This window comes from Sterolibacterium denitrificans (assembly GCF_900174485.1).
Classification (GTDB): Bacteria; Pseudomonadota; Gammaproteobacteria; order Burkholderiales; family Rhodocyclaceae; genus Sterolibacterium; species Sterolibacterium denitrificans.
On record NZ_LT837803.1, the window covers coordinates 1,361,828 to 1,419,498 of the forward strand.

General features: G+C 61.5%; 38 protein-coding genes, 3 tRNA genes, 3 rRNA genes and 1 pseudogene (2 of these 45 running past the window's edge). 39 read left to right on the forward strand and 6 right to left on the reverse strand.

Going from position 1 to position 57,671, the window contains the following annotated elements:
- The 6 genes from SDENCHOL_RS06255 to SDENCHOL_RS06280 form a co-directional block, all read left to right on the forward strand.
- On the forward strand, positions 1 to 519 hold the 3' portion of the coding sequence (locus SDENCHOL_RS06255; protein ID WP_172955012.1) for an ABC-type transport auxiliary lipoprotein family protein. It extends 141 nt beyond the left edge of the window; 519 of the gene's 660 nt are visible here — the last part of the coding sequence; its start codon lies off the left edge, out of view; its stop codon occupies positions 517 to 519.
- A 69-nt stretch (positions 520 to 588) separates the two neighbouring features.
- Positions 589 to 1,200: a ubiquinol-cytochrome c reductase iron-sulfur subunit gene (petA, locus tag SDENCHOL_RS06260; RefSeq protein WP_154716456.1), complete on the forward strand. Its 612-nt coding sequence runs from the start codon at positions 589 to 591 to the stop codon at positions 1,198 to 1,200.
- 3 nt (positions 1,201 to 1,203) lie between these two features.
- Complete coding sequence (locus tag SDENCHOL_RS06265) at positions 1,204 to 2,490, forward strand: cytochrome b (RefSeq protein WP_154716457.1); 1,287 nt, start codon at positions 1,204 to 1,206, stop codon at positions 2,488 to 2,490.
- Positions 2,487 to 3,197 (forward strand): cytochrome c1, encoded by a 711-nt coding sequence (locus tag SDENCHOL_RS06270; protein WP_154716458.1) that lies wholly within the window; start codon positions 2,487 to 2,489, stop codon positions 3,195 to 3,197. Before SDENCHOL_RS06265 ends, SDENCHOL_RS06270 begins: the two co-directional genes overlap by 4 nt.
- 111 nt (positions 3,198 to 3,308) lie before the next feature.
- Positions 3,309 to 3,905 carry a glutathione S-transferase N-terminal domain-containing protein gene (locus SDENCHOL_RS06275; protein WP_154716459.1) on the forward strand — a complete coding sequence of 199 codons (597 nt, stop codon included), beginning with the start codon at positions 3,309 to 3,311 and terminating at the stop codon, positions 3,903 to 3,905.
- A 31-nt stretch (positions 3,906 to 3,936) separates the two neighbouring features.
- Positions 3,937 to 4,386 (forward strand): ClpXP protease specificity-enhancing factor, encoded by a 450-nt coding sequence (locus tag SDENCHOL_RS06280; RefSeq protein WP_154716460.1) that lies wholly within the window; start codon positions 3,937 to 3,939, stop codon positions 4,384 to 4,386.
- 27 nt (positions 4,387 to 4,413) lie between these two features.
- Here the strand turns inward: SDENCHOL_RS06280 and SDENCHOL_RS06285 are convergent, their stop codons facing one another.
- Together SDENCHOL_RS06285 and SDENCHOL_RS06290 are read right to left on the reverse strand one after the other, a co-directional pair.
- Positions 4,414 to 5,178, reverse strand: a complete 765-nt coding sequence (locus SDENCHOL_RS06285; protein WP_197706861.1) for a spermidine synthase — start codon at positions 5,176 to 5,178, stop codon at positions 4,414 to 4,416.
- Positions 5,179 to 5,259: 81 nt separating this feature from the next.
- Positions 5,260 to 5,334: transfer RNA gene (locus tag SDENCHOL_RS06290), tRNA-Arg, on the reverse strand.
- Between the two features lie 257 nt (positions 5,335 to 5,591).
- Between SDENCHOL_RS06290 and SDENCHOL_RS06295 the strand changes: the two genes are divergently transcribed.
- From SDENCHOL_RS06295 to SDENCHOL_RS06325, 7 genes are all read left to right on the forward strand, one after another.
- On the forward strand, positions 5,592 to 7,502 hold the full coding sequence (locus SDENCHOL_RS06295; protein ID WP_154716461.1) for an ATP-binding cassette domain-containing protein: 1,911 nt from the start codon (positions 5,592 to 5,594) through the stop codon (positions 7,500 to 7,502).
- 316 nt (positions 7,503 to 7,818) lie between these two features.
- Positions 7,819 to 15,123, forward strand: coding sequence for a type I polyketide synthase (locus SDENCHOL_RS06300; RefSeq protein ID WP_154716462.1), 7,305 nt, complete (start codon positions 7,819 to 7,821; stop codon positions 15,121 to 15,123).
- A gap of 9 nt (positions 15,124 to 15,132) precedes the next feature.
- The gene (locus SDENCHOL_RS06305; protein ID WP_154716463.1) at positions 15,133 to 19,551 is read left to right on the forward strand and encodes a beta-ketoacyl synthase N-terminal-like domain-containing protein; all 4,419 of its coding nucleotides are present in this window, start codon (positions 15,133 to 15,135) and stop codon (positions 19,549 to 19,551) included.
- 2 nt (positions 19,552 to 19,553) lie between these two features.
- A complete protein-coding gene (locus tag SDENCHOL_RS06310; protein ID WP_154716464.1) occupies positions 19,554 to 19,838 on the forward strand; it encodes an acyl carrier protein in 285 nt (94 codons plus the stop codon).
- A gap of 4 nt (positions 19,839 to 19,842) precedes the next feature.
- Positions 19,843 to 21,021 carry a glycosyltransferase gene (locus SDENCHOL_RS06315; protein WP_154716465.1) on the forward strand — a complete coding sequence of 393 codons (1,179 nt, stop codon included), beginning with the start codon at positions 19,843 to 19,845 and terminating at the stop codon, positions 21,019 to 21,021.
- A gap of 10 nt (positions 21,022 to 21,031) precedes the next feature.
- Positions 21,032 to 21,802, forward strand: coding sequence for an alpha/beta fold hydrolase (locus SDENCHOL_RS06320; RefSeq protein ID WP_154716466.1), 771 nt, complete (start codon positions 21,032 to 21,034; stop codon positions 21,800 to 21,802).
- Positions 21,799 to 22,656: a class I SAM-dependent methyltransferase gene (locus SDENCHOL_RS06325; protein WP_231912924.1), complete on the forward strand. Its 858-nt coding sequence runs from the start codon at positions 21,799 to 21,801 to the stop codon at positions 22,654 to 22,656. Before SDENCHOL_RS06320 ends, SDENCHOL_RS06325 begins: the two co-directional genes overlap by 4 nt.
- A gap of 37 nt (positions 22,657 to 22,693) precedes the next feature.
- Here SDENCHOL_RS06325 and SDENCHOL_RS06330 read toward each other — a convergent pair whose 3' ends face one another.
- Positions 22,694 to 23,902, reverse strand: a complete 1,209-nt coding sequence (locus SDENCHOL_RS06330) for a hypothetical protein (protein WP_154716468.1) — start codon at positions 23,900 to 23,902, stop codon at positions 22,694 to 22,696.
- A 142-nt stretch (positions 23,903 to 24,044) separates the two neighbouring features.
- Positions 24,045 to 24,905: an HDOD domain-containing protein gene (locus SDENCHOL_RS06335; protein ID WP_172955013.1), complete on the reverse strand. Its 861-nt coding sequence runs from the start codon at positions 24,903 to 24,905 to the stop codon at positions 24,045 to 24,047.
- 450 nt (positions 24,906 to 25,355) lie between these two features.
- On the opposite strand from SDENCHOL_RS06335, the gene SDENCHOL_RS06340 reads away from it, so the two are divergent.
- From SDENCHOL_RS06340 to SDENCHOL_RS06450, 23 genes are all read left to right on the forward strand, one after another.
- Positions 25,356 to 26,901: ribosomal RNA gene (locus SDENCHOL_RS06340) — 16S ribosomal RNA — on the forward strand.
- Between the two features lie 52 nt (positions 26,902 to 26,953).
- A tRNA-Ile gene (locus SDENCHOL_RS06345) sits at positions 26,954 to 27,030 on the forward strand.
- Positions 27,031 to 27,147: 117 nt separating this feature from the next.
- Positions 27,148 to 27,223, forward strand: a tRNA-Ala gene (locus SDENCHOL_RS06350).
- 278 nt (positions 27,224 to 27,501) lie between these two features.
- Positions 27,502 to 30,386, forward strand: a 23S ribosomal RNA gene (locus tag SDENCHOL_RS06355).
- A gap of 97 nt (positions 30,387 to 30,483) precedes the next feature.
- Positions 30,484 to 30,597: ribosomal RNA gene (gene rrf, locus SDENCHOL_RS06360) — 5S ribosomal RNA — on the forward strand.
- Together the 16S, 23S and 5S rRNA genes with 2 tRNA genes alongside form the textbook arrangement of a ribosomal RNA operon.
- Positions 30,598 to 30,795: 198 nt before the next feature.
- Complete coding sequence (locus SDENCHOL_RS06365) at positions 30,796 to 31,764, forward strand: acetyl-CoA carboxylase carboxyltransferase subunit alpha (protein ID WP_154716470.1); 969 nt, start codon at positions 30,796 to 30,798, stop codon at positions 31,762 to 31,764.
- Entirely contained in the window at positions 31,733 to 32,758 is a 1,026-nt protein-coding gene (gene tilS, locus SDENCHOL_RS06370; protein ID WP_154716471.1) for a tRNA lysidine(34) synthetase TilS, read from the forward strand. Before SDENCHOL_RS06365 ends, tilS begins: the two co-directional genes overlap by 32 nt.
- Before the next feature lie 39 nt (positions 32,759 to 32,797).
- The gene (gene ndk / locus SDENCHOL_RS06375; RefSeq protein ID WP_154716472.1) at positions 32,798 to 33,223 is read left to right on the forward strand and encodes a nucleoside-diphosphate kinase; all 426 of its coding nucleotides are present in this window, start codon (positions 32,798 to 32,800) and stop codon (positions 33,221 to 33,223) included.
- A gap of 84 nt (positions 33,224 to 33,307) precedes the next feature.
- Positions 33,308 to 34,489 (forward strand): 23S rRNA (adenine(2503)-C(2))-methyltransferase RlmN, encoded by a 1,182-nt coding sequence (rlmN, locus tag SDENCHOL_RS06380; protein WP_154716473.1) that lies wholly within the window; start codon positions 33,308 to 33,310, stop codon positions 34,487 to 34,489.
- Positions 34,477 to 35,280, forward strand: coding sequence for a type IV pilus biogenesis/stability protein PilW (gene pilW, locus SDENCHOL_RS06385; RefSeq protein ID WP_154716474.1), 804 nt, complete (start codon positions 34,477 to 34,479; stop codon positions 35,278 to 35,280). Before rlmN ends, pilW begins: the two co-directional genes overlap by 13 nt.
- Positions 35,277 to 36,257, forward strand: coding sequence for a helix-turn-helix domain-containing protein (locus SDENCHOL_RS06390; RefSeq protein ID WP_154716475.1), 981 nt, complete (start codon positions 35,277 to 35,279; stop codon positions 36,255 to 36,257). Before pilW ends, SDENCHOL_RS06390 begins: the two co-directional genes overlap by 4 nt.
- Positions 36,254 to 37,510 (forward strand): flavodoxin-dependent (E)-4-hydroxy-3-methylbut-2-enyl-diphosphate synthase, encoded by a 1,257-nt coding sequence (ispG, locus tag SDENCHOL_RS06395; protein ID WP_154716476.1) that lies wholly within the window; start codon positions 36,254 to 36,256, stop codon positions 37,508 to 37,510. The genes SDENCHOL_RS06390 and ispG overlap by 4 nt, the downstream gene beginning before the upstream one ends.
- A gap of 21 nt (positions 37,511 to 37,531) precedes the next feature.
- Positions 37,532 to 38,839: a histidine--tRNA ligase gene (hisS, locus tag SDENCHOL_RS06400; RefSeq protein ID WP_154716477.1), complete on the forward strand. Its 1,308-nt coding sequence runs from the start codon at positions 37,532 to 37,534 to the stop codon at positions 38,837 to 38,839.
- On the forward strand, positions 38,826 to 39,506 hold the full coding sequence (locus tag SDENCHOL_RS06405) for a YfgM family protein (protein WP_154716478.1): 681 nt from the start codon (positions 38,826 to 38,828) through the stop codon (positions 39,504 to 39,506). Before hisS ends, SDENCHOL_RS06405 begins: the two co-directional genes overlap by 14 nt.
- Positions 39,503 to 40,660, forward strand: a complete 1,158-nt coding sequence (bamB, locus tag SDENCHOL_RS06410; RefSeq protein ID WP_231912925.1) for an outer membrane protein assembly factor BamB — start codon at positions 39,503 to 39,505, stop codon at positions 40,658 to 40,660. Before SDENCHOL_RS06405 ends, bamB begins: the two co-directional genes overlap by 4 nt.
- A gap of 88 nt (positions 40,661 to 40,748) precedes the next feature.
- The gene (gene der / locus SDENCHOL_RS06415; RefSeq protein ID WP_154716479.1) at positions 40,749 to 42,209 is read left to right on the forward strand and encodes a ribosome biogenesis GTPase Der; all 1,461 of its coding nucleotides are present in this window, start codon (positions 40,749 to 40,751) and stop codon (positions 42,207 to 42,209) included.
- Positions 42,210 to 42,266: 57 nt separating this feature from the next.
- Positions 42,267 to 42,500, forward strand: coding sequence for an RNA chaperone Hfq (gene hfq / locus SDENCHOL_RS06420; RefSeq protein WP_154716480.1), 234 nt, complete (start codon positions 42,267 to 42,269; stop codon positions 42,498 to 42,500).
- Positions 42,501 to 42,569: 69 nt separating this feature from the next.
- The gene (gene hflX / locus SDENCHOL_RS06425; RefSeq protein WP_154716481.1) at positions 42,570 to 43,745 is read left to right on the forward strand and encodes a GTPase HflX; all 1,176 of its coding nucleotides are present in this window, start codon (positions 42,570 to 42,572) and stop codon (positions 43,743 to 43,745) included.
- Between the two features lie 111 nt (positions 43,746 to 43,856).
- Positions 43,857 to 45,098, forward strand: a complete 1,242-nt coding sequence (gene hflK / locus SDENCHOL_RS06430) for an FtsH protease activity modulator HflK (protein WP_154716482.1) — start codon at positions 43,857 to 43,859, stop codon at positions 45,096 to 45,098.
- Positions 45,099 to 45,157: 59 nt separating this feature from the next.
- Entirely contained in the window at positions 45,158 to 45,973 is an 816-nt protein-coding gene (gene hflC / locus SDENCHOL_RS06435) for a protease modulator HflC (RefSeq protein ID WP_420031045.1), read from the forward strand.
- A gap of 10 nt (positions 45,974 to 45,983) precedes the next feature.
- Positions 45,984 to 46,172 carry a DUF2065 domain-containing protein gene (locus SDENCHOL_RS06440; protein ID WP_154716483.1) on the forward strand — a complete coding sequence of 63 codons (189 nt, stop codon included), beginning with the start codon at positions 45,984 to 45,986 and terminating at the stop codon, positions 46,170 to 46,172.
- Positions 46,173 to 46,180: 8 nt separating this feature from the next.
- Positions 46,181 to 47,344, forward strand: a complete 1,164-nt coding sequence (locus SDENCHOL_RS06445) for an ATP phosphoribosyltransferase regulatory subunit (RefSeq protein WP_154716484.1) — start codon at positions 46,181 to 46,183, stop codon at positions 47,342 to 47,344.
- 43 nt (positions 47,345 to 47,387) lie between these two features.
- On the forward strand, positions 47,388 to 48,698 hold the full coding sequence (locus tag SDENCHOL_RS06450; RefSeq protein ID WP_154716485.1) for an adenylosuccinate synthase: 1,311 nt from the start codon (positions 47,388 to 47,390) through the stop codon (positions 48,696 to 48,698).
- 34 nt (positions 48,699 to 48,732) lie between these two features.
- On the opposite strand, the gene SDENCHOL_RS06455 is transcribed toward SDENCHOL_RS06450, so the two are convergent.
- Entirely contained in the window at positions 48,733 to 50,484 is a 1,752-nt protein-coding gene (locus SDENCHOL_RS06455) for a thiamine pyrophosphate-binding protein (protein WP_154716486.1), read from the reverse strand.
- Entirely contained in the window at positions 50,481 to 52,154 is a 1,674-nt protein-coding gene (locus tag SDENCHOL_RS06460) for an FAD-binding dehydrogenase (RefSeq protein ID WP_197706862.1), read from the reverse strand. Before SDENCHOL_RS06460 ends, SDENCHOL_RS06455 begins: the two co-directional genes overlap by 4 nt.
- A 412-nt stretch (positions 52,155 to 52,566) precedes the next feature.
- Here SDENCHOL_RS06460 and SDENCHOL_RS06465 point away from each other — a divergent pair, with 412 nt between their 5' ends.
- The 3 genes and pseudogenes from SDENCHOL_RS06465 to SDENCHOL_RS14145 all read left to right on the forward strand — a co-directional run.
- The gene (locus SDENCHOL_RS06465; RefSeq protein WP_154716488.1) at positions 52,567 to 53,439 is read left to right on the forward strand and encodes a hypothetical protein; all 873 of its coding nucleotides are present in this window, start codon (positions 52,567 to 52,569) and stop codon (positions 53,437 to 53,439) included.
- Positions 53,440 to 53,484: 45 nt separating this feature from the next.
- Positions 53,485 to 55,689 (forward strand): annotated as a pseudogene (locus tag SDENCHOL_RS14620) (DUF6792 domain-containing protein); the annotation flags it as partial.
- Between the two features lie 107 nt (positions 55,690 to 55,796).
- Positions 55,797 to 57,671, forward strand: the 5' portion of a protein-coding gene (locus tag SDENCHOL_RS14145) for a calcium-binding protein (protein ID WP_172955015.1). 717 nt of this gene lie beyond the right edge of the window; only the first 1,875 of its 2,592 coding nucleotides appear in the window; it begins with the start codon at positions 55,797 to 55,799; its stop codon lies beyond the right edge, outside the window.

Consider the following 57,671-nt stretch of genomic DNA (forward strand, 5'->3'; position numbering starts at 1 on the left):
GCGAATCGAGCCGCTGTCGGGCGTGATGGCCTGCTGCTGTGGCTGGCCGAAATCGAGACGCCGACCTGGCTGGATACGGCGGTAATGCAGTATCGCCTTGAGTATGTAGAGCCAAGGCAGCGCCGGAGCTTCGTGGAAAGCCGCTGGGTGGCGCCGCCGGCGGCCCTGCTCGAGCAGATGGTGCGGCGCAATGAGAGTTTCAGTGGTCGTCAGGGCATGGAAGACTGCCAACTGCATCTGGCACTTGAAGAGTTCATTCAGGAATTTGCTGCGCCCGACAGCAGTCGTGCGCTCATCGAAGTACGGGTTTCCGTGCTGGGCGGCAAGTCACGCGGCATGCCACTGCTCGCGCAGCGCGACTTTCGTCAAACACAGGCGGCGGGCGGCGATGCGCAGAGTGGTGTGGCGGCGTTCGCTGTCTCGGCGCGCGATCTGGTCGCGGAACTGGAGCGCTGGCTGGCCGGTCTGCAGCAGGAATCACCCGCGCTGATGGCCTCCTGCCGTGCCCATGTGCCGTGATTCTGTTCAAGTTTGCCCGGGTTTCGAGTATAATTTTCGATTTGAGCATTTCCCCTTTAGGAACGGATCATGGGTTGTGAAGACAACAATGTTGATTGTGGCAGGCGACGACTGATCGTCACGACTGCTGCGGTCGGCGGCGCTGCGGGAGTGACTGCCGTCGTGCCGTTTGTGGCCAGCATGCTGCCGTCTGAGCGCGCCAAGGCGGCAGGCGCTCCGGTCGAGGTGGATACCAGCAAGCTTGCTCCTGGCCAGATGATGGTTGTCGAATGGCGCGGCCAGCCGGTGTGGATCGTCAATCGCACCAAAGAAATGCTTGATTCGTTGCGTCAGGTGGATGGTGAGGTCAGCGATCCGCATTCCGAAAAGCCGATGCAGCCGGATTACTGCAGGAACGATACGCGTTCGATCAAGCCGGAAATCCTCGTGGCTGTCGGCATCTGCACCCATCTGGGCTGCTCGCCGACCGAGAAATTCAAGACCGGCGACACTGCGGAATCCGGTGTCGCGGACAATTGGCATGGCGGTTTCCTTTGCCCTTGCCATGGTTCCACCTTCGATCTGGCCGGCCGTGTTTTCAAGAGCAAGCCCGCTCCGGACAACCTCGTCATTCCGCCGCACAAGTATCTGAGCGATAACACGATCATCATTGGCATCGGCCAGGATGGCAAGGAGGCCTGAGGAATGAGCGGCAAACTGACACAATTGCTGGGCTGGGTCGATCAGCGCTTCCCGCTGATGTCGATGTATCGCGACCACATGTCCGAGTATTACGCGCCGAAGAATTTCAATTTCTGGTATTTCTTTGGCTCGCTGGCGTTGCTGGTGTTGGTGAATCAGGTGGTTACCGGCATTTTCCTGACCATGCACTACAAGCCGGATGCGGCGCTGAATGCGGCCGGCGTGCCGGTGGCATTCGCCAGCGTTGAATACATCATGCGCGATGTGCCCTGGGGCTGGCTGATCCGCTACATGCATTCGACCGGCGCTTCGGCTTTCTTCATCGTCGTCTATCTGCACATGTTCCGTGGCCTGATCTACGGTTCCCATCGCGCGCCGCGTGAGCTGGTTTGGATCATCGGCATGCTGATCTTCCTCTGTCTGATGGCCGAGGCTTTCTTCGGCTATCTGCTGCCCTGGGGACAGATGTCCTTCTGGGGCGCCCAGGTGATCGTCAACCTGTTCTCGGCGATTCCCGTCATCGGCCCGGATTTCTCGGTCTGGCTGCGTGGTGACTTCGTTGTCGGCGATGCCACGCTGAATCGCTTCTTCGCCTTCCACGTCATCCTCGTGCCGCTGATCCTGCTGGCGTTGGTCGTAGCCCACCTGATTGCCCTGCATGAAGTCGGCTCGAACAACCCGGATGGTGTGGAGATCAAGAAAAAGAAGAACGACAAGGGCATTCCGCTGGATGGCATTCCTTTCCATCCCTACTACACGGTGAAGGACATCGTCGGCGTGGTGGTGTTCCTGATGGTCTTCGCCCTGGTGATCTTCTTCGCACCGGAAGGCGGCGGCTACTTCCTCGAATACAACAATTTCTTCCCGGCCGATCCCTTGAAGACGCCGCCGCACATCGCGCCGGTCTGGTACTTCACGCCCTTCTATTCGCTGCTGCGTGCGGTCACCTATCCGCTCTTCGGCATCGATGCGAAGTTCTGGGGCGTGGTGGCGATGGGCGGTGGCGTGGCGATCTTCATCCTCCTGCCCTGGCTGGATCGCAGTCCGGCGAAGTCGATCCGCTATCGCGGCCCGATTTTCAAGACACTGCTGACGATTTTCATCGTCGCCTTCTTCATCCTCGGCTTCCTGGGCACCAAGCCGCCGCAGTATGAGTTTTTTGGCGTGATTCCGGGGGCGCCGATTGCCCAGATTCTCAGCGCCTATTACTTCCTCTTCTTCCTGACGATGCCGATCTGGTCGCGTATCGACAAGTGCAAACCCGAACCGGAAAGGGTCACGGGAAAATGAAAAAGCTCATTTTCATTCTGTTGTTTGCCCCGTTGCTGGCCTTTGCTTCCGATGCCGGCATCCATCTGGACAAGGCGCCGGATCGCTCAGGAAATCTGCCGGCCTTGCAAAACGGGGCCAAGGTCTTCGTCAATTACTGCATGGGCTGCCATGGCGCTTCGTTCATGCGTTACAACCGCCTGCAGGAATTGGGCTTGAGCGATGAACAGATCAAGAACAACCTGATCTTCTCCGAGGCCAAGGTCGGTGATCTGATGTCCATCGCCATGCGTCCGGCTGAAGGCAAGCTGTGGTTTGGGGCCACGCCGCCCGATTTGACCCTGGTGGCGCGTGCCCGGGCTTCTGAAAATGGCACCGGGGCCGACTGGCTGTATACCTATCTGCGGGGCTTCTATCGCGACGAGACGCGTCCAACCGGCTGGAACAACGTGGCTTTCGACAACGTCGGCATGCCGCATGCCCTGTGGGAGCTGCAGGGACAGCAGGTCATGGGCGAGGATCACAAGCTGGTGCTTGCCGTGCCCGGCACACTCCAGCCGGAGGAGTATGATGCCCTGGTGGCCGACCTGGTGGGTTTCCTCCAGTACATGAGTGAGCCCGTCGCTCGCACACGCCAGAATGTCGGTATCGGCGTGCTGCTTGGTCTGGCCGTGTTGTTCGTCTTTGCCTACTTGCTCAAGCGCGAGTACTGGAAAGACGTACATTAATTTTCCAATTAACCGAACTGCGCAATGTTGCATATGGGGCATCGAGAAAATGATTCACCAGCGGTCCGCCGCGTGGTGCGTGATGCCGACTATTCCTGGGGTACGAGTACCATGATGAACCTGTACTCGGGCACCACGTGCCCGTTCAGCCATCGCTGCCGCATCGTCCTGTACGAGAAGCAGATGGATTTTCAGGTGATTGACGTTGACCTGTTCAACAAGCCGGAAGACATCGCGGTGATCAATCCTTATAACCGTGTTCCAGTTCTGGTCGATCGCGATCTCGTTCTTTACGAATCCAACATCATCAATGAGTACATTGATGAACGTTTTCCGCATCCCCAGTTGATGCCGCCTGATCCCATCATGCGAGCGCGTGCCCGTCAGCTGTTGTTCACGATGGAGCACGAACTGTTCAGTCACATCGATGCGCTGGAGAAGAACCTCAAGTCTGCCGAGAAGTCGCGTCAGCACGTACGCGATCGTCTGACCGAGCTGGCATCGATCTTCACCAAGCAGAAACACATGCTTGGCGAAGAGTTTTCGATGCTGGATGTGGCGATTGCTCCCTTGCTCTGGCGTCTCGATCATTACGGGATCGAGCTCGGCAAGGCCGCCGCGCCGCTGATGAAGTACGCGGAGCGTATTTTCAGCCGCCAGGGCTTCATCGATGCGCTGACGCCATCCGAAAAAGTGATGCGCCGCTGAAATCGCGCATCACGCCTGGCGAGCTGCGGTCATGAGCACTGAAGAACAGATCCCGTCGCTCAAGCCCTATCTTGTGCGCGCCATCCATGAGTGGTGTTGCGAGAACGGCTATACGCCCTACCTTGCGGTTGCCGTCGACACGCATACCCGCGTGCCGCGCGAGTACGTCAAGGATGGGCAAATCGTTCTGAATCTCGGGCCTGAAGCCACTCATCAACTGGTGATGGGCAACGAATTGATCACTTTTTCTGCGCGCTTCAATGGCGTGGCGCAGGGCTTGTCGGTTCCCGTCGATAACGTCGCGGCAATTTATGCTCGCGAAAATGGCCAGGGCATGGCCTTTGAGCCCGTTGTGCGTGAAAGCGAGCCTGAACTCGTGGCTGAGACGGGTATCGGCGATGCCATTGCCAGCGAGGATGCCGGCGCGTCTTCTGCCCAGCCACCTGCCGCTGGCAAATCTCATCTGACGCGTATCAAGTAACCCGCTGCGCTGAGCTCTGCTGCCTGATCAAAGCACCAGGCTGCCGCCGATCAGAAGCTGGTTTTGCTCCAGACGACTGATCGTCGATCGCAGATCCAGACCCGTCGTCGATTTGAGCGTGTGCGCCCGTTCACGCATTTCTTCAGTGGTAACGGTGAGCGGTTCGCCGGTGGCGGCAAAGGCGATCGCATTCCCGCTGTCCAGCGAGGGAAAGACCATGGCACGTCCGGCGTAAGCCTTGCGCAGGCGCTCGATCGCTGCGTGAAAGCCCCGGCTGCGGCCAAGCAGATTGCTGATCGCCAGGCCGCGTTCGCTGAGACGGGAGCGGCAGGCGGCATGAAATTCCAGGCTGTCGAGCTTGCCGGCGCGTCCGGCGGCATTGTAGCCATCGACGAAGATGGCATCGTAGCGCCCGCGCGTCTGCTGGATGAATTCGAGGCCGTCGGCAATCCGCAGTTTCAGGCGTTGCGGATCCACCGGAAGGGAAAAATACTGCTGGGCGATCGGCACGATGCGTTCGTCGATTTCGACGACGGTCGTGCATGTCTCGGGCAGGTTGCGGTAGATGAACTTGGCCAGCGAGCCGGCGCCCAGGCCGATCAGCAGCACGCGCCGTGGCCATGCCGGTTCCGTGCGCAGCAGCAGGGCGGCCATCATTTCCCGCGTATAGGCGAGTTCGAGCGCGAAGGGCCGACGGATGCGCATGGCGCCCTGCACCCAGTCGGAGCCGAAGTGCAGGTAGCGCACGCCGGCTTTCTCGCTGATTTCGATCGGATGATCCAGTGCGGACATGGATGGCGAGACGTTTGCGCAGGACGGAAGGTGGCGAGTTGTGAGCGCACGCAGCAGCGTGCGGTTTCAGCATTCAGGGAATGGCCTCCTCGACAGGAATCGAACCTGTATCTCACGCTTAGGAGGCGCGTGCACTATCCGTTGTGCTACGAGGAGAAAGAGAATGGGGCCGTTTCCGCATTGGCGCGGCCCGCCATTCTACCGGCTGACGTATAATCCCGCCAGATTTGGTGGCGGTTTTTCTGCCCCTGCTCATTTCAGTGGCCGTGATTTCCGCAGCCCAACTCCCAGCCTCCAAACCTCAATCCCCAAATCCTTATCGGCCAGCGTTGCGCATCGTCGTCGTGCATTGTGAATGATGAGCGCGGCCAGGTCCGACGGCTGCGTGCCCCGGTGGCCGACTACATACCGTTATGCCCCTGCTGACCCTGGATGATGCCTGCCTGGCCTATGGTCATGTCGCCCTGCTCGATCACGTCTCGATGCAGATCGATAATGGCGAGCGGATTGCGCTGATCGGCCGCAACGGCAGCGGCAAATCCTCGCTGTTGCGGGCTTTGGCCGGTACGACGGCGCTCGACGATGGCCGGCTCTGGGTGCAGCCCGGCGCGCGGCTTGCCTATGTGCCGCAGGAGCCGGCGTTCGATCCCGAACGGACGATCTACGAAACCATTGCCGCCGGTTTGGGCAGGGTCAGCCAGTTGCTGCTGGCCTATCACGAGGCGATCCATGCGCTGGCGCAGGATGCCAGTCCGGAACGTCTCGAACAGCTCGAGGAACTGCAGGCGCAGCTCGAGCATGCCGATGGCTGGCGCATCCATACCCGGGTCGAGCAGGCGATCACGCGCTTTGCGCTCGATGCCGAGGCGCGTATCGGCACATTGTCCGGCGGCGGCATCAAGCGTGTCGCGCTGACCCAGGCGCTGGCCATGGAGCCGGATCTGCTGTTGCTCGATGAACCGACCAACCATCTCGATCTCGATGGCATCCTCTGGTTGGAAACCCTGATCCGTGATTTTCGCGGGGGCGTGCTGGTGATTACGCATGATCGCAGCTTCCTCGATGCGATCGCGACACGCGTGCTCGAGCTGGATCGCGGCAGGCTGAACAGCTATCCCGGTTCGTTTGCCGCCTATCAGGAGCGCAAAACCGCCGAATTGGCCGCCGAAGCCCAGCAGCAGGCCCGGTTCGACAAGTTCCTCGCCCAGGAAGAGGTCTGGATACGCAAGGGCGTCGAGGCCAGGCGTACGCGCAACGAAGGCCGGGTGCTGCGTCTGGAGGGATTGCGGCGCGAGCGGGCGGCACGGCGTGAGCGACTTGGCAATGTCGAATTGCAACTGGTGCGCGGCGAACAATCGGGCAAGCTGGTGGCCGAACTCGATGGCGTGAGCAAGGGTTTTGGCGGGCGCATGGTGGTGCGCGATTTTTCCTGCCGCATCCTGCGCGGCGACAAGATCGGCCTGATCGGCCCGAATGGTGCGGGTAAAACCACCCTGCTCAAGCTGATTCTCGGCGAACTGGCGCCGGATGCCGGCCGGGTGCGCTTGGGCACGCGGCTGGAAGTGGCCTACTTCGACCAGTTCCGCAGCGCCCTGGATGAGGAAGCCACGCTGGCGGAGGTGATCAGTCCGGGCTCGGAGTACGTCGAGATCGGCGGTCAGCGCAAGCATGTGATCGGTTATCTGGGCGAATTCCTGTTCGCTCCCGAGCGCGCCCGCTCGCCGGTCAAGTCGCTGTCCGGTGGCGAGCGCAACCGTCTGCTGCTGGCGCGCCTGTTTGCCCGGCCGGCGAACGTGCTGGTACTCGATGAGCCGACCAATGACCTGGATATCGAAACCCTGGAGCTGCTCGAATCACTGTTGCAGGACTATGCCGGCACCCTGTTCCTGGTCAGCCACGATCGGCGTTTTCTCGACAACGTGGTGACCCAGAGCATCGTTGCCGAAGGCGATGGCGTTTGGCGCGAGTATGCCGGTGGTTACGAGGACTGGCTGGCGGCACGGGCAAGAGCGGAGCGAATGCGCAACGAATCCGCCGCGCCGGCTGTCGCGACCGTGGCCAAGGGAAGCCCGGCTGCGCCTGTGCGCCGTGAGTCCGGCAACAAGCTCAGTTATCGTGAAACCCAGGAGCTTGCGCAACTGCCCGATCGCATCACTGCGCTGGAGGCGGAGCAGTCGCTGATTGCGCAGCGCCTGGCAAGCGGGAGCATCTATCGGGAGACGCCGGATGAGGCCCGGGCCTTGCAGGCGCGGGCGACACTGCTCGAGGCGGAGCTTGAACAACTGATGTCGCGCTGGGAGGAACTGGAGAGCCGGACCGCCTGACGGATGGTTGTGTCATTCATAAAAGCGTGGTTTTCTTCTTGTCTGCAAATGTCCGGAGATTGGCTGTCATTGCCTGCAAATCACGGTAATTCTTCGCGCCAGACCGTGCGTCGAGCTTGCACCTGGACATGAATGGTTTTATTATTTTTTGTCATGATTATGGTGGTCTGGCAGATTTTTCGGAGAAACCGGATATTGAGGCCGGGTGAATAAGCGGCGTTGCCCAGGGGTGCCGTAAAAAGCGCGGGTCGGCGGGAAAGACCGGTAAAAAAGATGGCGGCCAAATGAAGAACCGATATTTCCAGCAGGAATACTGATGCCCGCAGCGACTCTGACTCCGACTTCCCAAGATACAGTTGCCGATTTCACCGAGTGGCAGCGCCTGCGTCAGGACGTGGTGGCCGAATCCTTGCGTGTGCTGGGCATTACCCCGCTGGAACGGGCGGATTTGTCTCTGGCGCGCGCTTTCTGCAAGCAGAAGGCGGCGGTGGCAATCGATCTGGGACGCAACGCCGACAGCCACGCAGAAGTCCTGGCCTTCATTGCCGGTCTGCCCGCTGCGTTGGCGAACTCGGGCTGTTGCGGCATCCGCATTCCCGACCATGTCGGCATCAAACCGCAGGATCTGCCGGCAACAACCGGCTTCGTCGTACTGACGGCCGAGCGCAAGCTGAAGAGCTGGGTCGCGCGTTTCCCGGTCGTGGTGCAGGTAACGACGCTGGATGAGGCGCGTACGGCCCTGGCCGGCGGCGCTCACGGCCTGATCGCCAAGGGCCAGGAGAGCGGCGGGCCGGTCGGCGAGGAGAGCGCCTTCATCCTGCTCCAGCGCGTCCTGGATCTCGTTGCGGAACAGCAGCTTGCGGTGCCCGTGTGGTGCCAGGGCGGCATCGGCCTGCACACCGCAGCGGCGGCGATTGCCGGCGGCGCTTTTGGCGTGGTGCTCGACAGCCAGCTGGCGTTGCTGAGCGAATGCCGGCTGCCCGAAGCGATCAAGAGCGATATCCGCGCCATGGATGGCAGCGAAACCCGGCTGCTGGGCGGCTACAGCGTTTATTCGCGTCCGGGTCTGCCGGTTGCCGAATATGGCGACCTGCCGGCGGCTGAAGCCCGCCGCTTGATGGCATGGCCAGCGGAGCAGCCCGTTCTGCCGCTTGGCCAGGATGCGGCGCTGGCCAAGGCATTGACTGCGCAATGCTCGAATCTCGAATCCCTGTTGAATACCTTGCGCATGAGCATCGCCGGTCATCTGCGGCAGGCAGTGCAGCTCGATCCGCTGGCCGAGCATGCGCCGCTGGCACGGGCGCATGGCATGCGTTTTCCAATCGCCCAAGGGCCGATGACGCGGGTTAGCGACACGGCGGGATTTGCCGCCGCAGTTGCCGAAAACGGTGCACTACCGTTCCTGGCGTTGTCGTTGATGCGTGAGGATGCCGCGCGCAAACTGCTGGAGGAAACCCGCCAGGCCGTTGGCCAGCGAAGCTGGGGTGTCGGCGTGCTCGGTTTTGCGCCGGCCGAAATACTGAATCCCCAGTTGGCGTTGATCCAGGAATTTCGGCCGTCCGTGGCCTTGCTCGCCGGTGGCCGGCCGTCGCAGGCGCGCATGCTGGCAGAGCAGGGCATTCCGGCGTATCTGCATGTGCCTTCACCGGGGTTGCTGAGTCTGTTCCTGAAAGATGGCGCGCGGCATTTCGTCTTCGAGGGGCGTGAGTGCGGCGGCCATATCGGGCCGCGTTTCAGCTTCATGCTCTGGGAGCAACAGCTGCAGGTCCTGCAGGATTTCGAGCATCCGGAGGAGTTGCACATCCTGTTTGCCGGCGGTATCCACGATGCGCGCTCGGCGGCCATGGTCACTGCGGCGGGCGCCGGCCTGGCTGCCCGTGGGGCAAAGATCGGCGTGCTGATGGGCTCTGCCTACATCATGACGCGCGAGGCCGTCGCCAGCGGAGCCATCAACAGGAATTTCCAGAAGAAAGTGGTTGCCGGCGGTTCGACGACGCTGCTGGAAACCGCGCCGGGCCATGCGACGCGCTGCCTGCATTCGGATTTCGTCGGCCAGTTCAATGCCGAGAAGCAGCGTCTGCAGGATGCCGGGCTGGATCCGCAGGCCGTCTGGAAGGCGCTGGAAGGCTTCAATGTCGGGCGTCTGCGCGTGGCAACCAAGGGCGTGCGCCGCGAGGGCGAGCAGTTGGTCAAGCTGAACAGCGAAATCCAGCAGGCGGAAGGCATGTACATGATCGGCCAGGTGGTGGCCTTGCGGCATGCCGTCATCAGCATGGCCGAGCTGCATGCGGCGATCAGCGCGGGCTCGTCAAGTCTGCTGCGGCAGTGCCAGCCGCCCGCACTGCCGCAGGCGGAAAATGCCGAACCGATTGCGGTGATCGGCATGTCCTGCATCTATCCCGGCTCGCCGGACCTGGAGAGCTATTGGGCGAACATCGTCGAAGGCCGCAATCTGGTGACGGAAGTGCCGGCAGAGCGCTGGAATGTCGGTCTCTATTACCAGGAAGGCCAGGCCGGCAAGGGCAAGACGCCGAGCAAGTGGGGCGGCTTCATCGGCGAGGTCGCCTTCGATCCCCTGCGTTACGGCATTCCGCCGCAATCGCTGGCGGCCATCGAGCCGGCGCAACTGCTGAGTCTGGAAACCGCCAGCCGCGCGCTTGCCGATGCGGGCTACGCCAGCGGCGATCAGGAAGGGCGGTTTTTCGATCGCGAGAAGACTTCGGTCATCTTCGGCGCCGAGTCGGGCACGGATCTGCTGAATGCCTACGTCTTCCGCAACGGCTATGCCCAGTATCTGGGCGAAATGCCGGCCGAGCTCGATGCCGTGCTGCCGGAGCTGACCGAGGATTCCTTTCCCGGCATCCTGGTCAATGTCATCGCCGGGCGCATCGCCAATCGTCTCGGCCTGGGCGGCGTCAACTATTCCGTCGATGCGGCCTGCGCCAGCTCGCTGACCGCCATTGAACTGGCGGTGAAGGAATTGCGCAGCGGCAGCAGCGACATGGTGTTGGCCGGCGGTGCCGACTTCCACAACAGCATCAATGATTTTCTGATGTTCGCCAGCGTCAAGGCCTTGTCGCCGACGGGCCTGTGCCGCTCTTTCGACGATTCGGCGGACGGCATTTGCCTTGGCGAAGGCGTCGGGGTGGTCGTCCTGAAACGTCTGAGTGATGCGGAGCGCGACGCCGATCGCATCTATGCCGTGATCAACGGCGTGGCTGGCTCCAGCGACGGCAAGGGGTTGGGGCTGACCGCGCCGCGCAAGGAAGGGCAGAAGCGCGCGCTTGAACGCGCCTACTGGCAGGCCGGCGTGCTGCCGGGCGAGGTCGGCCTGGTCGAGGCGCATGGCACGGGCACGGTGGTCGGTGATCGCACCGAATTGCAGACCCTGACGGAAATCTACACCGCCGGCGGCGCATTGCCGCATGGCGCCGGGCTGGGGTCGGTGAAGAGCCAGATCGGCCACACCAAATGCGCCGCCGGCATCGCCGGCTTCATCAAGGTGGCCAAGGCCCTGCATCACAGGGTGCTGCCGCCGACACTGCACATCACGCAGCCGAATGCCGGCTACGATGCGGCGCACAGCCCATTCATGCTGAATCGTCAGGCCATGCCCTGGCCGAGCACCGCGGCACGCGGTTCGGTCAGCGCCTTCGGCTTTGGCGGCACCAATTTCCATGCGGTCCTCTCGGCCTATACCGGCTGTGGCAAGTCCGGCAATCCGGTAGCCAGCGGCAACGTCAAGTGGATGGCCGAAGTGTTCCTGTTTCGTGGCGCCTCCTTCGCGGATGCCGCGCAGCACATGCAGCAGCTTGGCCGCTTTCTGCGCGAATCGGACGCGCCGCTGCGGCTGCGCGACATTGCCTATACCGTGGTGAATTCGGCCGACGGCCCGGTGCAGTGCAGCATCGTCGCGCGTGATGTCGATGACCTGATCTTCAAGCTGGAATGCGCGCATCTGCGTGAAAAACAGGACGGCGTGCATTACCGGCAGACCGAGGTGCATGGCAAGCTGGCTTTCGTCTTTCCGGGACAGGGCAGTCAAAGCCCGGGAATGCTGCAGGATCTGTTTGTCGCCTTTCCGGCCTTGCAGGAGATTCTGCTGCAGGGCGCTGCTTGGCGCGAGGCGTTGTTCCCGCCGACCGCCTATACCCGCGAGCAGCAGCAACAGCAGCAAAAGACCATCACCGATACGCGCGTGGCGCAGCCGGCGCTGGGTATGGCGGATTACGCCATGGCCACGCTGCTGCAGGCGCTGAACGTCAAGCCGGACATGCTGGCTGGCCACAGCTACGGGGAACTGGTCGCCCTGGCGGTGGCGGGGTGTTATGAACTGCCCGAACTGCTGCGTCTCAGTGAGCAGCGCGGCATTGCCATCCTGGCGGCGGCGGGCGCCGACCCCGGCCGCATGGCTGCCGTCAGCGCGGGGCGCGCCGAGCTGGAAGCGCTCTTCCCAGCCGGATCCGGCGTCGTTCTGGCCAACCAGAACAGCCCGGCACAGACCGTCATTTCCGGCAGCACGCCGGCAATCGAGGCGGCATTGGCGCTGCTCAAGGAGCAGGGCGTGGCCGCCCGTTCCATCGAGGTTGCTTGCGCCTTCCACTCACCCGTGGTGGCAGCGGCCGCGCAGCGCTTTGCGGCGATCCTCGACGGCGTCGATCTGCAGGCGCCGTCAGCGCTGGTCTATTCCAACGTCAGTGCCCAGCCCTATCCGGCGGATGCCAGGCGTATCAAGCAACAACTGGCGGAGCAGATCGCCAGGCCGGTGCGTTTCGTCGAACAGATCGAGCAGATGTATGCCGATGGCGCGCGCATTTTTGTCGAAGCCGGCCCGGCCCGCGTCCTCAGTGGTTTGATCGAAAAGATACTGGCCGGCAAACCGCATCTGGTGGTGGCGACCGATCAGAAGGGGCAGCCCGGCATTCCGACGCTGCTCGAAGCGGTTGCCCGGCTGGCCGTGGCATTGGATGGACTCACGCCGGAGCCGCTGTGGGCGGGGCGTGAAGTGAGCATGCTCGACCTGAGCAAGCCGCAGAAACTTGCCGCCACCTGCTGGCTGGTCAATGGTGCGCGCGCCCGCCCACGTCATGGCGAGGCGCCGCGTCATGCCGGGAAAGTCGTCACCCGTCCGTTGCAGTTGCAGTTCGGCAGCCAGATGGCGCAGATTCCGCAGGCGCCTGCGGATCAGGCCGTGTTCCATTATCTGAACAACATGCGTGATCTGGTTCAGGCGCAGCGCGACGTGATGCTCGGGCTGCTCGGCGCGCCTGTAACTGCATCCGCACCTGGCGCGATGCCTGCACTGCCGTACCGGGGGAGCGTATCCGGCACGCCGGGCATGGGCAGCGCGCCTGAACGACCCGCAGCCGCAGACGTTACGGCAATGGCGATGGACGCGCGGTCGACAGCGCAAACGGCAGCCAGTGGCCGCAATGTGCGCGATGTCTTGCTGGCGATCGTCAGCGAGCGCACCGGTTATCCCGTCGACATGCTCGATCCGGAGCTCGATCTGGAGGGCGATCTGTCGATCGACTCGATCAAGCGCGTCGAAATCATGGGCGAGCTGTCCGAGCGCATGGGTTTGCGCCGTCTGCTGGGCGCGGGTGCGGATGCCATGCTCGAACAGTTGGCGGCACAGAAAACCCTGCATGCGATCACGGCCTGGCTGCATGATCATCTGCCGGCGGGCAACGACGCTGCAGCGGCGGTGGCGCAGGATGAATCTCCGGCGTCGAACCTGTCCGCAACGCCCGTGCCGGCACGCCTCGATGCGCATCAAGTCTTGCTGGCCGTCGTCAGCGAACGTACCGGCTATCCTGCGGAGGTGCTGGATCTCGATCTGGATCTGGAGGCGGATCTGTCGGTGGATTCCATCAAGCGCCTGGAGATCGTCGGTGAACTGTCCGAGCGTCTGGGCCTGCAAAACACGCTGCGCGACAAGGATGCCGCGCTGGAAACCCTGGCCGCGCTGAAGACCTTGCGGGCGATCGTCGATTGGCTGAAGCTCAATGCCGACAGTGGAGTGAATGAGCAGGATGGGTCGCCAGGAGCGTCGGCCGTCGATCTGGCTGAAGGTGCAGGCGAAGCTGGAAATGAAGGTAAAAATGGAGCCGATGCAGGCCAGCGCATGGCGCTTTCGCGGTATGTCATGCAAAGCGTTCAGGCGCCCGAGGCCGTCAAGGGCCGGCAGGACGGGCAACAGGCTTTTGCCGGCAAGCACTTCCTGATTACCGACGATGAGCTCGGGGTGGCGACGTGCCTGGCAACGCGGCTGGCGGCGTATGGTGCGACGGCGCAGGTGATCAGTTTTTCCGAACACGCCGCCTTGCCGGAAAGCCTGGAACAGGTTGATGGACTGATCCATCTGTTCGGTCTGAATTCGATTGCCCGGGTGCGGGATGCCAAGCGTTTCTTCAATCTGGTCCGCGATACCCTGCTGCACAAGGCTTCCTACTTGCTGGTGGCGAGCGGCCTGGGCGGCAACTTCGGGCGCAGCGGCACGCCCGGCCCGAAGATTCCGGAAGATTTCGGCCATGGCGCCGGCATGGCCGGCATGCTCAAGACGGTGGCCAGGGAGTGGCCCGAGGTCAAGGTGCATTACGTGGATCTCGACATCACCGAGCCTGCCGATGAACTGGCCGCCTACCTGGAGATCGAACTGCTCGCCGAGAATCCGTTGACGGAAGTCAGCTATCGCGAGGGCAGTCGCCATCTGCTCAAGGTGGTCGAGTCTTCCCTGCCGCTGGCAGCCGAAATCAATCATCTGGCGCTCGACAGGAACAGCGTGGTCATGCTCACCGGCGGCGCGCGCGGCATTACGGCGCACCTGGCCGTGGCGCTGGCACGACGCTATGGCTGCCAGCTCGAGTTGGTGGGGCGCTCGCCTCTGCCGGCGGGCGAGGAAAATGCGGAAACGCGCGCCGCAACCGATCTCAAATCCTTGCGTCAGTTGCTGATCCGCCAGCATCCCGAACTCAAGCCGATCGAAATCGAGCAGCATTGCTCGCAGATCCTGGCCGCGCGCGAGATTCGCAATACCTTCGCGCAGATCGAGGCGGCCGGTGGGCGAGTGAATTACTCGGCCATCGATGTGCGCGATATCGATGCCTTCGCGGCTTATATCGAGGCGCTGTATCAGCGCTATGGACGCATCGACGGGGTGATTCATGGCGCCGGCGTGGTCGAGGACAAGCTGCTGCGCCACAAGACGCCAGAAAGCTTTCAGCGCGTCTTCGACACCAAGGTACGCGGCGCGCTGATGCTCTACAAGCTGTTGCGCGACGATGTCGGATTCGTGGTTTTTTTCTCCAGCGTGGCCAGCGCCTTCGGCAACAAGGGGCAGGTCGATTATGCAACCGCCAATGACGTGCTCGACAAGATTGCCCATGCCCTGCAGCTTCGCGTCAAGGGGCGCGTGCTGTCGGTGAATTGGGGGCCATGGGCCGGAACCGGCATGGTTTCCGCCGAGCTGGAGCGCGAATATGCGCGCAAGGGAATCGGCCTGATTCCCGTCAGGGAAGGCGTCGAGGCGCTGTTGCAGGAGTTGGAATTCGGCAGCCGGGAAGACACTCAGGTCGTATTCATGTGTGCCACGCCCGAGAGCATGGGCATGGCCTATTAAGGTGTACCTGTGACCGCCCAGCCGCCCAGCGAGCCGATCGCCATCATCGGCATGGCGTGCATCTTTCCCGGCGCGCCGAATCTGCAGCGCTACTGGGACAACATCGTCAATGGCGTCGATGCCATCAGCGAGGTGCCGGAACAGCGCTGGGCCTCGCTATTCTACGATCCCGATTCCGGCGAAGTCGATCGCTTCTATTGCCGCCGCGGCGGTTTCGTCGATGACTACGTCGATTTCGATCCGCTCAAATATGGCGTCATGCCCAGGGCGGCCGCTTCGGCCGATCCCGATCAACTGCTGAGTCTGCGGGTCGGCATCGAGGCACTGGAAGATGCCGGCTATGCCAGCCGTGAGTTTCCACGCGAGCGTTGCGGCGTCATCATCGGCCGCGGCAACTATCTGAGTGCCGGCACGCTGCGTCTGGAGCAGCATGTGCGGCTGGTGCAGCAGCTCCTGCAAACTCTGCAGGAGCTGTTTCCCGCTCTGGCCGAGGAACAACTGCAGGCGGTGCGCGAGCAGATCAGAAGCAAGCTCGATTATTACGGGCCGGACGTGGCCATCGGCATGATCCCGAATCTGGTCGCCTCGCGTCTGGCCAATCGGCTGGATCTGCAGGGCCCAGCCTATACGGTGGATGCCGCCTGCGCCAGTTCGCTGCTGGCCATCGAGCAGGCCTGCGAGTCGCTGCGCGTCCGGCAGACCGACATGATGCTGGCCGGTGGCCTGCACTTCACGCATGACCTGACTTTCTGGGCGACTTTCTGCCAGCTCGGCGCCCTGTCGCGCAGCCAGGTCGTCCGGCCGTTTTCCGCCGCTGCGGACGGCATCCTGGCAGGCGAGGGCATCGGCATGCTGGTGCTCAAGCGCCAGGCCGATGCCGAGCGTGATGGCGACCGGATTTATGCCCTGATCAATGGTGTTGCCTCGGCCAGCGACGGGCGCAGCAGCAGCCTGATGGCGCCTTCGGTGACTGGACAATTGCTGGCGCTGCAGCGTGCCTGGCAGCAGACGGATCTGCAGCGTGATCGACTGGGCCTGCTGGAGGCGCATGGTACGGGAACGCCTGCCGGCGACCAGGCGGAGCTGCAGACGGTGCAGGCGTTTTTCGGCGCCTGGCAACCGGGGGCGGATGAGGGCGTGCTGCGGCCGGTGCTGGGTTCGGTGAAATCGATGATCGGCCATACCATGCCGGCAGCGGGCGTGGCTGGCGTCATCAAGGCGGCGCTGGCGGTGTACCACGGTGTGCTGCCGCCGACCCTGCATTGCGAGCAGCCGCACGAGCTGCTTGCTGCGACACGTTTCCGCGTGCTGGGCAAAAGGGAGCCGTGGCCGCAACAGGATACGCGGCGTATCGCCGCCGTGAATGCCTTTGGCTTCGGCGGCATCAATGCCCATGTGGTGCTGAGTCGATACCGGCCGCCTTGCGCGGCGGAAGCCTCCGAACCATCTGAACCATCCGTCTTGCCCAGGGTGGTGACCCTTGCGGCCGACAGCCGCGAGGAATTGCTCGCGCGCCTGCAGCAACAACGATGGGATGCGCAGTCCGGCGCGGGTAGCTGGCGACTGGCCATCATTGAACCCAATGAGAAACGCATCGAACTTGCCCTCAAGGTGGTCGACAAGGGCCAGGCTTGGCATGGACGCAATCAGATTTATTTTTCGCCGGACTGTCTGATCGGCAGCGGCGGCAAGCTGGCGTTTGTCTTCCCCGGCGTCGACAGCGCGTTCGAGCCGCGCGCGGCAGATGTGGCGGCTCATTTCCATCTGCCTTTGTCCGAGTTCTGTAGCGCGGCCGATCCTGCCGTCGATCTGCCGCACGTCGTGCTGGGGCTGAACAGTTTCAATCACCTGATGTTCAATGTCCTCAGGCGCCTGCGCATCGAGCCGGACGGGCTGGCCGGGCACAGCATCGGCGAGTTTTCCGCCATGGCGGCAGGCGGCATGCTGACCCAGGAGCGTGTCGATGCCGTGATGGGCGTGCTCGAGCAGGATCCGACGACATTGCAGGTGCCGGACGTGATCTTTCTGGCCGCTGCCTGTGGTATCGAGGCGGCGCAGGCGGCACTTGAGGGCCTGGAGGATATTTGTGTTTCACATGACAATTGTCCGCACCAGGTCATCCTCTGCGGCAGGCAGGCCGCGGTAGAAACCGCCGCCCGGCGGCTGCTGGACAAGAACGTGCTGAGTCAGAAGCTACCGTTCGTCTCGGGCTTTCATTCGCCGATGTTTGCCGCGCACATGCAGCAGTATCGCGACTTCTATGTCGAGACCGAGCTGCGTGAGCCGGATATTCCAGTGTGGTCGGCAACTTCCTGCAGCCTGTTTCCCGCCTCGATGACGGACAAGAAGACGCTTGCGCTCGAGCACCTGGTGCAGCCGGTGCGCTTCCGCCAGTTGATCGAGAACATGTATGCCGACGGTTTCCGCGCCTTCATCCAGGTGGGCACCGGCAGCCTGGTCGGTTTCGTCGAAGACATCCTGAAGCATCGTCGCCATCTGGCCATCAGCGCCAACGTCGCCAAGCGCAGCGGCATGGAACAGTTGATCCACCTGCTTGCGGCACTCTGGGTAGAGGGTGCGGACATCGATACGACGCTGCTGGGATTCGAGGGTGCACGTGCGGCAGCGGCTGCCTCGCCTTCGCCCAGCGCGATCAAGCTGCGGCTTGGCGTGCCGCTGGTCAAACTCGACCGGCCCTTGTCCGGGCAGGGCGTGCCGGCCGTACAGGGCGCGGTTTTGCCGCAGGACGGCAACGATCCGCTGCAGGCTTTGTACAACCAGACCATGCTGAGCATCCAGCAGGCAGCGACCGAGATTCAGTCGCTGTGGCAGATGCGTCGCAAGACACCAGAGCCCGTCACCGGCATGATGCCCCAGCCCCCCGTGACGGCGGCCGCGACGGAAGTGCCTGCCGCGCCTTTCAAGCGGATCGTGCGTCAGCGTCTCGACATCGACACGAATATTCCCTACGTGGCGGACCATGAGCTGTATCCGCAGCGCCCGGGTTGGCCTGTGCTGGCCGACCGTCATCCGGTGGTGCCGCTGACCATGGAAATCATGCTGATTCGCGATGCCATCGAAGCCAGTCTGCCGGGTTTCGTGGTGATCCGCTTCAGGGAAGTCCATGCCTTCAACTGGCTGGTGGTGGATAAGCCGACCGATATCGATATTCATCTGGAGATGAAGCAGTACCCGGAAATCGAGGTCGGCATCGAGGGCTACATGAAGGCCAAGGCGGTGATCGACACGCACTATCCTGCGCCATCCAGCCGTTTTGAAGGGCAGCGCAGCGGCGTGTTCGAGCGGCGCTCGCAGAAACGCACGGTGCAGTTCGAAAACCAGCGGGCAACGGCGATCGATGCGCGCAGTCTGTATGCCGATCGCTGGATGTTTCACGGCCCCGCCTATCAGGGCGTGACGCAGTTGGGGCCGATTGCCGACAATGGTATTTGCGGCCGCCTCAAGGTGACTGCCGGCAAGGGGGCATTGCTCGACAACATGGGACAGCTCGCCGGCTACTGGGTGATGGAGCAGGAGCGTGACTGCCTGGCGATGCCCATCAGCGTCGATCGGGTCAGCTTTTATGGTCCGGATCCCGGGATCGGCAGCGAATTCGATTGTCAGATCTGGGTGCGGCATATCGATGGCGTCAGTTGCGTGACCGATCAGCGCCTGGTGAATGCGCACGGCCAGGTGGTCATCACCATGGAAGGCTGGCAGACGCGGCGCTATCAGATGGACCGCAATTTCTTCCTGCAGACCAAACAGATACAGCAAAGGCTCGTCTGCGAAGTGCTGGATGCGGGCGTGGTGCTGTTCCACGATCGTTACGATACGGCAATCGTGCGCGACTATCTGGCAAAACGCTTCCTCAACCGTCCCGAGATGGCCGAGTATGAAGGGACTTCACCGCGCCGGCGCAGGCAATGGCTGAATGGCCGGGTTGCCGCGAAGGATGCCGTGCGTGAGTATTTGTGGCGCAAGCATGGCTGCACCGAGATTTTCCCCAAGGAATTGAGAGTCGGTAATAATGCGCAGGGTCAGCCGCTAATCAGTCCGCATGTGCATGCGACATTTGCCGAGCAGTTGCACGTCTCGATTGCCCACAAAGACTTGCTGGCGCTGGCAAAGACGGATGAGAAGCCGGTCGGGGTGGATATCGAAAGAATCGAGATGCGCAGCGATGAGTTCATCGGCCTGGCAATGACGGCAGAGGAAATCGCGCTGCTTCCAAAAACAGAGCGTGATGAATGGGTGGCCCGTTTCTGGGTGAGCAAGGAAGCTGTGGCAAAATTGGCGGGTGCCGGCTTGGGCGGAAGGCCGAAACAGTTTTGCGTCCGGCAAATCGACGGGCAAAAGCTGCAGGTCAATGAACAATGGGTTATCACGCGTAGAATCGGTGACTACATCATCGGATGGACAATTTGAAAATGGCAGAAAGCAAGGACGCGGTACTCGCGCAGGTCATAGACATCATTCGTCGGGCAGTGGATGAAGACTGGATACTTGATTTCGACATCGACGCACAGACCAGCTTCAACGACGATCTGGAACTGGAAAGTATCGAATTCGTCGGCATTGCCGAGAAAATCCAGGAGCACTATGGCAAGCACATCGGCTTCATCGAATGGCTTTCGGGCATGAAGATTGACCAGATCGTCGCCCTGACGGTGGGGGATCTTGCAGATTTCGTATACGGGCATCTTCAGGCCTGAACGAATGGCGCGTATCCTCATTACCGTGCCGCCCCTAACGGGACACGTCAATCCGGCACTTTCCGTTGCAGTTGAACTGGAGCGGCGTGGGCATGAGGTGCACTGGGCGGTACATGACACGCTGGCAGGCAACCTGCTGCCGGAGGCGATGCCGGTCTTCACGCTGCCGATAGCCGCGGATTTCATGGCCAGCCTGCAGGAGAAGTCGCAAAAGGTGCGTGGCCTGGCGAGCGTCCAGTTCCTGTATGAGGATTTCTGCCTGCCGCTGGCGCGGGCATCACTGGCGCCACTCGAGCAGATCGTCCGCGATTTCCGCCCGGATCTCATGCTGTGTGACCACCAGATGCTGGCCGGCGCACTGGTGGCTCGTCAGATGGGCGTGCCCTGGTTGTCGCTGGCGACGACCAGCGCCTCGATACTCAAGCTGTCGCATGTCGACGTCGTGGAGCGCTGGCTGATGGATCAGCTGCGTGAGTTGCAAGTCGCTTACGGCGTGCGCGAGATTGTCGAACGGCCGGATTTTTCACCTTACGGCGTGATCGTCTTTTCCTCGCCCGAGCTTATCGGCAGCCAGCATGAATGCTATGCGGCCAACTATCATTTCGTCGGCCCGGCTTTTTCCCATCGGCCGCAGACCGTCGATTTTCCGTGGTCGCGCCTGGATCCCGGGCAACAGAAAATTCTCGTTTCACTGGGAACGGTCTCGCGTGACCGTGGCCTGCGTTTCTTCGAGGTGCTGATCGAAGCGCTGGCTGGACTGCCGTTGCAGGTCGTGATGGTCGGCCCGGAAGTTCTGCGCGAGAAGGCGCCGGATAATTTCATCATCCAGCCACGCGTGCCGCAGTTGGCATTGCTGCCGCAGATGACGGCGGTCGTGTGTCACGCCGGCCACAATACGGTGTGCGAGAGCCTGTCATTCGGGCTGCCGTTGATCGTCGCGCCGATTCGCGATGATCAACCCGTCATTGCCCAGCAGGTGATCGATGCGGGCGCTGGCCTCTACATGCGCTATGGCAAGGTGTCCGTCACGGTGGCGCGCGAGACGGTACAGCGTCTGCTGGCCGAGCCGCAGTTCCGCGTCAATGCACAACGCCTGGCCGACTCCTTCAAGCGGCTGGGCGGCGCAAGCCAGGCGGCCGATATCGTGCAGGAACAGCTTGCCGCCATTCCCGTGCTGAACTGAAGACTGCCCCATGGTGTCGTTGCGTGCGAATGGCGTCACCCTGCATTGTCAGCAACTGGGTTCCGGTCCCTTGCTGGTCATGTGCCACGGATTGGTATTCGGTAGCATTGCAACCTGGTATTTCACTGCGGCGGCGAAGCTGGCAACACGCTTCAATGTCCTGCTCTACGATCAGCGCGGCCATGGCAAGAGCGATCTGGCCGCGTCGGGCTATGATCTGGAAACCATGACCGCCGATCTGGAAGGCTTGCTTGAGCATTTCCAGCATGAAAGGAATGGGCGGGATGATCGGAAAGTCATTCTGGTCGGCCACAGTTACGGGGCGCTGATCGCCCTGAACTATGCGCTGCGTCATCCCGATGCGGTGGACAAGCTGGTGTTGATCGATGCGCCATTGCCGGCGAATCGTTATGTTTATCCAAGCATGTCTACTGCGGATAGTCGCGAGGCGCTGGATCGGCTGTTCCCGGCAGCGCTCAAGCAAAAATTGCGACAGGGCAACCGTTCCGCAAGTCGTTTGCAGGAACGGATGGAATATCTTTTTCTGCAGAGCAGCCTGCGCCAGGATGTGGCAGCCGCTGGAGACATCGAGGATGAGCGTCTGCGTCGTCTGACGATGCCGGTCCTGTGTCTGTATGGCCGAAACTCCGATTGCCTTGCCGCCGGCGAGCGGTTGGCGCGTGTGATGTCGCACGCGCGCCTGCAGATTCTCGAATGCGGCCACTTCATTCCGGTTGAAGCGCCCGAGGCCATGACCCGCGCATTGGATGAATTCCTGTGAATACCCGGCAGCGCCGGGAGATCATGGGGAAAACCCGGCAACGGATTCCACATTCGGCCCTCTATACGGCGGCAACCTGGAAGTGGGGTGGCTTGCCTTGTGCCGACATCGTCTTGCCGCCGGGAGCAAAGGGCATCTTCCGCTTGGTCAATGCCTATCTTTTTCTGTATCGCTTGCTGAATCCGCAGAAGATATCGCTGAAGCACAACCTGCTGCATCGACATGCGCTCATCGACGCGCTGCTCCGACGTTCTTCCTGCCGCCAGGTGATTGAGATCGCTGCCGGGTTTTCGCCGCGCGGCTGCATGGTCAGCGCCGATACGGCTTATCGCTATTTCGAGCTGGATCTTCCCGAAGTGGTGGCGCTGAAGCGTGAGCAACTCGAGTCGACTCCCGAGGGGCGCGCGATACTGGCGCGCTCGAATTTCACCCTGCTGGAAGGCGATATCACGCGGCTGGATTTCTCCTCCTTCGCTGCCGTGCCCAGCTTTGTCATCAGCGAAGGCATCATGATGTATTTCAAGCGCGAGGCGCAGATGGCGATCTGGCGAAACATTGCCAAGTTCATCCGTGCCCAGGGCGGCGAATACGTGTTCGACTACATTCCGATCGATGATGAACCGCCGCGCAGCCGGCCCGGTCAGTGGCTGAGCGATCTGCGTCATCGCTTGACCAATCCGCCGCCGCCCTTCGCTTACGACGAGCGCACCCGTCAGGATGTCGCAGCGGATTTGATCGAGGCGGGTTTCTCGCAGGTCGAAGCCATCGACACGCGCATGGTGGCGCGCAGTTGGTCATTGCCTCACGCGGCTGTGCCGACGCGGACGATCATCTACCATTGCCGCTGTCGCTGAGGTGCTTTCTTTCCTTCTTGCCAGATCCCGGCGTGACTCAGGCGCTCATGGACTGCTGGAATTCCTCGATGAGCCTGTCGAGCTGTCCATCCTTGTTGAAGGCCGCCGGCGTCGAGAAGACCACCTCGGTATGATCCGAGTGGTTCATGATGACGACGTTCATTTTGCCGACCGATCCGGGAATGCCGATGCAGGTCGTTGCGTTGAATTGCGGACATGAGTAGTCTCCGGGCTTGAACATGCCCATCGAAACAAGGCCGCCACTCGGTATGACCTTGTTCTTGGCATAGAGCAGCTTGTCGGCGTTTTTGCGCATGTCTTTGCCCAATATCGACAGGGGAATCCACGGCACCCATTTGAAAATGGGCGGGATGATGCAATCGAGATAGCTCTTGATTCCTTGATTGATCTGCTGCATGACGCTCTTGGCGGTGGAATCCGGATCGACCTTCACGCGCAGGTAGCCGGTCATGTTCGCCGTGGTATTGATCTCCTCACGCAAGCCGCGCATGTCAACGGGAATCGTGAAGCCGACCTCGCCTTCGCCATGCTTGCGTGCGTACTGCGCAAGAAAGACGGCCATTTTCGGCAGCATGTTGCCGATGTTCTTGTCGATGATGACGCGCCGCCAGACGTAGGACAGCGTTTCTCCTTCATGGGCGCTTGGCTGCAGGATCGGCATGCATTCCATCTCGACCTGCTTGCCCTGGATTTTGTCCTGGAATTTGAGGCGAACATCGGTATCGGTCAGCGTCGAGGATGAGCCGATGGGCTGCTCTCCGCGCAGGATGCGAAAGACATCCTTGACGAAATGCTGCAATCCGCGCGCGTCCATGGCCGCGTGGAGCACGCGGACGACGATGCGCGTCGTTTCACCGGGTATCAGGTACAGGTCGCAGACTGCACCACCATTCAATGCATCGAACGAGGTTTCCATGAAGTCGGCACCACGTTCGCTGAAGCAATCCCAGTGTGGTACCTGGATTTCATGGACAACCGGCGCAATGCCGCTGTCAACCCATTTCGCGAAGCCGAGAAAGGATTTCAGGCGCACCCGAGCGCCCGGATTTTTTTTCGCCGCAATGTCTACGGCAGCCTGCAATTCCTTCCGTGTGATGCTGCCTCGGCCTTCGGCAAGCGCCACGATGTTGTAGCGATAGAGTTCATTGATCGCCAGAGAGAAACGCTCCGTCGCGGACATGCGACGTGAATACACCGGACGGCTGGTCTTCTTGATCGATGTCATCAGCGATATTCCAGATTGTCTCGCGGAAGGAAAGCGGGTAGTGGAAGCGGCGGAGTTGGGCTCAGTCATGTTGCATTTGATTCTAGCAGCGACACATGCGCCATTCGGGCACCGGGTTGCGCTGATGGAATCGTTGCCATGCTCACGCCGGATTCGAGGGGGCCAACAGCGGGAGAATGTGGTCGGCATCGACTCCCAGTTTTTGCGGCAGCATGTCATCGCTGATGCGCAGCAATTCCTGGATAGCTCTGAGATCGTCCGGCAGCGCGGCGTCGTTCCAGCCATTGGCAGAGTGGCGTGCCAGATCGACCGCGAGGGCGACGGTTCTGACGCGTGGATTATTCGCGTTGCTGTGGTCCATCAGCATCGTCAAGAGTTGCGGCAAGCCCCAGTAGCGCACGAGTGCCTGCTGCAATTCGAGCATGGTGATGCCATAGGTTTCAACCTGTGCGGTTGCGCTGCGCATGTGCGGCTCGGCGGACTTGCGTTCTTCGACACGCGACGCGAGTTCGGGTGCAAAACACCACATCAGAATATCGGCAACATCGTGCAGCAGCGCGGCCAAGGTGATTTCATCGACATTCAGGTCATAGCGATGTATTGCCCAGTCACGCGCCCAGTGCGCGGCTCGGCGCGATCGATTGACGGTCTTGAGCAGTCCAAGCAGGGCTTTGGGGCGACTCTTCAGATGTTCCTCAACGCGCAGCAGCTTGTCGAAATGGTGAAAAAACGGGCCGATGCCGATCATCAGCAAGCCCTGCTCGATGGTCGTGATGTCGGTCAATTGTGTTTTCCGGCGATGCTGGGCGAGATGCGCGAATACACGCAACGTCATCAGCGGGTCCTGCAGGATGATGCCCGACAAGGAACGTACATTCACGCTTTCCGCCTGCGTGCGCAGCTTGTCGAAGGCCTCGACCGTATGCCTGAGCACGGGCAGTTCCGCGCCGGCAAGCGACAATACCCAGGCGTCGGTATCTGGCAGGGGATGGTCGATCAGCATGCATGTACCCGCTCGGGAATGAAACATGCGCTGATTATGGCAGTACATGAGGGGCGTGGCGGCTTCAGGTCATTGAAATCATGCCGGATATCCCTTGATGCAAGAAAAAATTCGCGCAGGGGGTTTACAAGCGCTTTTGTGCTGCCTATAATTTCCCTTTTCCTGCTGCCAGTCATTGGCGGCCCACTTCGACTAGGGGTGGAAGTGGAAGGATCTTTAAAAACTGGACAACCGATAGGTGTGGGTACTTGTTGGGTTGTGGTTGATGTTTTGGGTGCTGAGATCGAAGGCGCCTGGGCGGATCGGGAAACTGGTCTGGGCTTGAAGCTACGTTGATCGCATCAAGAGACAAGTGCTCATACGAAGAAATACCCGATGGGCTATTGAAAGATGGTTTATCGGGCCGAAGATTCGTTTTGAGTAGAAGTATGTAAGTAAGACGCAGGAATTGAACTGAAGAGTTTGATCCTGGCTCAGATTGAACGCTGGCGGAATGCTTTACACATGCAAGTCGAGCGGCATCGCGGGAAGGGTAACCGGACTGGCGGCGAGCGGCGAACGGGTGAGTAACACATCGGAACGTACCCAGTCGTGGGGGATAACCACTCGAAAGAGTGGCTAATACCGCATACGACCTGAGGGAGAAAGCGGGGGATCGGAGACGACCTCGCGCGATTGGAGCGGCCGATGTCTGATTAGCTGGTTGGTGGGGTAAAGGCCTACCAAGGCGACGATCAGTAGCTGGTCTGAGAGGACGACCAGCCACACTGGGACTGAGACACGGCCCAGACTCCTACGGGAGGCAGCAGTGGGGAATTTTGGACAATGGGGGGAACCCTGATCCAGCCATTCCGCGTGAGTGAAGAAGGCCTTCGGGTTGTAAAGCTCTTTCGGCAGGGAAGAAACGGACTGGGCTAATACCCTGGTTTACTGACGGTACCTGAAGAAGAAGCACCGGCTAACTACGTGCCAGCAGCCGCGGTAATACGTAGGGTGCGAGCGTTAATCGGAATTACTGGGCGTAAAGCGTGCGCAGGTGGTTGTTTAAGACAGATGTGAAATCCCCGGGCTCAACCTGGGAACTGCGTTTGTGACTGGACAGCTAGAGTGCGGCAGAGGGGGGTGGAATTCCACGTGTAGCAGTGAAATGCGTAGAGATGTGGAGGAACACCGATGGCGAAGGCAGCCCCCTGGGCCAGCACTGACGCTCATGCACGAAAGCGTGGGGAGCAAACAGGATTAGATACCCTGGTAGTCCACGCCCTAAACGATGTCAACTAGGTGTTGGGGAAGGAGACTTTCTTAGTACCGCAGCTAACGCGTGAAGTTGACCGCCTGGGGAGTACGGTCGCAAGATTAAAACTCAAAGGAATTGACGGGGACCCGCACAAGCGGTGGATGATGTGGATTAATTCGATGCAACGCGAAAAACCTTACCTACCCTTGACATGCCAGGAATCCCGGAGAGATTTGGGAGTGCCCGAAAGGGAGCCTGGACACAGGTGCTGCATGGCTGTCGTCAGCTCGTGTCGTGAGATGTTGGGTTAAGTCCCGCAACGAGCGCAACCCTTGTCATTAGTTGCCATCATTTGGTTGGGCACTCTAATGAGACTGCCGGTGACAAGCCGGAGGAAGGTGGGGATGACGTCAAGTCCTCATGGCCCTTATGGGTAGGGCTTCACACGTCATACAATGGTCGGTACAGAGGGTTGCCAAGCCGCGAGGTGGAGCCAATCCCAGAAAGCCGATCGTAGTCCGGATCGCAGTCTGCAACTCGACTGCGTGAAGTCGGAATCGCTAGTAATCGCGGATCAGCATGCCGCGGTGAATACGTTCCCGGGTCTTGTACACACCGCCCGTCACACCATGGGAGTGGGTTTCACCAGAAGTAGGTAGTCTAACCGCAAGGGGGGCGCTTACCACGGTGAGATTCATGACTGGGGTGAAGTCGTAACAAGGTAGCCGTATCGGAAGGTGCGGCTGGATCACCTCCTTTCTAGAGAAACCACAAGTACCCACAACCTATCGGTTGTTGAAAGCTGTCAAACGGGTCTGTAGCTCAGCTGGTCAGAGCACCGTCTTGATAAGGCGGGGGTCGATGGTTCGAACCCATCCAGACCCACCAAGCGTCAAGGCGGACAATCGAATCATTGCCGATCAAGCAGTTGAAGTACTGTGTTTGGTTGGTGGATGTTTGGTTGGTCCGGATTGAATGCGTCAGGCGAAGCATGGCGGATTCAAAGGGGGATTAGCTCAGCTGGGAGAGCACCTGCTTTGCAAGCAGGGGGTCGTCGGTTCGATCCCGTCATCCTCCACCAATGCCGTGAGGTGTCAGGAGTGCAGCATCGAGTGCAGAGACATGCGCCCGAGGCCTCACCCCTCACCCCTTACAGGGTTGAGACAGTTCTTTAAAAATTTGGAAGAAGTAAATGTTCTGTATTCTTCGGAATGCTGGGGAATACCTGGTATGAAGGGGGATACGGGCATGGGTTGTGATTGTATCGTTGCATCCTGGTGTTTTATCAGGGTGCGGCACAAGCGTGACACGCGAGTTCTGTAACCGCGACTGACAGTCAGCCAGTCCGCAAGGTTATAGGATCAAGCGAATAAGTGCATGTGGTGGATGCCTTGGCGATTACAGGCGATGAAGGACGTTGTAGCCTGCGAAAAGCTGCGGGGAGCTGGCAAACAAGCTTTGATCCGCAGATGTCCGAATGGGGAAACCCGGCCCGCAAGGGTCATCCCTGGCTGAATACATAGGCCAGAGGAAGCGAACCCGGTGAACTGAACCATCTAAGTAGCCGGAGGAAAAGAAATCAACCGAGATTCCCAAAGTAGTGGCGAGCGAAATGGGAACAGCCTGTACGATTTAACTGTTGTGTTATCAGAACGCTCTGGAAAGGGCGGCCATAGTGGGTGATAGCCCCGTATGAAAAAACACGGCAGCGGAACTAGGCGTACGACAAGTAGGGCGGGGCACGAGAAACCCTGTCTGAACATGGGGGGACCATCCTCCAAGGCTAAATACTCGTAATCGACCGATAGTGAACCAGTACCGTGAGGGAAAGGCGAAAAGAACCCCGGGAGGGGAGTGAAATAGATCCTGAAACCGCATGCATACAAACAGTGGGAGCCCCGCAAGGGGTGACTGCGTACCTTTTGTATAATGGGTCAGCGACTTACGTTTTGTTGCGAGCTTAACCGAATAGGGGAGGCGTAGCGAAAGCGAGTCTGATAAGGGCGCTTTAGTAGCAAGGCGTAGACCCGAAACCAGATGATCTACCCATGGCCAGGATGAAGGTGTGGTAACACACACTGGAGGTCCGAACCCACTAATGTTGAAAAATTAGGGGATGAGCTGTGGGTAGGGGTGAAAGGCTAAACAAATCTGGAAATAGCTGGTTCTCTCCGAAAACTATTTAGGTAGTGCCTCATGTATCACTCTCGGGGGTAGAGCACTGTAATGATTGCGGGGGTCATCGCGATTTACCGCGTCATAGCAAACTCCGAATACCGAGAAGTGCGAGCATGGGAGACAGACGGTGGGTGCTAACGTTCATCGTCAAGAGGGAAACAACCCAGACCGCCGGCTAAGGTCCCGAAGACATGGTTAAGTGGGAAACGAAGTGGGAAGGCATAGACAGTCAGGAAGTTGGCTTAGAAGCAGCCATCCTTTAAAGAAAGCGTAATAGCTCACTGATCGAGTCGTCCTGCGCGGAAGATGTAACGGGGCTCAAACCATGCACCGAAGCCGCGGATATCCGTAAGGATATGGTAGGAGAGCGTTCTGTAGGCCGTTGAAGGTGTCTCGTAAGGGATGCTGGAGGTATCAGAAGTGCGAATGCTGACATGAGTAGCGATAAAGGGAGTGAAAAGCTCCCTCGCCGAAAGCCCAAGGTTTCCTGCGCAACGTTCATCGGCGCAGGGTGAGTCGGCTCCTAAGGCGAGGCCGAAAGGCGTAGTCGATGGGAAACAGGTTAATATTCCTGTACCGATCTTGAATGCGATGGGGGGACGGAGAAGGTTAGGTCAGCCGGGTGTTGGACGTCCCGGTTCAAGCCTGTAGGCGTGCTGCGTAGGCAAATCCGCGCGGCTTAGCTGAGAGGTGATAACGAGTCTTCTTAGAAGACGAAGTGATTGATACCCTGCTTCCAGGAAAAGCCTCTAAGCTTCAGTTCAAGATTGACCGTACCGCAAACCGACACAGGTGGGCAGGATGAAAATTCTAAGGCGCTTGAGAGAACTCAGGAGAAGGAACTCGGCAAATTGACACCGTAACTTCGGGAGAAGGTGTGCCTCGATAAGGTGAAGTCCCCGCGGACGGAGCCGTAAGAGGTTGCAAAGAATCGGTGGCTGCGACTGTTTAATAAAAACATAGCACTCTGCAAACACGAAAGTGGACGTATAGGGTGTGACGCCTGCCCGGTGCCGGAAGGTTAAGTGATGGGGTGCAAGCTCTTGATCGAAGCCCCGGTAAACGGCGGCCGTAACTATAACGGTCCTAAGGTAGCGAAATTCCTTGTCGGGTAAGTTCCGACCTGCACGAATGGCGTAACGATGGCCACACTGTCTCCTCCTGAGACTCAGCGAAGTTGACATGGTTGTGAAGATGCAATCTCCCCGCGGCTAGACGGAAAGACCCCATGAACCTTTACTGTAGCTTTGCATTGGACTTTGACGGGACTTGTGTAGGATAGGTGGGAGGCTGTGAGACTCGGTCGCTAGATCGAGAGGAGCCATCCTTGAAATACCACCCTGGTGTCGTTGAGGTTCTAACCTTGGACCGTGAATCCGGTTCGGGGACCGTGCATGGTAGGCAGTTTGACTGGGGCGGTCTCCTCCCAAAGGGTAACGGAGGAGTACGAAGGTCTCCTAGGTACGGTCGGACATCGTACTGATAGTGCAATGGCAAAAGGAGGCTTAACTGCGAGACCGACAAGTCGAGCAGGTGCGAAAGCAGGTCATAGTGATCCGGTGGTTCTGTATGGAAGGGCCATCGCTCAACGGATAAAAGGTACTCTGGGGATAACAGGCTGATTCCGCCCAAGAGTTCATATCGACGGCGGAGTTTGGCACCTCGATGTCGGCTCATCACATCCTGGGGCTGTAGTCGGTCCCAAGGGTATGGCTGTTCGCCATTTAAAGTGGTACGTGAGCTGGGTTTAAAACGTCGTGAGACAGTTTGGTCCCTATCTGCCGTGGGCGCTGGAAGTTTGAGAGGACCTGCTCCTAGTACGAGAGGACCGGAGTGGACGTACCCCTGGTGTACCGGTTGTGACGCCAGTCGCATCGCCGGGTAGCTAAGTACGGAAGAGATAACCGCTGAAAGCATCTAAGCGGGAAACTCGCCTCAAGATAAGACTTCCCGGGGGCTCGACCCCCCTCAAGGGTCGTCCAAGACCAGGACGTTGATAGGCTGGGTGTGGAAGCGCAGCAATGCGTTAAGCTAACCAGTACTAATTGCCCGTGTGGCTTGATCCTATAACCTTGCGTGACTCCACGCCACAATCAAAACCCCACTTCTTCCAAATATCGCGATCCGCAACGCTCAAAAAGCCCCGCAGATCACACAGTTTCGTCTGGTGCCCATAGCAAGGTGGAACCACCCCTTCCCTTCCCGAACAGGACCGTGAAACACCTCCGCGCCAATGATATTGCCCACCCCGGGTGAGAAAGTAGGTCAGCGCCAGACCCCCAATACAAAGCCCTCAAGTACCCCACTTGAGGGCTTTGCGCTTTACAAAACAACACCGGTAACTGCAACCCTCGCACAGGGAAAAGAAATGCCGCTCGCGGATGACGCTACGTTCATACCTTCTTGCTCATCCGCGGACTGGGCGAAACGGTTTCGATGCGTTAAAATCGCCCGGTTCCAACAAATTGGCTGCCCATGAAAACCACTTTCCTTGATTTCGAACAGCCCATTGCCGAACTCGATGCGAAGATCGAGGCCTTGCGCTTTGCTCAGGATGATTCGGCGGTCGATATTTCCGAAGAAATCGGCCGCCTCGAAGTCAAAAGCCAGAATTTGTTGAAGGACATCTACAGCAAGCTCACACCCTGGCAGATTGCCCAGGTCGCGCGTCATCCGCAGCGTCCTTATACGCTGGATTACGTCGAGCAAATATTCACGGATTTTGAAGAGCTTCACGGTGACCGCAGCTTTGCGGATGACCAGGCGATCGTCGGCGGACTGGCGCGTTTCAATGGACAGTCCGTGATGGTCATCGGCCATCAAAAGGGTCGGGATACGAAAGAGAAGATTCTTCGCAATTTCGGCATGCCGCGCCCCGAAGGCTATCGCAAGGCGCTGCGTTTGATGCGGTTGGCGGAGAAGTTCGGGATACCGGTGATTACTTTCGTCGATACGCCGGGCGCTTATCCGGGGATCGGCGCTGAAGAGCGGGGCCAGTCGGAAGCCATCGGGCGCAATCTGCTGATCATGGCAGAACTCAAGGTGCCCCTGATCACTACGATCATCGGCGAAGGAGGCTCCGGCGGCGCGCTGGCCATTGCGGTGGGCGATGCCGTGCTGATGCTGCAATATTCAACCTATTCGGTGATTTCTCCGGAAGGCTGTGCCTCCATTCTCTGGAAAAGCTCGGAACGTGCCTGCGATGCCGCGGAAACCATGGGAATCACGGCAGGCCGCCTGAAAACGCTGGGATTGATCGACCGGGTCGTCAATGAGCCGGTCGGTGGAGCGCATCGCGCCCCTCATGCCATTGCGGCTTCATTGCGGAAGGCGATTCAGGACGCTTTGCGTCAGGTGACTGATCTTGCGCCGGCTGAGTTGATCGAGCGCCGCTATGCGCGCCTGATGAGCTATGGCAAATACAAGGAACAGCGCGCCGCCTGAGAGCGAGAGGCTGCTGGCGCAACTTTCAGCTTCCCTCAAGCGACATTTGCCGTTGGCTTCGGCGCGAAAGCGCTTGGTCGTCGGCCTGTCCGGCGGCCGTGACTCGGTTGCCCTGCTGCACGCCCTGCATGAATTGCAAGCCGGCTTCGACTATGAGCTGGCTGCTTGCCACGTGCATCACGGCATCAGTCCGCATGCGGATGAATGGCTGACGTTTTGCAGCCGGTTTTGCCAGCGTCTGCAGGTTCCATTGACCTGTGTTGCCGTGACGGTGCCGCGCGATGCCGCTGAAGGGCTGGAAGCGGCGGCCCGCGCCTGCCGTTACGCAGCTTTTTCACGGCTCGATGCCGATTGTCTGGTGCTCGGACAGCATCTTGGCGACCAGGCCGAAACCTTGTTGTTCAACCTCTTGCGCGGTGGCGGCGTGCATGGTGCGCGCGGCATGCCCGAATCGCGCTGGTTGCGTTCGGGTCTTGCGTTGCTGCGTCCTCTACTGGCGATGCCGCGCGGCGAAATCGAACGCTACCTGCAGGCGCATGATCTGGCGTGGATAGATGATGAAAGCAATCTCGACGTGCGGCATTCGCGAAACTTTCTGCGGCATCGCATCATTCCCGAGTTGCGTATGCGTTTCCCGGCAGTGGAAGGGCGGTTTGCGGCGGCGGCGGGGCGTTTTGCCGAAGCCGCCGAACTGCTGGATGAGCTTGCCGTTGCCGACCTGGGCGAGGTGCCGGCGAGCTTTCCTGTGCCCGTCGCGACGCTGGCTGCGCTGAATGAGCCCCGGGCGCGCAACTTGCTGCGTTATCTGCTGGTCCGGCAGGGGGTGAAGATTCCGAGTGAAGCGCGCCTCAAGGAAGCGCTGCGCCAGTTGCTGGAGGCCGCAGCGGATCGCCATCCGGCGCTGATCCTGGGGGAATGGCGGTTGTTTCGCCAGCGTCGCGAGGTCAGGCTCGAAAAAACCCTGGGGAAGCTTTGCGACAATGAGATAAAATAACAAGTTACCCTGTTTGTTTAACCTCGTTTGGAGTAAAGCATGGCTGTTGAACGTACCCTTTCCATTATCAAACCCGATGCCGTTGCCAAGAATGTGATCGGCAAGATTTATTCCCGCTTCGAAGACAATGGCCTGAAGATCATTGCCGCGCGGATGATTCATCTGTCGCGCCAGGAGGCCGAAGGCTTTTACGCCGTGCATCGCGAGCGTCCCTTTTTCAAGGATCTGGTCGAGTTCATGATTTCCGGTCCGGTGATGGTGCAGGTACTGGAAGGTGAAGGCGCCGTTCTGAAGAACCGTGACCTGATGGGGGCAACGGATCCCAAGCAGGCCGCACCGGGAACCATACGTGCCGATTTCGCACAAAGTATCGATGCCAATGCAGTGCATGGTTCGGATGCGCCGGAAACCGCAGCGGTTGAAATTGCCTATTTCTTTCCGGCGCTGAACGTTTACTCGCGTTAAACACTCAATGTTCAAGGCGTGATTCAGTGCGTTTGCGGAACTTTGACTTTGAGTGTCCGTTTGTTTTACGCCTCAAAACATCGCATGAGCCAGGATAAAGTCAATCTTCTCGATCTTGATGCTGCCGGACTTGCGGCATTCTTTTCCCGCCTGGGCGAAACGCCCGGGCGGGAGCGGATGCGCGCCCGGCAGGTCATGCGCTGGATGCATCAGGGCGGGATCGACGACTTTTCCCTGATGACGGATGTCGCCAAGACGCTGCGCGAGCGGCTTGGCGATGTGGCCCGTGTACTGCCGCCGGCGTTGGTGCGCGACAGCGCCTCTGACGACGGTACGCGCAAGTTTCTGTTTGACGTGGGCAGCGGCAATGCAATCGAGACCGTCTTCATTCCGGAAGATCGGCGCGGTACGCTCTGCATCTCCAGCCAGGCGGGCTGTGCGCTGGATTGCGCGTTTTGTTCGACCGGCAAGCAGGGCTTCAATCGCAATCTGACCGTTGCCGAAATCATCGGCCAGTTGTGGCAGGCCAGCCGCCTGCTCGGTGACGGAAAGATCGGTGGCGACAGCGGCGAGCGCATCATCAGCAATGTCGTCATGATGGGCATGGGCGAACCGCTGGCCAATCTGGAAAATGTCATTTCCGCCTTGCGGCTGATGCTCGATGATCATGCCTATGGCTTGTCGCGGCGGCGGGTTACGGTGTCCACCTCGGGCATCGTGCCCGGTATGGACCGCCTGCGTGAGGAGTGCCCCGTTGCCCTGGCCGTTTCGCTGCATGCGCCGAATGATGCGTTGCGCGATCGGTTGGTGCCGATCAATCGCAAATACCCCCTGGCGCAACTGATGGCGGCCTGCCAGCGCTACCTCGAACGGGCGCCGCGTGATTTCATTACTTTCGAATATGTCATGCTCGATGGCGTCAATGATCGTGACGGCGATGCCCGCGAGCTGCTTGCCCTGACGCGGGATGTCCCCTGCAAGTTCAATTTGATTCCATTCAATCCGTTTCCGCATTCCGGTTTCCGCCGCTCGGCTCCGGAACGCATCCGGCGTTTTGCCGACATCATGATGGCGGCGGGGCTCGTCACGACGACGCGCAAGACGCGTGGCGATGACATCGATGCGGCCTGCGGCCAACTGGCTGGGCAGGTTCAGGATCGGACGCAACGAACGCAGCGAGCCCAACGAACGCAACCTGCAGCAGCAGGCGCGCGCCGGACGATTCCGATTCAGAAGCAGCGAGAGGAGGATGCATGTTGCCATTGAGACATGTTGCGAGCAGCGGATTGTCGGCAGTCGTACTGCTGCTGGCCGGGTGCGCCACGGAACTTGCCGGCGTGGAGCGTTCTGCCGAGCAGCCGGTTTCCCAGCAGGCGGCGACGAGTGACAGCCAGCAGCGTGCCAAGGTGCATACCGAGCTTGGCGCGTTGTACCTGCAGAACGCCAACTTGGCGGTCGCGCTCGATGAAGCGCGGGTTGCCCTTTCGGCAGATCCGGGCTATGCGCCGGCCTATAGCCTGATGGGATTGACTTACATGCAGATGCGGGAAAATGCCTCTGCCGAGAAAAGCTTCGAACAGGCTTTGCGCATTGCGCCGAACGATCCTGAAATCAACAATAATTTCGGCTGGTTTTTGTGTCAGACCGGGCGTGAACAGCGCTCGCTGTCTTATTTCAACATTGCAATCAAGAGTCCGTTGTATGCCACGCCGGCAATGCCCCTCACCAATGCCGGCATCTGCCTGCTGCGTCTGAAGGACGACAAGGGGGCTGAAGAATATTTCATGCGCGCCCTGAAGTTCGATCCGGAAAATATCCGGGCGATTTTCCTGCTGGCCGATATCTGTTATCGCCAGGACCGTCTGTCGGCTGCGCGCCTGCACCTGTCTGAATTGCAAAAGCTGGTCGAGCCGAGTGCCGAGTTGGTCTGGCTGGCCTTGCGCATCGAGCGCAAATCGGGGAATCGCCAAAGCGAGGCGCGTTATGCCGCCCAGTTGCGCCAGGACTTTGTGGGCAGTCCCGAACATCTCAAGTTGCTGCAGGGACAATACGAATGAACGATCTGCTTGATTCGGCTGAAATTCCCGCAGGCACCGATGGCGTGGATGGTGCGGATGCTGCGGATGGCTTTGCCGATGCGCGGTTGAGTCAGCCTGTCCCGTTGGCTGGAACTCTGGGCCAGTCGCTGTCGGCGGCTCGGCAGGCGCGAGGGCTTTCGGTGGCGGATGTCGCCCAGGCCATCAAGTTCGGTGCCCGCCAGATCGAGGCAGTGGAACGGGACGATTTCAGCAAGCTGCCCGGCGCCACCATGGTGCGCGGTTTCATTCGCAGTTATGCCAAGTTGCTGCATATCGACCCGGTTGCCTTGCTTGCCCTTTACGACAAACAGGTTCCGGCGGCGATTGCTGCAATCGCGGTGTTGCCTGATGCGGGCGCGCCCTTGCCCCAGTTTGGCGGACGCGGCAATCCGCTGTTCAGATTCTGGCTGCCGGCCAGCAGTATCGTCGTGTTGCTGGTTGCCATCGGCGTCTATTTCTTTTGGCAGCCTTTGCCGCTGTCCATGCCGTCTGCTGCAGTGCCTTCGGAACCGGCTGATGCCACGGGCTTGCCACCCGCTGATGGTGGTAGCGCTAGCGAGCCTGTCTCCGCCCTGCCGGCAACGGCCGAGGCGCTGGCGGCAGCCTCTTCATCCGGGATGCCTGTCACGCTCACGCCATCCGAGACCGGCGCGGCAACTGCAATCCCGGCTTCGCCGGGCATGGTCGCCACGGGCGCAACGTCTGCAGTGGATCCGGAGGCTCATCGTCTGGTATTCGTTTTCGATCAAGTCTCCTGGGTCGAGGTGAAGGATGCCACGGCGAACGTGATATTTGCCCAGAACAATCTGCCCGGCACGCAACAGGTCATCAGCGGACGGCCGCCGTTTGCCGTGGTGGTGGGCAATGCGCCGCATGTGCGCCTGCTTTATGAAGATCGCCAGGTGGATTTGCAGCCTTACACCAAGGTCGATGTCGCACGGTTCAATCTGGAATGACTAGCCCGGAAAACTGGAGCGCTGAAGTGCGCCTGCCGCGCCGCCGCACGCGTCGTGTGATGATCGGCAAGGTTGCGGTCGGTGGTGATGCGCCGGTCATCGTGCAGTCGATGACCAATACCGATACGGCAGACTACATCGCCACGGCGTTGCAGGTGGCGCAACTGGCGCGCGCCGGCTCGGAGATCGTCCGCGTCACGGTGAATACCCGCGAGGCGGCGGTAGCGGTGCCGAAGCTGCGCGATCAATTGCTGAAGATGAATGTCGATGTGCCCCTGGTGGGCGATTTTCATTTCAACGGCCACAAGTTGCTGGAAGAAGTGCCGGCGTGTGCCGCCGCACTCGACAAGCTGCGCATCAATCCGGGCAATGTCGGCAAGGGCAAGAGCCGCGACGAGCAATTCGCCCGCCTGATCGAGATTGCCTGTCACCATGACAAGCCGATACGCATCGGTGTCAACTGGGGCAGTCTCGATCAGGCGCTGCTGGCGCGCATCATGGACGAGAATGCGGCGCGCGCGGTGCCGCGGGGCGCCGTTGCCATCATGCGCGAGGCGATGGTCGCCTCGGCGCTGGAAAGCGCGGCAAAGGCCGAAGAGCTGGGGCTGGCGGGCGACAAGATCATTCTCTCCTGCAAGGTGTCTGCGGTGCAGGATCTGATCGCCATTTATCGTGACCTTGCCGAGCGCTGCGACTATCCCTTGCATCTCGGTCTGACCGAAGCGGGCATGGGATCGAAAGGTATCGTTGCTTCCACCGCAGCGCTGGCCGTGCTGCTGCAGGAAGGCATCGGCGACACCATCCGTGTTTCGTTGACGCCGGAGCCCAATGGCGACCGCACGCGCGAAGTCATCGTCGCTCAGGAAATCCTGCAGACCATGGGGCTGCGCGCGTTCACCCCGCTGGTGGCCGCCTGCCCGGGCTGTGGCCGCACCACCAGCACGGTGTTCCAGGAGCTGGCGCAGGACATCCAGGATTACGTGCGAGAACGTATGCCCGAGTGGCGCGACCAGCGCATCGGTGTGGAGAACATGACCCTGGCGGTGATGGGCTGCGTGGTGAATGGCCCGGGCGAGAGCAAGCACGCCAGCATCGGCATCAGTCTGCCGGGCACGGGCGAAGCCCCGGTTGCACCGGTGTATGTCGATGGCGAGCGCACGGTGACGCTGAAAGGCGACAACATCGCGGGCGAATTCCGCGCCATCATTGACGAATACGTGATCCGCAAGTATCCGGCGCGGATTGAGTATTGATATCGGTTGATTCAGAGACTCATGAGCCAGACATTGCAAGCCATACGCGGGATGAATGACATCCTGCCCGATGAAGCCGAATTGTGGGAACAGTTCGAGGAGATCGTGCGTTCCTGGCTGCAGGGTTACGGCTACCGCCCCATCCGCATGCCGCTGGTCGAACCGACTCCGCTGTTTGCCCGCGCCATCGGCACGGTCACCGACATCGTCGAGAAGGAAATGTATTCCTTCACCGATAGCCTCAACGGCGAGCAACTGACGCTGCGCCCCGAAGGCACCGCCGGCTGCGTGCGCGCCGTGATGCAGCACAACCTGCTGTATGACGGCCCCAAGCGCCTGTGGTACCAAGGGCCGATGTTCCGTCACGAGCGGCCGCAGAAAGGCCGCTACCGCCAGTTCCACCAGGTGGGTGTCGAGGCGCTGGGCTTTGCCGGACCGGATATCGACGCCGAGCAGATCATGATGTGCCAGCGTCTGTGGGACGACCTGGGACTGGAGGACATCCGCCTCGAACTCAATACGCTGGGGCAGGCCGAGGAGCGCCAGCAGCATCGCAGCGCGCTGATCGCGCATTTCGAGCAGCATGCGGCGCAACTCGATGCCGATGCGCAGCGCCGTCTGCATGCCAATCCGCTGCGCATCCTCGACAGCAAGAATCCGGCGATGCAGGAAATCGTCGAGCGCGCGCCGAAGCTGATCGACTACCTGGGCCGTGAATCGCTGCAGCACTTCGCAGGCGTGCAGGCCCTGCTCAAGGATGCGGGAATTCCGTTCCGCATCAACCCGCGCCTGGTGCGCGGCCTCGACTATTACAACCTGACGGTTTTCGAGTGGGTCACCGAAAGCCTCGGCGCGCAGGGCACGGTCTGTGCCGGCGGCCGCTACGATGGACTGATTGCCCAACTGGGCGGCAAGCCGGCGCCGGCCTGCGGATTCGCCATGGGGGTGGAGCGCCTGCTGGCGCTCTGGCAGGCGCAAGGCGGGCAACTGGAGGCCGTCGGAACGGATGTCTATCTCGTCCATCAGGGCGAGGGCGAAGGCGAGAAAGCCCGGCATCTGGCTTTCCGCGTTGCCGAGGGCTTGCGCGACAACGGTTACGCGGTGCAACTGCATTGCGGCGGCGGCAGTTTTAAATCGCAGATGAAACGCGCCGATGCATCGGGCGCAACCTTCGCCGTCATCATCGGTGATGAAGAAGCGGCGGCGGCCGAAGTCACGTTGAAACCACTCCGCGAAACCGGCGAGCAGCGTCGTGTCGCGGTCGATCAGTTGGCCGAGGTGATCGGCGAGCGGTTATTTGCATGGGAAGATGAAAATGGCAGTCTATGATCACGAAGAGCAGGAACAGCTCGACGAACTGAAAGCCTGGTGGCGGCAGTACGGCAATCTGGTGACTGGCGCGCTGCTGGTCGTCGCCATCGGCCTGGCCGGCTGGCAAGGCTGGAATTGGTGGCAGCGCGAGCAGTCGCTGCAGGCAAGCGCGTTGTATACGCTTGTCGAACGTGCGGCTGAGGCGCGTGATGCCAAGAGGATCGCTGATGCGGCTGGTGAATTGATCAACAAGTATGCCGGCACCCGCTATGCCGTCATGGCGGCGTTGCTTTCGGCGCGCACGCAGATCGAGGCGGGCGACATGAAGGCGGCCAGGACCCAGCTCGATTGGGCGCAGACGCATGCAAAGGACAGCGAGTTGCGCGATCTGGCGCGTCTGCGTCTGGCCGAGCTGCTGCTCGAGGAAAAATCCTACGACGAAGCCTTGCAGACGCTGAGTGCCGAACCGGCCGCGCCGTTCGTGCCGCGTTATGCCGAAGTGAGGGGCGATGTGCTCGTTGCGCAAGGCAAGATCGAAGACGCGGAAAAGTCCTATCAATCAGCGCTCGACAAGCTCGGCGAGCTGCAGAAGAGTGCAAATCCGGCGCAACAGCAGAGCGCTTATCGCGACATGTTGCTGGTCAAACTTGAATCGCTTGCGATGGTAGGAGGCAAACAACCATGATGAAGCATGGCTCCGTGAAACTCGAAATCTATTGCGTGCTTGCTGCGGTGAGTGTGCTGCTGGCTGGCTGCGCGTCGTGGAATCCGTTTGCCAGCGAACCCAAGCAGAAGCCGGCGGAATTGACCGCCTTCACGCCGACGGCGGAAGTGCGCAGCGACTGGCAGGCCAATGTCGGCCGCAGCGAGGAATACACCTTCACTCCGCTGGTCGCGGGCAACAACGTCTATGCGGCAGCCAAGGACGGCACGCTGGCTCGCTACGACAACGGACGGCAGGAATGGCGCATCAACGTCGGTCAGCCGCTGTCTGCGGGTGTCGGCGGTAACGGCAGGGTGGTGGCGGTCGGTTCGCCCAAGGGCGAGGTGCTGGTTTTCGATGCGGCGAATGGTCAGTTGGCCTGGAAGGCGCAGGTCAGTTCGGAAGTGCTTGCCGCGCCGGCGGTGAATGAACAGCTCGTCGTCGTACGCAGTGGCGATGCGCGCATCTTCGCTTTCGACATCAAGACGGGCAAGCGGCTGTGGGTCTATCAGCGCAGCACGCCGACGTTGTCCTTGCGCACTCCCGTTGGCGTGGCGTTCGGCGGACGCAGCATACTCGCCGGTTTTCCCGGCGGCAAACTGGTGGCTCTGAATCCGGCCAATGGCGCCCCCGTGTGGGAAAGCACCGTGGCGCTACCCAAGGGAACGACGGAACTGGAACGTATTGCCGATCTCACCAGCGTGCCGGTGGTGTCCGGCAGTTCGGTCTGCGCCTCTGCATATCAGGGTCGCGTTGCCTGCTTCGATCTGGGCAATGGCAACCTGAACTGGTCACGGGACATTTCCAGCATCAGCGGCATCGACGTCGACCACAAGGGCGTTTATTTGAGCGACGAAAATGGCATCGTGCAGGCCTATGACCACAATAACGGCGCGAGCCTCTGGAAGCAGGACAAGCTGCGCTACCGGGTGCTTTCCAAGCCCGTCGCGGTCGGCCGGTATGTTGCCGTCGGCGACAAGTTCGGTGTGGTGCATGTGCTGCGTTCCGACAATGGCGAGTTTGCCGCGCGCTTCACGACCGATGGCACGGCGCTGAGTGCGAATCCGCAGCGCTTCCGCGACGGTTTCGTCGTGCAGACGCGCAATGGTTCGCTGCATGCGCTGTTCGTGAAATGACGCGCTCGATGCAATCGGTACAATCGGTCCGCTTCGTGATTTCAGTACCTGCCCGCAGCGCGGCAGACACACCTGTCGCACCTGCCGCATGAAGCCCACGCTCGTCATCGTCGGTCGGCCCAATGTCGGCAAGTCGACGCTGTTCAATCGCCTGACCCGGACCCGGGATGCCCTGGTCGCCGATCAGCCGGGCTTGACGCGGGATCGGCACTACGGCCACGGCCGGGTTGGCGGACGTGATTACCTGGTGGTCGATACCGGCGGCTTCGAGCCATCGGCAAAAAGCGGCATCGTCCATGAAATGGCGCGCCAGGCCGAAGCCGCGATTGCGGAGGCCGACATGTTGCTGTTCGTCGTCGATGGCCGCAGCGGCCTGACGCCGCAGGACCGCTCCATTGCCGATCGGTTGCGGCGCAGCGGCCGGCCGCTGCTGCTGGTGGTCAACAAGGCCGAGGGAATGAATCGTCCCGTGGTGGCGGCGGAGTTTCACGAACTGGGCTGCGGCGCGCCGCTGGTGATTTCCGCCGCGCATGGGGATGGCGTGCGCGAACTGGTCGAGGAGGCGCTGGCCCCTTTCCCCGAGGTGCAGACGGAAGAGGATGCGCAGGCCGGGCCACGCGTCGCGATTGCCGGACGGCCCAACGTCGGCAAGAGCACCTTCATCAATGCCCTGCTGGGTGAAGAGCGGGTGATCGCCTTCGACATGCCCGGCACCACGCGCGATGCCATCGAGGTGCCCTTCACCCGCGAGGGGCGCGACTACGTTCTGATCGACACCGCCGGTCTGCGTCGGCGCGGCAAGGTCTTCGAGGCAATCGAAAAATTCTCGGTGATCAAGACGCTGCAGGCGATCGAGCAAAGCAACGTGGTGGTGCTGATGGTCGATGCCAGCCAGGACATTTCCGATCAGGACGCGCATATCGCCGGCTTCACTCTGGAAGCCGGCCGCGCCCTGGTGGTGGCGGTGAACAAGTGGGATGCGATTGACGGCTATCGCCGTGCGCAGATCAAGCAGGACATCGAACGCAAACTGAATTTTCTCGGTTTCGCCCGTATCCATTACATCTCCGCGCTGCGCGGCGAAGGCATCTCCGGCGTCATGGGATCGGTGGACAAGGCCTGGAATGCCGCCATGGCGAAGCTGTCCACGCCGCGGTTGACGCGGGCGCTGCAGGCCGCCGTCAACAAACAGGCGCCGCCGCGTCATGGCATCTTCCGGCCGAAGATGCGCTACGCCCATCAGGGCGGACAGAATCCACCGATCATCGTGATTCATGGCAACGCACTCGAGCACGTGCCGGATTCCTATCGCCGCTATCTCGAACACGGCTTCATGGTTGCCTTCAAGCTGCAGGGCACGCCGCTGCGCGTGCAATTCAAAAGCACGGAGAACCCGTTTGTCGACAAGCCGCCATCGACGCGCCCGAAAGCCGCCGTTACCCGGCGCGGCAAGCCGGACGCTGCGGCTGCGCCGCGCAAGGCCGTCGTGCGCGCGGCCGGCAAATCGGGCACGCCGCCTCGCCGTTCCGCAAAGTCGCCGGCAAAGTAGCTCCGCCGGCAAAAATGCCTTAAATTAGCGACACAACTCCTATAAGAAGGACTCACCATGAGCAACAAAGGACAGATGTTGCAGGACCCGTTTCTCAACACCCTGCGCAAGGAACATGTTTCCGTTTCGATCTATCTGGTCAACGGCATCAAGCTGCAGGGCCAGATCGAGTCGTTCGACCAGTACGTCGTCCTGCTCAAGAATACGGTGACGCAGATGGTCTATAAGCACGCCATTTCGACCATCGTGCCGGGCCGGCCGGTGACCATCAATCAGGACGTCGATGACTGATGTTGTGCGCAGTATTTGCAGTGCTGCATGCGGCGCTCGGCACCGCAAGTGACTTCCGAACCGCTGCCGATGTCTGACAAGCCCGCGCAGGGCGGCAATTCAACCAGGGCCATCCTGGTTCAGCTGGATTTCGGCACGGGAGGCTATGCCGAACATCTTGCGGAATTCGAATTGCTTGCCGCCAGTGCCGGAGCGCAAACGCAGGCGGTGATCCACGGCAAGCGGCATGCGCCGGATGCCGCGACATTCGCCGGCAAGGGTAAGGCGGAGGAAATCGCTGCCGCGGTGCGCCTGCATGAGGCCGCCGTCGTCATCTTCAATCACGAACTGAGCGCCGGCCAGCAGCGCAACCTGGAAAAAGTCGTTGCCTGCCGCGTCATCGACCGCAGCGCCCTGATCCTCGATATTTTCGCCCTGCGCGCCAAGAGCCACGAAGGCAAGCTGCAGGTCGAACTCGCCCAGTTGCAGCATCTGGCCACTCGCCTGGTGCGCGGTTGGACCCATTTGGAACGGCAGAAGGGCGGCATCGGCCTGCGCGGTCCCGGCGAAACCCAGTTGGAAACCGACCGCCGCCTGCTCGGCAAGCGGGTGGCGCTGCTCAAGGATCGCCTCAAGCAGCTCGAACGCCAGCGCGCCGTGCGTCGCCGCGCGCGCAACCGGCGCGAGATGTTGAGAGTTTCGCTGGTCGGCTATACCAATGCCGGCAAGTCCACCCTGTTCAACGCGCTGACCAAGGCGGGCGCCTATGCCGCCGACCAGCTTTTCGCCACGCTCGATACCACCACGCGCCGCCTGTACCTGGCGGAAGCCGGGCAGATCGTGCTTTCCGATACCGTCGGTTTCATCCGCGATCTGCCGCATGCGCTGGTGGCGGCTTTCCACGCAACCCTGGAGGAGACGGCCGACTCGGATCTGCTGCTGCACGTCGTCGATTCCGCCAGTCCCGATCGCGATCAACAGATCGACGCGGTAAATCGGGTGTTGAGCGAAATCGGCGCGGCCGACGTGCCGCAGATCGTCGTCTGGAACAAGATCGACGCAACCCATGCCGAAGCGGGAATCGAGCGTGACGAGTATGCTAGAATTTCGCGCGTTCGTTTGAGTGCGCGCAGCGGGGCGGGACTTGATCTGCTGCGTGCGGCACTGACGGAAATCGCGCTTGAGCATCGGGATCGTGACACGGCTCAGGCGGGGCCGGAGCAAGCGGCGGAACCGCCTCCCGAAGCGGCTGCATCGGCATCCTAGCAGTCGCTCCCGGGGTTCTTGCTCGTTGTTCGCTGCTCGCCGATTTGCCACTGCGCTACTTTCCTTTCTTTTTCCTGACCACGGGTTAACCAAGTGATTGCAGCAATATTCATGTCCATGAACGACCACGGCTGGGGTAACCGTCCGGATCCCGGCGGAAACAGAGGCGGACAGGGCGACGGGCCGCCCGATCTCGAAGAACTCTGGCGCGATTTCAATCGCCGTCTTTCGACCCTGTTCGGCAAGAAAGGCGGCGGCGGTTTCGGCGGCAATGATGCCCGGCCGCCCCTCAACATGCGCCAGATGGGTGGCGGCGTGTTCATGCTGGTGGTGCTCGTGCTCGTCATGTGGCTGGGCAGCGGCATCTACATCGTCGATGAGGGCCAGCGCGGCATCGTGCTGCGCTTCGGCAGCTTCGACCGCATCACCAACTCGGGGCCGAACATGCGCCTGCCGTGGCCGATCGAAAGCCACGAGATCGTCGAGCTCTCGCGTGTGCGCACGATAGAAGTCGGCTATCGCGGCAGCAGCAATGTGCTCAAGGAAGCGCTGATGCTGACCGATGACGAAAACATCGTCATGGTGCAGTTCGCCGTGCAGTACCGCCTCAAGGATCCGCAGAACTTCCTCTTCAAGAACCGCTATCCGGACGAAGCCGTGATGGGCGCGGCCGAGACGGCGATCCGCGAGATCGTCGGCAAGAGCCGGATGGACTTCGTGCTCTACGAGGGGCGCGAGCAGATCGCGGCGAATACCAGCAAGCTGATCCAGGACATTCTCGATCGCTATGAAACCGGCGTGCTGGTGACCGCAGTCACCCTGCAAAGCACCCAGCCGCCCGAGCAGGTACAGGCCGCTTTTGATGATGCGGTGAAGGCGGGGCAGGATCGTGAGCGCCAGAAAAACGAAGGCCAGGCCTACGCCAATGACGTCATCCCGCGCGCCCGCGGTACGGCTTCCCGCCTGTTGCAGGAAGCCGAGGGTTACAAGCAGAGCGTGATTGCCAATGCCGAAGGCGAAGCCAGCCGCTTCAAGCAGATCCTCACCGAATACAGCAAGGCGCCGGAAGTGACGCGCAATCGCATGTATCTGGAAACCGTGCAGCAGGTGATGTCCAACACCAGCAAGGTGATGGTCGATTCACGCAGCAACAACAATCTGCTGTATCTGCCGCTCGATAAATTGATGCAGGCGGCGGGTGCGTCTTTGGCTTCGGGTGCTGCAAATCATGAGTCGGGTACGGCGCAGCATCCGGCGCAGCAGATGCCCGGCGAGTTGCCGTCGCAGCTCGGGCAGGACAGCGGTTTGTCGCGCCGCGACAGCTTGCGTTCGCGCGAACGGGGAGAAAGATGATGCTGCGTAACCTGCAAGCCTTTGCCGTAGTGCTGTTCGTTTCGCTGGTGACCTTGTCGATGTGCGTGTTCACCGTCGATCAGCGCTACTACGCCATCGTTTTCCAGTTGGGTGAAGTCGTCGAGGTGATCAACGAGCCCGGCCTGCACTGGAAATGGCCGCTGATCCAGAATGTCCGCACCTTCGACAACCGCATCCTGACCATGGAAACGCCCGAGCCGGAACGCTACCTGACGGCCGAGAAAAAACCGGTACAGGTGGATTCCTTCGTCAAGTGGCGCATCAGCGACGTCAAGCAGTACTACATCAGCGTGGGCGGCGACGAGTTCGTTGCCAAGACGCGTCTGGCGCAGACGGTCAATGCCGGCTTGCGCGAGGCGTTCGGCCGGCGTTCCGTGCATGACGTGGTATCCGGCGAGCGCGACATGATCATGGCCGAAGTGCAGCGCAAGGCCGATGCCGAGGCGCGTTCGCTCGGCGTGCAGATCATCGACGTGCGTCTGAAGCGTGTCGACTTCACGCCCGAGGTTTCCGATTCCGTGTATCGACGCATGGAAACCGAGCGCAAGCGCGTGGCCAATGAGCTGCGCTCGCAGGGCGCGGCCGAAGCCGAGAAGATCAAGGCCGACGCCGATCGCCAGCGTGAAATCATCGTCGCCGAAGCCTACCGCGATGCGCAGAAACTCAAGGGTGAAGGCGATGCCCGGGCGACGGCCATCTACGCCGAGTCCTTCGGCCGGAATCCGGAGTTCTATCGTTTCTATCGCAGCCTCGAAGCCTATCGCCAGAGTTTCAGGAGCAAGAACGACCTGCTGGTGATCGATCCCAGTTCGGATTTCTTCAAGTATCTGAAGAGCAGCGGCGGCAAGAACTGAAGCTGAAATCATGGATGGCTCGACTCTTTTGCTGGCGTTCGCGCTGATGCTGATCATTGAAGGCCTGATGCCGTTTCTCGCACCCAGGGTCTGGCGCGAAGGCTTTCGCCGCGTCACCGAGCTTGCCGATGGCCAGCTGCGTTTCCTCGGCCTGATCTCCATGCTGACCGGCCTGGTGTTGCTGATCATCTTCAAATAGGCCGTCACATGCGCCGTTGGTTACTCCCCGAAGCGATCGAAGACGCGCTGCCTGCCGAGGCATGGCATGTCGAAACCCTGCGCCGGCGGCTGCTCGACGAGTTTCATCGCCACGGCTACGAATACGTCATTCCGCCGCTGCTCGAATACGTCGAGTCGCTGCTTACCGGCAGTGGCCGCGACCTCGACCTGCGCACCTTCAAGCTGGTCGATCAGTTGTCGGGCCGCACCATGGGCGTGCGTGCCGACATCGCGCCGCAGGTCGCGCGCATCGACGCGCATCTGCTGAACCGCAAGGGCGTCACCCGCCTGTGCTATTGCGGCAGCGTGCTGCACACCCTGCCGGCGAATCTCACGGCCACGCGCCAGCCCCTGCAGATCGGCGCCGAACTGTATGGTCACGCCGGCGGCGGGGCGGATGCCGAAATACTGCATCTGCTGGCGCGCGCCCTGCAACTCAGCGGCGTGGCGGCCACGCGCATCGACCTCGGCCACGTCGGCGTATTCCGCGCGCTGGCCGCTGGCGCCGGCTTCGCGGGCGAGCACCTCGATGACCTGTTCGGCATGATGCAGGCCAAGGATCTGCCCGGCCTGCGCGAACTGCTTGCCGATGTCGCCGAGCCCTGCCGCGCGGGCCTGCTGGCCCTGCCGGCACTGTATGGCGACGTGACGGTGCTGGCGCGCGCGGCGGCAACCCTCCCGGCGCTGCCGGAAATCACCGCCGCGCTCGACGAATTGCGCGCGCTGGCGGCGACTTTGGGCGATCTGCCGATCAGCTTCGATCTGGGCGACCTGCGCGGCCTGCACTATCACAGCGGCGTCGTGTTCGCCGCGTACTGCGCCGGCTATCCCGGCGCCATTGCGCTGGGTGGGCGCTATGACAAGGTGGGCAAGGCCTTCGGCCGTGATCGCGCCGCGACCGGCTTCAGCCTCGATCTGCGCGAGCTGGCGCAACTGGCGCCGAATGGCCTGCCGCGCCGGGCCATCGTGGCGCCGCAGGCGACGGCTGGCGAAGCCGCAGCCCTGCGGCAAGCCGTGGCTGAACTGCGTGCCGGCGGTGAAATCGTCATCAACGCACTGCCGGGCGACACCCCGGCGGACTGGCACGAAGCCGGCTGTGACCGCCAACTGGTCTGGCGCGACGGCCGTTGGCAGACCGCTGAATTGAAATGAATCGGGCCAATCCGGCCCAGGTCAATCAGGAAAGACGGAAGTAATGGCAAAGAATGTCGTAGTCATCGGCACCCAGTGGGGCGATGAAGGAAAGGGCAAGATCGTCGACTGGCTGACCGATCATTCCCAGGGCGTCGTGCGCTTCCAGGGCGGCCACAATGCCGGGCACACCCTGGTCATCAACGGCAAGAAGACGGTGCTGCACCTGGTGCCCTCCGGCATCCTGCGCGACGGCGTGACCTGCTACATCGGCAACGGCGTGGTGCTCTCGCCCGAGGCGCTGATCAAGGAACTCGACGAGCTGCAGGCGGCCGGCATCGACGCCGAAGCGCGCCTGAAGATTTCCGAAGCCTGCCCGCTGATCCTGCCTTATCACCAGGCCATCGACGTGGCGCGCGAACAGGCGCGCGGCGAAAACAAGATCGGCACCACCGGCCGCGGCATCGGCCCGTGCTATGAAGACAAGGTGGCGCGTCGCGCCATTCGCCTGCAGGATCTGATGCGGCCCAAGCGTTTCGCCGAGAAGCTGGCCGAAGTGCTCGACTACCACAACTACATGCTGCAGCACTACTACCGCAGCGCGCCGGTGGACTTCCAGCAGGTGCTCGACGCCGCGCTGGCCATGGCGCCGCGCCTGGAGAAAATGGTCGCCGACGTGCCGCGCGCGCTCTACGACGCGCACAACAGCGGCGCCAACCTGCTGTTCGAAGGCGCCCAGGGCACGCTGCTCGACATCGACCACGGCACCTATCCTTTTGTCACCTCGAGCAACTGCGTGTCGGGCGCGGCCTCGGCCGGCGCGGGTGTCGGGCCGAACATGCTGCATTACGTGCTGGGCATCACCAAGGCTTACACCACGCGCGTCGGCAGCGGCCCGTTCCCGACCGAACTCTACGACGCGGTGGGCAAGCTCGATCCGGTCGGCAAGCATCTCGCCACCAAGGGCCACGAGTTCGGCGCGACCACCGGGCGCGCGCGGCGCTGCGGCTGGTTCGATGCAGCGGCGCTGAAGCGCTCGATCCAGATCAACGGTGTTTCCGGCCTGTGCGTGACCAAGCTCGATGTGCTCGACGGCGTCGAAGAACTCAAGCTGTGCACCGGCTACAAGCTGGAAGGTGTCCTGACCGACATCCTGCCGGTCGGCGCCGAGGAACTGTCGCGCTGCGAGCCGGTGTATGAAACCTTGCCGGGCTGGAAGGAAAGCACGGTCGGCGTCAAGACGCTGGAAGGGCTGCCGGCCACGGCACGCGCCTATCTCAAGCGCATCGAGGAAGTCTGCGCGGTGCCGGTGGACATGATCTCGACCGGCCCGGATCGCGCCGAAACCATCGTTCTGCGCCATCCCTTCAAATAAGCCGGGCGATTCAGCCTCCCGGTCTCTCAGCCTTTCAGCCGCCGATGCGGCGCTTCACCGCGCGCGCAACCATGCGCACGCGCTGGCGGAAGGGCAGGCGGCCGAGATTGGTTTTCAGCACACCGAGGGTGAAGGCGCTGCGTTTTGAATAATCGATCGCCACATCGACGATCACCGGGCGGCCGGCAGCGGCCAGTTCGCGGGCGGTGGTAATCGCCTCGGTAATCCGCGCGTCATCCGGCAGCGCCACGTAGGCCGCGCCCGTCGCCAGGGCAACGCCTTCCAGATTGACCGGGGGCAGTTGCGTGCAGGGCTTGCGGTTATAGGGAAGTTCCTGCGCCTGGCTGATCTGTGCCAGCTCGCCATCGCGGAAGACGTAAATGACCAGCGGCATCCGCCGCGCCGCCGCATTGGCCAGCTCCATGCAGGTCATCAGAAAGGCGCCGTCGCCGACGATGGCGAAGACCTCGCGCTGCGGATTGGCCAGCCTGGCGCCGATGGCGGCCGGCACCGCATAACCCATGGCGTTGAAGTCGGTCGGCAGGATCAACTGGCCGCCGCCGTGGATCGGGAACAGCTCGGCGGTCAGATAGGTGTGATTGCCGTCGTCGACGACGGTGATGGCATCGTCGGCCGACTGACGGCGCAGCGCCTCGAAAAAACGCGCTGGATTGACGCGGCCGCGACTGTCGTGGGCGAGCCAGGCGGCGCGGTAGGCCTGCTTGTCGCGGACGATGGCGCGGGCAGTGTTGCTTTCGCTTGCCGGCACCGCCTGTAGGCCATGGCTGCGCAATGCCTCGCCGAGGGCGCGCAGGGCGGCGCGGGCATCGGCGGCGATCTTGATCCGTGCCGGATAATTGGCGTCGAACACCGCCGGGTTGATGTCGATGTGAATCAGTTGCTGCGGCACCTCGATGCCATAACTGCCGGTGGCGACTTCCGCGAAGCGCGCGCCGACCGCCAGCAGGCAGTCGCAATCCTTGAAGGCATTGCGCGCCGCCGGCACGGCCGAAGCGCCGAAACCGAAGCCGGCGTGCAAGGGATGATCGGCCGGGAAGGCGGCCAGGCCCTGCAACGTGGTGGCGACGGGCATCTGCAGCATTTCGGCGAGCGCCACGCATTCACCGACGGCATGGCGCGCGCCCCAACCGACGTACAGCGCCGGTTTCCTTGCCGTGCGCAGCAGATCGGCCGCCTCACGAATGGCAACGATATCCGGGGCGGGCGGTGGCGGCGGCGCAAACGCCTCCCGGCGCGGCAGTTCACTGATTTCGCCGGGCAGCAGTTGCAGATTGACCGGCAGCTCGACCAGCACCGGCCCGGGCTCGCCGCTGATGGCGATGCGATGGGCCTCGAAAATGGTCGGCACGACGTCTTCATGGCGCAGCACGCGGAAGGCCGCCTTGGTGAGTTCGCCGGCCAGCGCCAGTTGGTCGATCTCGTGCAACTGATAGCGCTTGCCCAGATCGGTGCGGATGCCGCCGCTGAGGATCAGCATCGGAATGCCGGCCAGTCGCGCTTCGCCGATGCCGCTGGCGGCATGCGTCAGGCCGGCGGCGGGAACCAGCAGCAGCACGCCGATACCCTTCTCGGGCGAGGTGCGGCTGACCGCGTCGGCCATGAAGGAAGCGCAGCCCTCGTGCGTCACCAGCAGCGGCGTGATCGTCGCCGACTGCGCGAGTTCGTCGTAAAGCTCGGTGGTATGCATGCCGGGGATGCCGAAAGTCCACTGGATGCCGAGTTGCTCCAGGGCATGCACCGCCAGCCAGGCGCCGGTTTTCTTCATGTTCCTGCTCCTTCTGCAAGTGCGCGCGCCACGCGCCGTCCGCTGTAAATGCAGCCGCCGAGAAAACTGCCTTCGAGCGCGCGCAAGCCGTGCATGCCACCGCCGCCGAAGCCCGCCGCCTCGCCGACCGCGTACAGTCCGGCGATCGGCCTGCCGGCGGCGTCGAGCACGCGGCAATCGAGATCGGTCTGGATGCCGCCGAGCGTCTTGCGGCTGACGATGAACTCGCGGATGGCGATCAGCGGCAGCGCGCCGTCATCGACGATCTTCTGGCAGCGGCAGGTGCGCTGCCGTTCCGCCCGGTAGCGGCGCGATTCGGCAATCCGCCGCAACTGCTCGTCTGCGTAATCGCCCGCCTGGCGCGGCTCGCCCCGGCCTGCTTCGGCATCGTAGCGCCGGACGGCATCGCTGACGGCATCGAGACTCACGGCATCGTCGCCCTGCAGCGCATTCATGCCGGCGACCAGTGCCGGCAGCGTATCGGCGACCACGACATCCGGGCACTCGCGGATCAATTCATCGACCAGGCGGCGGTTGCCGAACGCCAGCTCGCGCATGAAGGCAAAAATGCGCCGCTCGCGGATGGCATGATTGAACTCGGCGCCGGAGATGGCCAGTTCCTTGAGGGCAATGCGCCGATTCAGCAACTGCCAGGAATAGGGACGCTGCGGATTCTGTGGAGGCTGCGCCGCGCAGATGCGCGTGACCAGCTCGCGCGTATCGAAGCCGCTGACCAGCGGCGGCTGGAAGCGTTCGCCGCGCCAGTCCAGCCACAGCGCCGAGCGCGGCGGCACCAGCGACAGACCGTGCTGCGGCATGCGCGGCCGCCAGTGATGCACGCCCGCCGCATAATTCCACATCCGGTCGAGATGCGTGACGCAGCCGCCGGCAGCCGCAACGGCATCGTGCAGCCTGCCGTCGGCGAAGCGGTGCGTGCCATTCAGCAGCGTTGCCGGCGCGTGCCCCCAGTCGGCATGCCAGTGGCGGCGCACGCGTTCGAGATCGCCATTGATGCCGCCGCTGGCGACGATCAGCGCATCGCCACGCGCCTCGAAGGCCGCGCCATCGCCACCACTGCCGCCATCGCTGCTACCACCAACTTCCCGCCGACCGTGGCAGCCGGTGATGCGTCCGCCTTCCTTGATCAAACCCTCGACGCGATGACCGAACCTGAGCGTCAGCGCCGCCCTGCGCGGATGATCGAGCAGCTCGGCGACGAGTCTTTCCATCAGATGGCGCCCGGTTCCCCAGATCACATGAAAACGCGGCGCCGAGTTGCCGGGCCGCGCCAGGCCACGCTCGACCCAGCCGGGCAGGGGCAGGAAACGGATGCCGCGCGCCTTCAGCCAGCGGTACACCTCATCGTGGCAATCATGCACGAAGGCTTCCGCCCAGCGCTGCGGCCACGCATCGTCTTCCCGGAATTCGGCGAAGCTGCGCCAGTCCTGCCAGGCTTGCGCCGGCGTATCCCTGATCCCCGCCCGGCGCTGCTCTGCGCTGCCGACAGCAAAAATGCCGCCGAAACTCTCCTTCGCCAGTCCGCCAAGGTTTTCCCGCGTATCCCGATCCAGCAACGTGACCCTGCGCCCGGCCGCAAGCAGCTCGATGCTCGCGACGATGCCGGCGATCCCTCCGCCGACCACCACCACATCGTCCTGAATACGCTCCACGTCCGTCCCCTCGTTCGACACAGCAGCCAGCATTCGCATTCGAACGACAGTTTAACGCGCGATCCAGGCGAAGAAAGCGCTCGCACCAAGTGCTGTTCGTTTCTGGTTAGCGAGCGGCAAGTCCGCATGGAAAAATTCACATCGCGGCCACCATTTACTACCCGAATCAAGTAGTGCTGACGTTTCAATGGATTACGTTGTGAGTGCTATCTCTTTCGACATAGCGCGTATCGGCATGTTACGAAAAATGCGATGGACAAATGTCATTTAAATCATAGAATCGTCGGCTTTTGTGCTGCCATTCTGTGTTGGTGATAACGGGTCATGGCCAGGAATTACGGGAGAGCAAGCCCACCGGAAATCGGTGCTGGCGCGATGGTATTTAGGTGAATGGAAAAGAGAGGATAAGGGTATGAAAAAGTTGAGGGCCCCTTTGGTTTCTTTGGCTTGGCTGGTTTTGGGGATACTTGCAGCAGGGCCAGCGATGGCGACGGAAGCATCGCTACTACCGGAAGCGCATGACCCGGTACTCGGGGATCGGGCGACGGTCGTGGAATGGGCGTGGAGTCCGCAGTACGCCAAACGCTTCGGCGTGCCCGTACAGGCTGACGGGCTCAAGGACGGCCATCTGTGGCTGCTGGGGATAAAAGTACTGCGTGCGCATGACCGCAACATGCAGAGTTACCTTTGCCGCATCGTCGGGCTGATCGACAACAAGGCGCCGATGCTGTGGCCGCCGGGAGACAGATACATTCTGCATACCGCCTATCGGTGGCTCAGCGGGTTGCCCGGTAGTGCCCAGAGGGCGGAGGACCGAATCTGGATGGCCGATGCGGTTACCTCAAAGTCATTCACTCCTGGGCATGCCGCCTGGATACGTCGTCCCAAGAACAAAAGAGAAGAACAACTCCCCGAACGCAGTATGGGCGCGTCCTATATCTTCTTCAATCGTCACCACACGGCCGATCTCGCCTACTTCGAGCTGGAGGGGGCCTGCCGCTATTTCAACGATCCCAGGGACTACCGCAACGAGTTGCGCTTCCCGACCCGCATCGACGGCGTCAATGACGAAATCCGTGGGGAAGAAGCGCTCTGGGAGCCGAGCGCGCTGCGTTTCGACATTCCAGACCGGGTAATGCTGAAGGTGTGGCCGACCGTCCTCAAGGCGGCCGACTGGAGCCTCTGTTTGATGCATCGCAGTGGCATGAAGAATCTGGTAGGCATCCGCAAGGATATACGGGAACGTCTGGGCAGCACCTCCTGCGTGCCGGTGGATGCGAAGTAACCGTCCAGACAACGAATGATCAAATTGAACAAGGAGAGCAACATCATGGCAACCAACGAAGTACTCGCGAAACTGACGGAGCTTGGATACAAAAATGAGGGGACGCTCTCGGGATGGGATAGGTTGGACATCCCCGTCAAGGACAATCCTGCTGGCTACGACGGTGCAGCGTTCTACAATCCTCTGACCAACGAAGTCGTCGTCGTGAGTCGGGGTACCGAGCCGCCCCCAGGTGATGGTGACTGGACTGCCAACGCACAGATGCTGGCCAGAAAGGCGCCCGATCAGTACCAGCACGCGCAGGATTTTCTGGCACAGGTCAGCGCTCGGTACCAAGACGCCAACTTCACCCTCACCGGCCACTCTCTCGGCGGCGCGCTAACGCAGTTGCTGGCGGCGGAAACGGGACTGAAGGCCGTGACCTTCAACGCCTACGGTGCGGCGGAACTGGTTGCCGACCTGAATGCGCGCTACAACCTCAACATCGACGCAAACGGGACGCACGAGAACATCACCAACCACCGAACGCAGTTTGATGCGGTCTCCACAGTACCCGGCACGACGCATCTCGGAGAGGTACAGGTTCATCTTACGACTTCGGAAACTATCGTAGCGATCAACTTACGACTGATCACGGGCTTGGTACCATTGCCAGTATTGGGAGATATTGGTTTGGGCTACTGGTCACACAAGATCGACCGATTCACCACGGAAGTCTTCCCGCTGCCCGGGAACGAGCTGATACCAAACCTCCTCGGTCTGGCCAATCTTGCGGGTAGAGGCAGTATTTACGACGTTCAAAGAATCTCTATCGCCAACCTGTTGATCACCCGCCTCACAACCCTCTTCGCCTCCGCCGAAACCCAAGCCAGCCCGCTGATCCTCGATCTGGACGGCGACGGCGTGGAAACGCTCTCGAAGGCCGAGGGCGTCCACTTCGACCACGACGGCAACGGCTTCGCGGAGCTGAGCGGCTGGGTCGGCAAGGACGACGGCCTGCTGGTCTGGGATCGCAACGGCAACGGCCAGATCGACGCCGGCAGCGAACTCTTCGGCAACAACACGCGGCTGGCCAACGGTCAGAAAGCCGCCAACGGCTTCGCCGCGCTGGCCGAACTCGACAGCAATGGCGACGGCAAGATCGACGCCAACGACGCCGGCTTCGCCAACCTGCGGATATGGCGGGACGCCGACAGCGACGGCCTGACGGACGCCGGCGAACTGCTCACCCTCGAAGCCGCGGGCGTGCTCTCGCTCAACACGGCCTACACCACCGCCAGCACGATCACCAACGGCAACGCATACAAACAGAACGGCAGCTACAAACTCAGCAGCGGCGGCACGGCGGCCATGAGCGACGTCTGGTTCGCGGCGGACTACGCCCGCACGGAAGAGAAGAACCGGATCGACCTCCCGGAAGACATCGCGGCCTTGCCCGACCTCGCCGGCTTCGGCAACGTGCGCAGCCTGCGCCAGGCGATGGCGCAGGACGAAACCGGCGCCCTGCGCGCCCTGGTCGAACAATTCGTGGCCGAACCCAGCGCCGCCGTCCGCAACGGCCTGATCACGCAAATCATCTACACCTGGGCCGGCGTCACGCAAATCGCCCCCAACAGCCGCGGCAGCTACATCGACGCACGCAAACTGGCCGCGCTGGAAATTTTCCTGGGCGATGCCTTCCGGCAAAGTGGAAACGCCAATCCGGCAAACGCTGCCGCCGGCCTGCTGGACAGCGCCTTCAACGAACTGGCCGGCTGGGTCAACGCCCACCTGATGCTCCAGACGCACTCCGCCGACCTCTACGGCAGCATCGGCCTGGCCTGGAACGAAACCACGGGCAGCTTCGACCTGGACGTCAGCCAAACCCTGGCGCTGCTCCAGAGCGAATATGCCGCCAACCCAGGCACCGGCATCATCCGCCTGATCAGCTTCTTCGACGAACTCGCCGTCTTCGGCGATACCGGCCTGGAAATCCGCAACCGATTGAAGGAATACGGTGATCCTGCGGGAGACGGCTTTAGCTTCTTCCTGGCCCAGGAAGTGGACGAACTCACTCAAGGGTCGACCGGCAATGACACGCTGAAAGCCGCCAATGCCAAAAACACCCTGTTGGTCGGCTGGGATGGAAATGACACCCTGAACGGCGGCAGCGGTAACGACAGCCTGTACGGTGGCAATGGCAACGACACCCTCACCGGGGGAAGCGGCAACGACATCCTGGATGGTGGTGCCGGCAACGACACACTGGATGGTGGCGACGGCAAGACATCCTGGACGGCGGCGCCGGCAACGACAGTCTGGACGGTAGATCGGGCAACAACACCTATCTGTTCGGCAAAGGCGATGAGCAGGACACCGTGGAGCTCTACTACAACACCACGGCCGGCAGGCTCAACGTCCTGCAATTCAAGGCCGGCGTCCTGCCGGACGAAGTGACGATGGCGCGCTCGGACGCCGATCTGATCCTGCGCGTGGCAGGCACGACCGACCGGATCACCGTGCGATATTTCTTCTCCGGCGACAACCCGGCAGGCGCCTATAACCCGGTGCAACAAGTCCGCTTCGACGACGGCACCAGCTGGGACATCGAAGCCATCAAGGCCAGGCTCTTCGCCGGCACCGACGGTCACGATACCCTGCGTGGCACGGTCGGCAACGATCTCATTTACGGCGGTCTGGGCAACGACACGCTCAATGGCGCGGCCGGCAATGATCAGCTGTTCGGCGGCGAGGGCGCCGACACACTGGATGGTGGCGACGGCAACGACATCCTGGACGGCGGTGCCGGCAACGACAGTCTGAACGGTGGGTCGGGCAACAACACCTATCTGTTCGGCAAAGGCGATGGGCAGGACACCGTGGAGCTCTACTACAACACCACGGCCGGCAGGCTCAACGTCCTGCAATTCAAGGCCGGCGTCCTGCCGGACGAAGTGACGATGGCGCGCTCGGACGCCGATCTGATCCTGCGCGTGGCAGGCACGACCGACCGGATCACCGTGCGATATTTCTTCTCCAGCGACAACCCGGCAAGCGCCTATAACCCGGTGCAACAAGTCCGCTTCGACGACGGCACCAGCTGGGACATCGACGCCATCAAGGCCAGGCTCTTCGCCGGCACCGACGGTCACGATACCCTGCGTGGCACGGTCGGCAACGATCTCATTTACGGCGGTCTGGGCAACGACACGCTCAATGGCGCGGCCGGCAATGATCAGCTGTTCGGCGGCGAGGGCGCCGACACACTGGATGGTGGCGACGGCAACGACATCCTGGACGGCGGTGCCGGCAACGACAGTCTGAACGGTGGGTCGGGCAACAACACCTATCTGTTCGGCAAAGGCGATGGGCAGGACACCGTGGAGCTCTACTACAACACCACGGCCGGCAGGCTCAACGTCCTGCAATTCAAGGCCGGCGTCCTGCCGGACGAAGTGACGATGGCGCGCTCGGACGCCGATCTGATCCTGCGCGTGGCAGGCACGACCGACCGGATCACCGTGCGATATTTCTTCTCCAGCGACAACCCGGCAAGCGCCTATAACCCGGTGCAACAAGTCCGCTTCGACGACGGCACCAGCTGGGACATCGAAGCCATCAAGGCCAGGCTCTTCGCCGGCACCGACGGTCACGATACCCTGCGTGGCACGGTCGGCAACGATCTCATTTACGGCGGTCTGGGCAACGACACGCTCAATGGCGCGGCCGGCAATGATCAGCTGTTCGGCGGCGAGGGCGCCGACACACTGGATGGTGGCGACGGCAACGACATCCTGGACGGCGGTGCCGGCAACGACAGTCTGAACGGTGGGTCGGGCAACAACACCTATCTGTTCGGCAAAGGCGATGGGCAGGACACCGTGGAGCTCTACTACAACACCACGGCCGGCAGGCTCAACGTCCTGCAATTCAAGGCCGGCGTCCTGCCGGACGAAGTGACGATGGCGCGCTCGGACGCCGATCTGATCCTGCGCGTGGCAGGCACGACCGACCGGATCACCGTGCGATATTTCTTCTCCAGCGACAACCCGGCAAGCGCCTATAACCCGGTGCAACAAGTCCGCTTCGACGACGGCACCAGCTGGGACATCGACGCCATCAAGGCCAGGCTCTTCGCCGGCACCGACGGTCACGATACCCTGCGTGGCACGGTCGGCAACGATCTCATTTACGGTGGCCTGGGCAACGACACGCTCGATGGCGCGGCGGGCAATGACATCCTGCAAGGCGGC

Excerpts from the sequence above, each read along its gene's own strand:
- SDENCHOL_RS06330 (WP_154716468.1), bottom strand. The coding sequence starts at position 23,902 with ATGACATCGATCAAGAAGACCAGCCGTCCGGTGTATTCACGTCGCATG.
- tilS (WP_154716471.1), top strand. The coding sequence starts at position 31,733 with ATGGCAAATACAAGGAACAGCGCGCCGCCTGAGAGCGAGAGGCTGCTG.
- ndk (WP_154716472.1), top strand. The coding sequence starts at position 32,798 with ATGGCTGTTGAACGTACCCTTTCCATTATCAAACCCGATGCCGTTGCC.
- bamB (WP_231912925.1), top strand. The coding sequence starts at position 39,503 with ATGATGAAGCATGGCTCCGTGAAACTCGAAATCTATTGCGTGCTTGCT.
- petA (WP_154716456.1), top strand. The coding sequence starts at position 589 with ATGGGTTGTGAAGACAACAATGTTGATTGTGGCAGGCGACGACTGATC.
- SDENCHOL_RS06390 (WP_154716475.1), top strand. The coding sequence starts at position 35,277 with ATGAACGATCTGCTTGATTCGGCTGAAATTCCCGCAGGCACCGATGGC.
- hisS (WP_154716477.1), top strand. The coding sequence starts at position 37,532 with ATGAGCCAGACATTGCAAGCCATACGCGGGATGAATGACATCCTGCCC.
- SDENCHOL_RS06405 (WP_154716478.1), top strand. The coding sequence starts at position 38,826 with ATGGCAGTCTATGATCACGAAGAGCAGGAACAGCTCGACGAACTGAAA.
- SDENCHOL_RS06310 (WP_154716464.1), top strand. The coding sequence starts at position 19,554 with ATGGCAGAAAGCAAGGACGCGGTACTCGCGCAGGTCATAGACATCATT.
- SDENCHOL_RS06285 (WP_197706861.1), bottom strand. The coding sequence starts at position 5,178 with ATGTCCGCACTGGATCATCCGATCGAAATCAGCGAGAAAGCCGGCGTG.
- der (WP_154716479.1), top strand. The coding sequence starts at position 40,749 with ATGAAGCCCACGCTCGTCATCGTCGGTCGGCCCAATGTCGGCAAGTCG.
- pilW (WP_154716474.1), top strand. The coding sequence starts at position 34,477 with ATGTTGCCATTGAGACATGTTGCGAGCAGCGGATTGTCGGCAGTCGTA.
- SDENCHOL_RS06280 (WP_154716460.1), top strand. The coding sequence starts at position 3,937 with ATGAGCACTGAAGAACAGATCCCGTCGCTCAAGCCCTATCTTGTGCGC.
- SDENCHOL_RS06455 (WP_154716486.1), bottom strand. The coding sequence starts at position 50,484 with ATGAAGAAAACCGGCGCCTGGCTGGCGGTGCATGCCCTGGAGCAACTC.
- hfq (WP_154716480.1), top strand. The coding sequence starts at position 42,267 with ATGAGCAACAAAGGACAGATGTTGCAGGACCCGTTTCTCAACACCCTG.
- SDENCHOL_RS06320 (WP_154716466.1), top strand. The coding sequence starts at position 21,032 with ATGGTGTCGTTGCGTGCGAATGGCGTCACCCTGCATTGTCAGCAACTG.
- rlmN (WP_154716473.1), top strand. The coding sequence starts at position 33,308 with ATGAGCCAGGATAAAGTCAATCTTCTCGATCTTGATGCTGCCGGACTT.
- SDENCHOL_RS06270 (WP_154716458.1), top strand. The coding sequence starts at position 2,487 with ATGAAAAAGCTCATTTTCATTCTGTTGTTTGCCCCGTTGCTGGCCTTT.
- SDENCHOL_RS06440 (WP_154716483.1), top strand. The coding sequence starts at position 45,984 with ATGGATGGCTCGACTCTTTTGCTGGCGTTCGCGCTGATGCTGATCATT.
- SDENCHOL_RS06300 (WP_154716462.1), top strand. The coding sequence starts at position 7,819 with ATGCCCGCAGCGACTCTGACTCCGACTTCCCAAGATACAGTTGCCGAT.
- SDENCHOL_RS06275 (WP_154716459.1), top strand. The coding sequence starts at position 3,309 with ATGATGAACCTGTACTCGGGCACCACGTGCCCGTTCAGCCATCGCTGC.
- SDENCHOL_RS06450 (WP_154716485.1), top strand. The coding sequence starts at position 47,388 with ATGGCAAAGAATGTCGTAGTCATCGGCACCCAGTGGGGCGATGAAGGA.
- SDENCHOL_RS06265 (WP_154716457.1), top strand. The coding sequence starts at position 1,204 with ATGAGCGGCAAACTGACACAATTGCTGGGCTGGGTCGATCAGCGCTTC.
- hflX (WP_154716481.1), top strand. The coding sequence starts at position 42,570 with ATGTCTGACAAGCCCGCGCAGGGCGGCAATTCAACCAGGGCCATCCTG.
- SDENCHOL_RS06445 (WP_154716484.1), top strand. The coding sequence starts at position 46,181 with ATGCGCCGTTGGTTACTCCCCGAAGCGATCGAAGACGCGCTGCCTGCC.
- hflK (WP_154716482.1), top strand. The coding sequence starts at position 43,857 with ATGTCCATGAACGACCACGGCTGGGGTAACCGTCCGGATCCCGGCGGA.
- SDENCHOL_RS06365 (WP_154716470.1), top strand. The coding sequence starts at position 30,796 with ATGAAAACCACTTTCCTTGATTTCGAACAGCCCATTGCCGAACTCGAT.
- SDENCHOL_RS06295 (WP_154716461.1), top strand. The coding sequence starts at position 5,592 with ATGCCCCTGCTGACCCTGGATGATGCCTGCCTGGCCTATGGTCATGTC.
- SDENCHOL_RS06335 (WP_172955013.1), bottom strand. The coding sequence starts at position 24,905 with ATGCTGATCGACCATCCCCTGCCAGATACCGACGCCTGGGTATTGTCG.
- SDENCHOL_RS06465 (WP_154716488.1), top strand. The coding sequence starts at position 52,567 with ATGAAAAAGTTGAGGGCCCCTTTGGTTTCTTTGGCTTGGCTGGTTTTG.
- SDENCHOL_RS06315 (WP_154716465.1), top strand. The coding sequence starts at position 19,843 with ATGGCGCGTATCCTCATTACCGTGCCGCCCCTAACGGGACACGTCAAT.
- hflC (WP_420031045.1), top strand. The coding sequence starts at position 45,158 with ATGTGCGTGTTCACCGTCGATCAGCGCTACTACGCCATCGTTTTCCAG.
- ispG (WP_154716476.1), top strand. The coding sequence starts at position 36,254 with ATGACTAGCCCGGAAAACTGGAGCGCTGAAGTGCGCCTGCCGCGCCGC.